We start from the raw sequence: 55,122 nt of genomic DNA, 5'->3' as shown, positions 1-55,122 counted from the left end.
GTTCTGCTTCCGGCTCATGGCTCTCCTGGCCGGCAGGCTGCCCTGTTTCCGGCCAAACACTCTGTATCGGCGCTGCCTGCACCATCCTTCCATTTTCCAGCTTTTTTTCCAGCGCGCGGATACGTTCTGCCATAGAAATCTCATCGTTCTCCATCTGAGGGCGGCACAGCTTAATCAAAGCCACTTCCAGCAGCACCCGCTTGGAAGCCGCATATTTCATCTGATTTGAAAGCTCAGAAAAAATGCGGATATACCGCATTAGCGTATCATTCCGCACCAGCCCCGCCTCTTCCCGCAAAGTCTCCAGATTTTCTGTGGACACATCTAATACATCCTCCATATCATCCGAAGATTTCAGGAGCAGCAGGTTCCTGAGATACCAGGTAAAATCTGTGGCAAATTGTCCCAGTTCCCGCCCCTGCATAATTAAATCCTCCAGATGGGCAATCACCTGCACCACATTGTTTTCCAGAACCTCCCGCAGCAAACGGCCAAACTCTTCCGTATCCACAGCTCCCAATACTTCAAGTACATGATCATAGGTAAGCTTCTGTCCCAAATAAAAGGCAATGCACTGATCCAGCAGGCTCAGCGCGTCACGCATAGAACCGTCCGCTTTCTTGGCAATATAGCGCAGCGCCTTCTCTTCCACCTCTACCTGTTCTTCATTCATCAGCTCCCGCATTCTGTCAGCAATCGTAGTCAGAGGAATACGTTTAAAATCATAACGCTGACACCGAGACAGAATGGTAATCGGAATTTTATGTGCCTCCGTGGTAGCCAGGATAAAAATCACATAAGAAGGAGGTTCCTCTAACGTCTTTAGGAGCGCATTAAACGCTCCTATGGACAGCATATGAACCTCGTCAATGATATAGACCTTGTATTTGCCGCTGGTTGGTGAGTACGCGACTTCATCACGGATTTCCCGGATATTGTCTACGCCATTATTGGACGCGGCATCAATCTCGATTACATTCATCGAAGTGCCCGCCGCAATCGCCTTACACGTCTCACACTCTCCGCAGGGATTTCCGTCCACCGGATGTTCACAGTTCACAGCCCGGGCCAAAATCTTTGCCACTGTAGTCTTTCCGGTACCCCTTGTGCCGCAGAACAAATAAGCATGGCCAATACGCTCTGCAGCGATCTGATTTTTTAAGGTTGTCACAATATGCTCCTGCCCCTTCACATCTGCAAAAGAGGCAGGACGAAATTTACGATATAACGCAGTATAACTCATTCATCAATCTCCGAAACTGATACCGATAAGCTTTGCTTCTTTAATCAGCTGATTATCCGGGTCAACCATTTTCAGCTTTCCGGCCACATCCGCCAGCGGTACTTTCTTTACTTTTCCATTTACGATTCCAACCATGTAGCCATACTCATTATTCATAATCAGTTTTGCTGCCCCGGCTCCCAGCCTGGTGGAAAGCACTCTGTCATACGGACAAGGGCTTCCTCCGCGCTGCGTATGTCCCGGAACTGTAATACGTACTTCAATACCTGTCTTTTTCAGAATCTGGTCTGCCAGTTCATAAGAAACCGAAGGATATTTATAGTTCTTCATTTTTTCTTTTAATTCCTTCTTTGACAGCTTTGCATCTTTCTTAGAAATTGCGCCTTCCGCAACTGCCAGAATCGTAAAGCCTGCCCCTCTCTGCGCCCTGCGGTTGATAGCCTCCACGATTCTATCAATATCATACGGAATCTCCGGCAGAAGGATAATATCAGCGCCGCCTGCGATACCCGCATGGAGCGTCAGCCAGCCTACCTTATGTCCCATAACCTCTACCAGAAATACGCGGTTATGAGATGCTGCTGTGGTGTGGATACAGTCAATCGCGTCCGTCGCGATATCTACCGCGCTCTGAAAGCCAAACGTCATATCTGTCCCATAAATATCATTATCAATCGTCTTAGGCAAATGGATGATATTCAATCCTTCTTCTCTCAGCAGATTCGCCGTCTTTTGTGTCCCGTTTCCGCCCAGGATAACCAGACAGTCCAGGCGCAGCTTATAATAATTCTGCTTCATTGCCTCTACTTTATCCAGGCCGTCAGCATCCGGCACACGCATCAATTTAAATGGCTGTCTTGATGTTCCCAGGATTGTGCCTCCTTTTGTCAGGATTCCTGAAAAATCCATTGAAGTCAGCATCCGGTAATCACCGTAAATCAAGCCCCTGTATCCATCGGCAAATCCGTAAACCTCCAGATCAGGCAGATTTGAGCTTAACCCTTTCACAACTCCGCGCATGGTGGCGTTCAATGCCTGACAGTCGCCGCCGCTTGTTAACAAACCGATTCTCTTTTTCATGACATGTCGTATTCCTTTCTTCCATTATTATCGTAGCTGTCCGCCTCACGTGCAGGGATTCCCTTCACCCTGGCGAAATAAGATGTTTTTATTATAACTTATTTCGACGGTTATCACAACTGTATTCTTTGAAAATCCGTATGTGGCGTGACGGCTCTGTATTTAAAATCTTCTTTAATGGAGCTGATTTCAAATTGCGGTTTGGCGCTTACGCCGGACGGTTACAGAACCGGCAGTTCCCTGTGCTTCCGCCGGCGCATCCCCGCAAACAATGACCCTGCTATGTTATGCCATACACTAAACACTGCGCCTGGCAGGGTCGCCATAGGATTTGCCGAAAAGTTCGCCGCTGCCAGCGATACCGCAAGCCCGCTATTCTGCATTCCTACTTCAATAGCAATCGCCGTTGCCCTGGAATATTCGATGCTTAACACTTTCGCAAGCCCAAGCCCCATAACTGTACCAATCAGATTATGCAAAACCACCACTCCCAGCACTAATAAACCGCTGCTGATAAGTTTCTCTTTATTATTTGCTACAATACCTGTAGTAATCATAACAATAGCAAGAACGGAAATCAGTGGAAAAATCTCCTGGACTTTCTTGATATATTTTCCAAATATTCTATGAAGCAGGATACCCAAAAGTACAGGAACCAGGACGAGCTTTACGACGGAAATTATCATGGCCGATAATGATACCTCCACCCATGCACCTCCCAATCCATACACCAGCATAGGGGTTACCAAAGGAGCCAGCAAAGTAGAAACGATGGTCATCCCCACGGAAAGAGGCACGTCCCCGCCCGCTATGTATGTAATCACATTACTCGCCGTACCGCCAGGACAGCAGCCTACCAAAATGACGCCAATCGCCAAATCTGGCGGAAGATTCAAAATTCTGCATAACAGCCAGGCGCCCAAGGGCATCACCGTGTACTGTGCCAGCGTGCCTGCCAGGATTTCTCTGGGCTTTGCAAATACTATTTTGAAATCCTCTGCTCTAATGGTCAGCCCCATACCAAACATTGCCGCCCCCAGAAAAAAAGAAGTATAATCTGTCGCCCAGCTAATGAACGAAGGTTTCCAAAACGCCAGAGCCGAACCGATTAAGATAACTACGCTGATATATTTTGTCAGAAATGACGCTGCTTTCCCTATTTTCTTCATGGCATCACCTCATAGCTGAAATTGTCAATCAGCCTGGTTTTGCCAATGTAAACTGCCATAGCTACCAGAACATCACGTTCCACTTGCTCTACTGGCTGTAGGGTAATCGCATCTGTTACAGAAATATAGTCAATCCGTGCCAACAGCTCCTCACAGATAATCTTCTCCATCTGCTGCACTACCATATCGCTGCTGCAGCCTTTGGCGATTACTTTTTGTCCCTGTTGTATCGCCCTGTATAAACAGAGCGCGGCTTTTCGCTCCTCCTTATTCAGATATGTGTTCCGCGACGACTTTGCCAAACCATCCTTCTCCCTGACAATCGGGCAGCCTACGATGCGGATATCAAAATTCAAATCCTCCACCATCTTCTTAATAATCGCCAGCTGCTGTGCATCTTTCTGTCCAAAATATGCAGTATCCGGCTCTACAATATGGAACAGCTTCGACACAACGGTACACACGCCCTGAAAATGAACCGGCCGCGTTTTTCCGCATAGATTTTCTGACAGCGTGTGTATATTGACGTATGCACATGCGTCATGATACATTTCCTCCGGTTCCGGATGAAAGATTAAATCTGCACCAAGACTTTCACATAGAGCAGTATCATGCGCAAAATCCCGAGGATAATCTTCCAGATCCTCATTCGGTCCAAACTGTGTCGGATTCACAAAAACAGACACCACGACTTTATCATTTTCCCTGCGGCATCTTTCAATCAGGCTTCCGTGCCCCTCATGCAGAAATCCCATAGTCGGCACCAGCCCAATGGTACACCCCGCTTTCTTCCATTCACGGATTTGTTCTCTGGTTTCTAAAATGGTTGTTGTTATTCTCATGTCTCCTCTTCCTTTTCTATGGATTTGAAGATAGCCTCTGTTCTGATTCTGCTGCTATTCCTCCTGCTCTCCTGCGCCGTGCCAGCCCATGTCCTTTAACAAACCATGCTTTTCATAGCTGGTAATCCGGCTAATTCTGTTCTCCTCGTCCACAAAAACTACGGAAGGTCTATGCTCCTTTGCTTCCCGCATATCATAACTGCCATATGCCATAATAATGATTTTGTCACCTACGCTTACGCATCTTGCAGCCGCGCCATTCAGGCAAATCATACCGCTGCCCGGCTCACCACTGATCGTATATGTCTCAAAACGGCTTCCATTATTAATATCTACGATCTGGACTTTCTCATACTCCAGAATCCCGGCTGCATCCAGCAATTCTCCATCTACTGTAATGCTGCCCACATAATCAAGCTCTGCCTGAGATACCGTTGCCCGGTGAATTTTAGCTTTTAACATCTCTACTGTCATTCCTGCTCCTTACCTTTCTTTAAAGTCCCATGACTGTTCCTGATATCTGTGAGATGCCAGTCAGTCATATCGCCAAATCCTCTGTCTCATGCCCGCCGTTCCCGGTCGAACCACTGACAGCGCCCCGTTTGTGCGGAATACACAGCGAATCAGATAGAGTATAGTTTTAGAACAAATACTATCTCCGCAGAACATTATAACACATTCCAGAGAAAATGCGAAGAACCTGGATGCGGATGGAGCCGTCGCCCCAAACACATCCAGGTTCTTCTATAAATAAAATAGGTGTTTAAATGTTGCATATATGATGAATCGCCCGAATATATTGAGAAAATAAGAAAGTTTTATATTCTTGGCAATTCCATATGCCTTTACTATGTAGACGGGAAAGCGCTTGCCTTCTCCAAGTCTTCGCATCCTTTCGGCGGGATGCCTGCCTTTGTAACAAGCTCTTTATGGAAAATTTATCCACGCTGGATCTACCCAACATCCTTTTGTTTCATTCCACCGACGGTACTGACGTACACCATTATAAGTTCTATACTTAGTAACAATCTTATCTGCACGCGGCTGTATGGAATTAACTGCTTTTGGAGTGCTCGCATCCGCCGAAAGGACTGGTACAAACGCAGATACCATCAAAAACATGGCAACAAAACAAGCAATTTTCTTAACTCTATTCATCAATCTATATTTCTAACACTAAAACCATCTTCAATCATTGTCTGAGCAAATTCAAACGGAATCTCATCTATTTTCTCATTGAATTCGTCATTTATATAATAACGATTTTCTTTATCTAACAACAACCATGTATTCTCAGGAGTCATTTCATTCATTCCACTAGTGGTTATAATCTCCGACCTGGGAGTATCATAGGCCGGTTGCCAGATAAACGAATAACTTAACAATAACGTACTGCCCATCACAACAGTAAATGCCACCCAGGATACTGCTTTCCGAATACCTGTTAATTCCTTCGGCGGGTCTGCAATTAACGCGAAACGTTTACTCAACTGCTTCTTTTTATCCGTAGTCAACAGACTTGTCGCCGTCAATGACTTCCTTGAGTCCTGCAGTTCTTTCATCCTGTATAATGAACTTTTCAGTGTGCCAAGATAATCTTTCTTCTCTTCATATCCGGCTTTTTCCATTACGACGGTATCGCATCGGATTTCCAGCATCTCATCCATCGATTCGCGTACCACTCCGGCAGATACGTTCCACCAAAAGATATCACATAAAAATTCCATGGCTATCTTTATTAAGGAATCTCTCTTACTGAAATGGGAACACTCATGAAGCAGAATATAATACATCTCTGTGTCCGTGTACTCTGCTTTGGGAAGCAGAATAATCGGTCTTCTCACTCCAAATCCCATCGGTACATCTGCCAAATTGGTGTAGCGCACCGAAAACCTCTTCTGACATTGCTTCTGAGAAGACAACTGTTCCCAGACCCTGTCAAGCTGCTGCTTCTGTGTCTCATCCGGCCGGTCTGACAGCAGAGCCTGCCGCCAAAAATTCCGGTAACGACGATAAAACCTGTAAATATGAATGATGCTTCCTATCAGCCAGCATGCAACGACTACATGCACAAGTGAAAACTCCCATGAGCCGATACTGTATGTATCCAGGCATAATGCCCGGTATATTGGTGCATAAAGCTCTCTGTCTCCCACTATAACGGTGAACGGAAATTCTACCGGAAACAGAAAGCGGAAAATGCTGACGATATATACAGCAAAAATCATCTTAATACTTAAGTATCTTATTGTACGGGCATTCTTCTGTAACAAGGCGATGATACTAAATAATACTCCGCTCCATATGACTGCCATCACAAATGAAAAGAAAGTAAATTTCATTTATTGCTCCTTTAGTTTTTCAATAATACCCTCCAACTCCCTGATGATATCATCTTTATCTTCCTGTAACTCTGTTACCATAGCTACTGCCACTTTAGGAATTGACTGTGCATCCAGCCCTCTTCCAACTGCGAAAAGCGCTACATATTCTTCTCTGGTAATTGAATATTTAAACTGACGTGCATACTGCGTACCGCAACGCACATATCCGCACACCTCAATTGCATTTTTGTCCAATAATGACTTCAGCATAATAGGAAGATAATTATCACTCCATGAATGTTCATCAGGAATTGCAAGAATTTCCACACTGGTCAGCGGTTTGTCCTGCTTCCAAAGCAATTCCATTAACTCTACTTCTTTGTCTGTAAGATGGTATTTTTTATTTTTCTTTTTTAACATAAGCTATCAACCTCTAATTATATAAGACTATGTTTTTCATTTACTATTTCATTATATAGTAAGGCAAAGAAAACGTCAATACAAATATTGGTCAAATATTATTAAAAAACGTTATATTTTTTGCCTTTTCCCCATCTTTGGTATATTTTAACGTTTATTGTATTTTCCGTCAATAGATATTACCAAAAAATATTCTTCTTACGGGAAGGAATGTCCCTCCCGCGTTCTTTTTTACTTATCCCTCCAGATAATTCTTCCTTTGGTCAAATCATATGGGGACATTTCAATCGTCACCTTATCTCCCGGAAGGATGCGGATATAGTTCATTCGAAGCTTTCCGCTAATATGTGCCAGCACCACATGGTTATTCTCCAGCTGCACCTTAAAAGTTGCCCCCGGAAGTTTCTCTACCACGGTTCCTTCTACTTCTATTACATCTGCTTTTGACATGTCTACCTCCTATCATTCTGTAAGCCTATAGCTTTTATGCTATGCCTGATTTCTTCATTTTTCACATGTTCCCATTGGATATCCCGAAACTCAACAGGAATCCGTTTCATGATCTGTATATGCTTCCATTTCTTTTTTTTCGGCTTTTCCAACGGACGGATATCTCCGTCACAAAGCCATGCATACTTTTCCTCTACTCCGGCTATCACATATAGTTTTCCTCTGTCATGCCCCGCCAGCGACCATGCCATCATGCCTCTCTCTGCCCTTTCCATAGAACCTCCCGTTACTCTGACAGGGTAAAGATTTCCGGTTCCCCATCCGTAATTAAAATCGTGTTCTCATAGTGTGCAGAAAGACTTCCGTCCTCAGTAACGACTGTCCAGTCGTCCTCCAGCCATTCCACATCGCAGCGTCCCATGTTGATCATCGGTTCAATGGCAAGCGTCATGCCAGGCACCAAACGGATTCCACGTTTCTTCTGGGGAAAATTGGGAACCTGCGGATCTTCATGCAGCTCTCTTCCGATTCCATGCCCCACTAAATCCTCTACCGGGCTGTAACCAAAACGTTTCACATAGTTTCCAATGGCTGCTGAAATCTCATAAAGCCGATGTCCCGCCCTGGCATATTTGATTCCTTCAAAGAAAGACTGTTTTGTTACGTCCAGCAGCCGCTGCACCTCCGGAGCAATCTTTCCGACAGCATGAGTTCTGGCTGAATCCGAATGAAAGCCTTTATAAATCAGCCCTGCGTCGAGACTGACAATATCACCTTCCTGCAGGATACGGTGCCTGGATGGTATGCCGTGCACCACTTCATCGTTCACTGACACGCAAATAGAAGCCGGGTAACCATTATAATGAAGAAAACTGGGAGTACATCCAAAGCTTCTGATAATCTGCTCTCCCAGACGATCAATCTCCCAGGTAGAAATCCCCGGTTTGATTGCCTTCTGAAGTTCATTATGAGTAATTTCCAGCAGCCGCCCTGCCTCTCTCATAAGTTGTAATTCCTTTGCAGATTTTATTGATACTGACATATATTTACGCTCCTAAAATCTGTACAATTGCCTGGAATACATCTTCCATTGCTACTGTACCGTCTACTTCTTTTAGAACACCTGCCCTGCCATAATACTCAATCAAGGGCTGTGTCTGTTCATGATACACATCAAGACGCTTTTTTACCGTTTCCGGCTTATCATCATCTCGGAGGATTAATCCTTCCCCGCAGGCATCGCATACATTTTCTTTTTGCGGTGCATTGTACTCTACATGGTAGGTAGCTCCACATCCTACACATGCGCGCCTTCCGCCCATGCGGCTGATAATATTTTCATCAGGTACTTCTACATTAATGGCAAAATCTACCTTCTCTCCCAGCTTCTCCAAAGCTGCGTCCAGGCTTTCCGCCTGCGGAATGGTACGCGGAAAGCCATCCAGCACATACCCTTTCTGGCAGTCGCTCTGCTGCACCCGGTCTACAACCAGGTCTACGACCAGCTCGTCTGGTACGAGGAGCCCCTGATCCATATAGGTCTTTGCTTTCTTTCCAAGCTCCGTCCCATTCTTAATGTTAGCCCTGAAGATATCGCCTGTGGAAATATGGGGAATCCCGTATTTTTCTGCAATCTTCTTTGCCTGGGTGCCTTTTCCTGCTCCCGGTGCACCTAACATAATGATTTTCATAGCATTCTTCCTTCCTTTATCATAGAATCATACGCTTTTATCCGGTAATTAATGCGAAAGTGCGCTACTTCTTTGCTGCAACCCGCCTTATGGATTACAGCAAAGAAAGAAGCACACTCTTTAATCACTCAAGAAGCCTCTGTAATTGCGAACCAGCATCTGTGACTCCATCTGTTTTAATGTCTCCAGGATAACACCTACGATAATGATAATAGATGTTCCTCCGAAAGATACAGACGCTCCGAACACTCCGTTGAATACAATCGGAATCGTAACAACAATGAGAAGTCCAACGGCTCCTAAGAAAATGAGGTAATTCAAAATCTTATTCAAGTAATCCTGCGTCGGTTTTCCGGGACGGATGCCTGGTACAAAACCGCCCTGCTTTTTCATATTGTCTGCCACCTCAATCGGGTTAAACGTAATAGAGGTATAGAAATACGCAAAAAATACAATCATAACCGCATACAGGACAAAACCTATCGTATAAATCGGCTGTTTTAAATCAAACCAGTAATTCTGATTCAACATGCCAAGAATCGTAGCTCCTACGCCTGTGCCGCCCGTCTTACCCATAAAGGTCGCAATCATCGTAGGCATAGACATCAGGGAAGAAGCAAAGATTACCGGAATAACGCCTGCGGTATTCACCTTCAGCGGAATATGGCTGGACTGACCGCCCACCATCTTTCTTCCCTGCATCTTCTTCGCATACTGTACCGGAATCCTTCTCTCTGCGTCATTCAGAAGAATAACCAGAATAATTGTAACGATAATAACCGCAAGGATGATGATTCCTGCCAAAGCACCCTTTGCTACTGTCTTATTTTTCACAAAATCATTGAACAGGCCTACAAGGTCGTTCGGAACCCTGGAAAGAATATTAATCATCAGGACGATAGAAATACCGTTTCCAATTCCTTTTTCAGTGATACGCTCGCCCACCCACATAAGGAATGCCGAACCTGCTGTCAGAGCAGTCACAACTGACACTACATTCAGGAAATTCATATTGGTAATCAGTCCCTGGTTACCAAATCCAATTGCCATAGCGAGACCTTCAATCAATGCCAGCGCTACCGTTACATAACGTGTGATTTCCTGAAGTTTCTTCCGTCCGTCCTCTCCGTCCTTCTGCATTTCCTCTAATTTCGGAATAGCAATCGTCAGCAGCTGAATGATGATTGATGAAGTGATATACGGGCTGATGTTCAATGCAAAAATCGACATCTGCTCAAAGGAACCTCCGGTGAACGCATTAAAGAAGTTAAACGCATCGCCAGACTGCTCTGCAAACCATCTTGAGAAGAATGTCCTGTCTACACCGGGTATCGGAAGCTGTGAACCAAGCCTCACGATAACCAGCATCATTAATGTGTATAAAATCTTTTTACGCAAGTCTTTGATTTTAAACGCATTACGCAGCGTTTCTAACATTAGATCACCTCTGCTTTTCCGCCAAGTGCTTCAATCTTAGCTTTTGCTCCTTCACTGAATGCATTCGCCTTTACTACAAGTTTTTTAGTCAGCTCGCCGTTGGCAAGAATCTTCACGCCATCCTTCGGTCCTTTGATCATTCCTGCTTCCTGCAGCATCTCAATGGTAACCTCTGTGCCATCTTCGAACCTGTCAAGAGCGCCCACATTGACAATCACGATATCCAGAGAGTTTCTGTTTGTGAATCCTCTCTTCGGAATACGTCTGTATAAAGGCATCTGTCCACCCTCAAATCCGATTCTCGGTGCACCGGAACGAGCTTTCTGTCCTTTATGGCCTTTACCTGCAGTCTTTCCGTTTCCTGATCCATGTCCACGGCCTCTTCTGAAATTATCACTGTGCTTTGAACCAACTGCCGGCTGTAAATTGGATAAATCCATTACGACACCTCCTTATCAAATAATATTTCTTAGATTTCCTCTACTTTCACCAGATGCTGTACCTGCTTAATTTTCCCCCAGGAAGCAGCATTGTTCGGCATTTCAACTGTCTTATTCAGCTTTCTAAGCCCCATAGCCTCTACTGTCGCACGATGTTTTGGAATGGCACCGATTGTAGATTTCACCAATGTAACTTTTAATTTATCTGCCATTTTTCTAATCCTCCTTAAGCGCGGATCTCGTCAACAGATTTCCCGCGGAGCCTTGCTACTTCCTCCGGGGATTTGAGCTGCTTTAATGCCTCAATCGTTGCGAGAACTACATTCTGCTTGTTATTTGAGCCTAAAGACTTTGTACGGATATTCTTGATTCCTGCCAGCTCGCACACGCTACGTGCCGGGCCTCCGGCAATCACTCCGGTACCTTCCGGGGATCTCTTTAACAATACGCTTGCCCCGCCGAATTTGCCTGTCCAGTCATGAGGAATACTGTTATTCTCGTCAAGCGGCACATTTACAAGCCTTTTGGCAGCATCTTCTTTTCCTTTGCGGATCGCTTCAGGAATCTCGGCTGCTTTTCCAAGCCCTGCGCCTACGTGTCCGTTGCCATCACCTACAACTACCAAAGCTGTGAAACGGAAGTTACGACCACCTTTAACAACTTTTGTTACACGTTTGATTGATACTACTTTTTCATTCAATTCGAACTGGCTAGCATCAATGATTGTATGTTTCATGTGTTCTTCCTCCTTGTCTAGAATTCAAGACCAGCTTCTCTAGCTGCATCTGCCAAAGCTTTGATTTTACCCTGATATATGAAGCCGCCTCTATCAAAGACAACAGTGGTAATACCTTTTTCTAAAGCTCTCTTTCCGATAACGGTTCCCAAATATGCTGCTGCGCTTACGTCGTTGGTTTTTTCCAGCTCTGCTTTTACATCTTTCTCAAGTGTGCTTGCAGAAACAAGAGTGTTGCCAACTGTATCGTCAATAACCTGAGCATACATATGATTATTGCTTCTAAACACAGCCAGACGCGGTCTCTCAGCAGTGCCGCTGAAACGGTTACGCAGTCTTTTGTGCTTTTTTACACGAACTTTTGATCTGGATTCTTTACTAACCATCTTTACACTCTCCTTAATTATTTCTTACCAGTCTTACCAACTTTACGTCTGATAACTTCATCATCATACTTGATACCTTTGCCTTTATATGGCTCCGGTTTTCTCTTCTCTCTGATTTCCGCTGCGTATTGGCCAACTTTTTCTTTACTGATACCTTTTACAATAATCTTGTTGCCATCCACTGTAGTTTCAAGCCCTTCCGGGTCTTCCATCTCTACAGGATGTGAATAGCCAAGAGATAATACTAATTTCTTGCCCTGCTTTGCAGCTTTGTAACCTACGCCGTTTACTTCCAGTGTCTTGGTATAACCCTCGCTCACACCAACTACCATGTTGTGGATCAGCGTCCTGGTCAGGCCGTGTAAAGATTTCATTTTCTTCAAATCATTCGGTCTTGTTACGATTACATGACCGTCTTCCATCTTAATGTCCATTTCCTTTGGAAGCTCTCTTACAAGAGTTCCTTTACTGCCTTTCACAGTAACTACATTTCCCTCTGCAATCTCAACAGTAACGCCTGCGGGGATTGCTACCGGCATTCTTCCGATACGTGACATTTCCATGTCCTCCTTACTTAGATTTTCGGAAAGGAACGGGTGTCCTTTCTGTTTTCAGTAACTTGTTTGGTTTTAGTTTTCACTAAAGTTTCTACCAAACAAACGCTAATACTTCTCCGCCTACCTGGAGCTTACGCGCCTCTTTGTCTGTGATAACGCCCTGGTTTGTAGAGATGATTGCCACGCCCAGTCCTCCAAGAACTTTCGGCAGTTCTTCTCTGTTTGCGTATACACGCAGTCCCGGTTTGGAGATTCTCTTCAGCCCGGTGATGATTCTCTCATTCTTATCTGCGCCATATTTTAATTCGATACGGATTGTCTGGAAGTTTCCTTCTTCGACAAGGTCGTATTTGCTGATATAACCTTCGTCTAAAAGAATGTTTGCGATGGCAATCTTCATTTTAGAAGCCGGTACATCTACTGTATCATGTTTTGCAGTGTTTGCATTACGGATTCTTGTAAGCATATCTGCAATTGGATCGCTCATTGTCATTTGGTTTGCCTCCTTTTATAATTAATTCCTTCGGTATGTTCCCTCAGCTAAGTTCGCACTGCGCTTTTAACTTGTGCTTACTAAGATTCGGGAACGGCCTCGCACGAACCTCAAGCCGCGCCTGACGGCTTGCTTTCACCAAGTGCTTTCGGTCACCAAGAAGCTTTCTTTACTCCTGGAATCTGGCCTTTGTATGCTAATTCACGGAAGCAGATCCTGCAGATTCCGTATTTTCTTAAATATGCATGTGGACGACCACAGATTTTACAGCGGCTGTACTCTCTTGTGGAGAATTTCTGTTTGCGCTGCTGCTTGATTTTCATTGCTGTCTTAGCCATGAAATTTCCCTCCTAACTATTTCGTAAACGGCATATTAAACTGTGTCAACAACTCTCTGGCTTCTTCGTCAGTCTTTGCGGTAGTAACGAAGATTACGTCCATACCTCTGACCTTGTCAATCTTGTCATACTCAATTTCCGGGAAAATGAGCTGCTCTTTGATACCCAGAGCGTAGTTTCCTCTTCCGTCAAATGCGTTAGGATTCACGCCTCTGAAATCACGCACACGCGGCAGCGCCAGGTTAATCAGACGGTCAACAAACTCGTACATTCTTTCCCCGCGCAGTGTCACCTTGCATCCAATGGCCATTCCTTCCCTGATTTTGAAGTTAGCCACAGATTTTTTAGCCTTTGTGAGTACTGCCTTCTGGCCTGTAACGGTTTCCATGTCTTTAACGGCTGACTCCAGCGCCTTAGCATTGTCTTTTGCCTCGCCGACACCCATGTTGACAACCACTTTATCAAGCTTCGGAACTTCCATCACATTTTTATATTCAAATTTCTTCATCATAGCATCTACGATTTCATTCTTGTAAATCTCTTTCAGTCTACTCAACTTGTGCGACCTCCTCTCTCTCAATATTAATCGATAACTTCGCCTGTTGCTTTCGCATAGCGAACTTTTTTATCGCCATCCATCTTGAAGCCCACTCTTGTAATTTTGCCTTTGTGCAGCAGCATCACGTTTGAAATAGCAATGTACGCTTCTTTGTTCACGATACCGCCCTGCTGGTTTGCGGCAGACGGCTTCGTGTGCTTCGTAACCATGCTCACACCCTCAACCAGAACTCTGTGGTTCTTTGTGTCAACAGCGATTACTTTGCCTTCTTTGCCTTTATCTTTCCCGGCGATTACCTGTACGTTATCACCTTTTTTGATTTTCATAGCTGACATAAAGTACCTCCTATAATACTTCCGGAGCAAGTGAAACAATCTTCATAAACTGTTTTTCACGAAGCTCTCTGGCTACCGGCCCAAAGATACGTGTTCCTCTCGGAGTCTTGTCATCTTTGATAATAACAGCAGCATTTTCATCGAATCTAATATAAGAACCGTCTTTACGGCGTGCACCCTTTACTGTACGAACTACCACAGCTTTTACAATGTCACCCTTTTTTACAACACCGCCTGGTGTTGCATCTTTAACCGTAGCAACGATTGTATCGCCAATGTTTGCATATCTTCTGGTAGAACCGCCTATAACCCTGATGCAGAGAATCTCTTTTGCCCCAGTGTTATCAGCTACCTTCAGTCTGCTCTCCTGCTGGATCATGCTGATATACCTCCTTATACTATTTAACTTTCTCTACGACTTCCACAAGTCTCCATCTCTTGTCTTTGGACAGGGGCCTTGTTTCCATAACCTTTACGGTATCGCCTTTGCGGCACTCGTTATTTTCATCATGCGCTTTCAGCTTATATGTCTTCTTCACGATTTTTTTGTAAAGAGGATGTTTTACATGGTCTTCGATAGCAACTACGATTGTTTTGTCCATCTTATCGCTGACTACCTTGCCTGTACGGGTTTTTCTCAGATTTCTTTCCACGTTCCTTTACTCCTTTCGTGGGATTACTCCGCTTTTTCAGAGATAACTGTCTGAATACGGGCGATGTTCTTGCGAACTTCTTTGATTCTGCTAGTGTTATCTAACTGATTTGTTGCGTTCTGGAACCTCAGGTTGAAGAGTTCCTTCTTAGCAGCTACTAATTCTTCGTTCAGCTCCGAAGCTGATTTTGTCCTTAAATCTTCTACGAATTTATTAATTTTCACTGTTATCACCGCCTTCTAAGTCTGCTCGGGAAACGATCTTGCATTTACATGGTAATTTGTGCATAGCAAGACGTAATGCTTCGCGGGCTGTTTCTTCCGGTACGCCTGCAAGTTCGAACATTACACGCCCTGGTTTTACAACTGCTACCCAGTACTCTAATGTTCCTTTACCGGAACCCATTCGAGTTTCTGCTGGTTTTGCTGTTACTGGTTTATCTGGGAAAATCTTAATCCAAACCTTACCTCCACGCTTGATATAACGTGTCATGGCAACACGGGCTGCCTCTATCTGGTTGGACTTAATCCAGCATGGTTCGGTAGCTACAAGACCAAACTCACCGTAGGTAATCTTGTTGCCTCTTGTGGCTTTACCAGCCATGGAACCACGGAACTGTTTACGACGTTTAACTCTTTTTGGCATTAACATTATTTATCGCTCCCTTCCTTTGGTCCTTTCGTTGGAAGTACTTCACCCTTGTAGATCCATACTTTTACGCCAATCTTTCCATATGTGGTATCTGCTTCCGCAAAACCATAGTCGATATCTGCGCGCAGTGTCTGAAGAGGAATTGTCCCCTCGCTGTAGAACTCTGTACGAGCCATATCAGCGCCGCCGAGACGTCCGGAAACAGCAGTCTTAATACCCTTTACTCCGGCCTTCATGGAACGTCCCATCGTAGACTTCATAGCGCGGCGGAAAGAAACACGGTTCTCAAGCTGCAAAGCGATATTCTCTGCTACTAACTGGGCATCCCTGTCCGGCCTCTTTACTTCTTTAATATCAACGATTAATTTCTTATCTGTAAACTTCTGGACTTCTGCCTTTACTTTCTCGATTTCAGAGCCGCCCTTACCGATTACTACGCCCGGTTTTGCTGTATAGATGATAACCTTTACTCTATCAGAAGCTCTCTCAATCTCAATCTTTGAAACTCCGGCACTGTATAATTTCTTCTTCAGGTATGTCCTGATGTTGTAGTCCTCTACCAGGAAATCAGCGAAAGAGCCTTCAGCATACCATTTTGAATCCCAGTCCTTAATAACACCGACTCTCAGGCCGTGTGGATTAACTTTCTGTCCCATGCTTTACCTCCTATCTTTCATTCAGCACGATGGTGATGTGGCTCATCCTCTTTTCGATTCTGTATGCCCTTCCCTGTGCCCTCGGTCTGATTCTCTTCATTGTAGGACCTTTGTTTGCATAACACTCTTCTACATAAAGATTTGAAGCATCCATCCCATTGTTATTCTCAGCGTTTGCAATCGCTGACTTTAATAATTTAGCAATTAATTCAGACGCATATCTCGGATTGTAGGTCACAATACCGAGCGCTGTCTGCACGTCTTTACCTCTAATGGCATCCAAAACAAAACATGCTTTCTGAACAGAAACCCTGGCATAAGATAACTTAGCCGACGGCCTTGTGTCCTTCTGTGCATTTCTCTCTCTCTTGATTTGGGATCTATGTCCTTTTGCCATGATGAAACCTCCTTTTTTCCTGTATTTCCCCATGTGTCTGGGGCGCCCCTCAGGGCGCTGTTTACCGTCTGTTAGCGAACGCCGGATTTCTTCTCGTCTTTGCCGTGTCCCCTGTAGGTCCTGGTTGCAACGAACTCTCCAAGCTTGTGCCCAACCATGTCCTCTGTAATATATACAGGCACATGCTTTCTGCCGTCATGGACTGCAATTGTATGTCCAACCATCTGTGGGAAGATTGTAGAACGGCGGGACCAGGTCTTAATAACCTGCTTTTCACCTGCTGCGTTCATAGCGTCTACTTTTTTAAGTAAGCTTTCATCTGCAAATGGTCCTTTTTTCAGTGATCGAGCCATAGGTTCTAACCTCCTTATAATCTCTGATTGTTTAATTATTCAGCGCCTTACCGTCACGTCTTCTTACGATAAGCTTATTAGACTGCTTGTTCTTCTTCCTTGTCTTTAAGCCCAGCGCAGGTTTGCCCCAAGGTGTGCATGGACCCGGACGTCCGATACCTGTCTTACCTTCACCACCTCCGTGTGGATGGTCGTTGGGGTTCATGACGGAACCGCGGACAGTAGGTCTGATACCCATATGGCGCTTTCTTCCGGCCTTACCGATATTAATCAGGTTGTGGTCTGCGTTTCCTACTGTACCGATTGTCGCGCGGCATACAACAGGAACCATCCTCATCTCGCCTGACGGCAGACGAAGCGTCGCATACTTGCCTTCCTTTGCCATAAGCTGCGCGGAGTTTCCTGCGGAACGAACCATCTGTCCGCCTTTTCCCGGATACAGCTCAATGTTATGAATCAGAGTACCGACTGGAATCTCTGATAATGGCAGGCAGTTTCCAAGCCTTACCTCGGCTTCCGGCCCATTCATAATCTTCATGCCGACTTTCAGTCCGGCCGGCGCCAGTATATAGGATTTCTCGCCGTCTGCATAGCAGATCAGCGCGATATTTGCTGTTCTGTTCGGATCGTACTCAATCGCAAGGACATTAGCCTGGATTCCGTCTTTCTTCCTTTTGAAATCCACCAGTCTGTACTTTCTTCTGGAGCCGCCCCCGCGGTGTCTTACCGTAATCTTACCCTGGTTGTTACGTCCAGAGTTTTTCTGAAGGGATACTACCAGGCTCTTCTCCGGCGCTTTCTTTGTGATTTCTGAAAAATCAGAACCACTCATCTGTCTCCGGGAAGGTGTATATGGTTTATATGTCTTAATTCCCATGATTCTTTCTCCTTTCGCCGCCCTGCCCTGTAACAGGAGGACGTTTCACATTTATTGTCACGCTTGTCTGCGTATGGTTTGAGGAAAATCTTACAGTCCCTCGAAAATTTCGATTTCCTTGCTTTCCTCTGTCAGAGCCACGATAGCTTTTTTCGTTTTTGCTGTCCTTCCGTAAACCATGCCGCGTCTTTTCTTCTTACCGTCAAGGTTCATGGTATTTACGCTTTTTACCTTTGTGCCCTCAAACATTTTTTCAACGGCTTCTTTGATCTGGCTCTTTGTTGCTTCCGGGTGTACTAAGAAGGTATATTTCTTCTCAGCCATAGCGTTCATACTCTTTTCCGTTACAACCGGTTTAAGGATTACGTCGTAATACTGAATTGCTGCCATTATGCGTACACCTCCTCAATTGCTGCCACAGCGTCCTTTGTCAGGACAAGAGTGTTATATTTCAAAATATCATATACGTTAATTGTTCCTGTGTGGGCTGTCTTGACATCCGGCAGGTTCCTTGCTGACAGTGCTACCGTCTGGTCTGCTTCCTTCGTGACAACCAGCGCTTTTTGGACATTCAGGCTGTCCAGTACGCCCTTCATTGCTTTTGTCTTAATCTCGGTAAGGCTCAGCTCATCCAGGACGAAAATCTTGTTTTCCTGGACTCTTGAAGTCAGGGCAGATTTCAGCGCGAACCTTTTTTCTTTCTTATTCATCTTGAAGGAATAATCCCTTGGTACCGGAGCGAATACGGTTCCACCGCCTGTCCACTGCGGCGCCCTTGTTGAACCCTGCCTTGCATGGCCGGTTCCTTTCTGTCTCCACGGCTTTCTTCCGCCGCCGGAAACTTCGGAACGGGTCTTGGCTTTCTGTGTTCCCTGACGTTTGTTTGCAAGCTGGCTTACAACTGCCATGTGTACCAGATGTTCATTTACTTTTACACCGAATACAGCATCATTCAGCTCAATCGTGCCAACTTCTTTGCCTTCCATATTGTAAACAGATACGTTTGCCATCTGTATGTTCCTCCTTCCACAAAATCCTATTTACCGGACTTTACGCTTTCTTTAATCTTTACTAAAGATTTCTTAGGTCCCGGTACTGCGCCCTTTACTAAGAGAAGATTGTTCTCAGCATCCACTTTTACTACCTCAAGATTCTGGATAGTAACCTGCTTATTTCCCATCTGGCCAGGCATTTTCTTGCCCTTAAATACCTTACTTGGGTCAGAAGCCGAACCGTTAGAACCTGCATGGCGGTGGAACTTGGAACCATGAGTCATAGGTCCTCTGGACTGTCCATGTCTCTTGATGGCGCCCTGGAAACCTTTACCTTTTGAAATGGCAGTCGCGTCAATCTTATCTCCTGCCGTGAAAACATCGGCTTTGATTTCCTGTGCTACTGCATATCCTTCTGCGTCCTCAAGCTTGAACTCCCTTACATATCTCTTGTAGGAAACCCCTGCTTTGTCAAAATGTCCTTTCAGCGGCTTGTTCACCAGTTTTTCTCTCTTGTCAACAAAGCCTACCTGAACTGCACTGTAACCGTCATTCTCTACTGTCTTTACCTGTGTCACTACACACGGTCCTGCCTGGAGTACGGTTACGGGAGTGAGAACTCCGTCCTCATTGAAGATTTGAGTCATTCCGACTTTCGTAGCTAAAATTGCTTTCTTCATGATTTACCTCCTGTTTTTCTACAGCGGATTTGGCCCGCTCGGAAATTGAACTGCACCAAATCATCCTAGTCAAACAGTTAATATAAGTGGAACATATCGTTACTTCTATATCAACCTTTTAGGATAATTTCATTCTTGCGATGCTGCCTATTTGGTCTTCATCTTGATGTCGATGTAAACGCCGGCCGGCATTTCCAGCCTTGACAGTGCATCCACCGTCTTCTGCGTTGGCGTCATAATGTCAATCAGTCTCTTATGTGTTCTCTGCTCGAACTGCTCTCTGGAGTCTTTGTACTTGTGTACAGCCCTCAGAATCGTGATAACCTCTTTCTTTGTCGGAAGGGGTACCGGTCCGCTCACCTTTGAACCGTTTTTCTTTACAGTTTCAATGATTTTCTTAGCAGATGCATCAATCAGCTGATGATCATATGCCTTCAATGTGATACGCATTACTTGACTTGCCATAAAAAAAGTCGCCTCCTATTCGCACTTGATTTCAGTACGACAAGCGGTGACTGCACACTCTCCCGTGTGTATCATGAGATACTACACGTTGTTCCCGGGCTTTGCCGGGCAGTTATATTGTACAGTGACTTGTCGCCAGTTTCATAACTTGACATTCGCTCCACGGAAAACCTGCGGTTTTCGATCCGCAGCAACCTCACGCTTCTACGCTATCAAGGTCACAACGTCTTGATTATAAAGGAAAACCCTTGTATTGGCAAGGGTTTTCCAGAAAAAATTGTTTTTTTTTCAATACATTATCCTGTCACTTCCTGATCAGGATAAGTTTCGGGAGTTTCTTATTTTTTAAAGTGGTCTTATTCCCATACTTGTCGCAAGCTTCCACACAAATCAGCCGAAGCTTTCCCTTTTTCCCAAACTCTGAAGCAGAAAGCGTATATTCATAGCGGCTTTTCTTCCTATTATAAATCATGTCCCCATAAAGCAGTTCTTTTGTGGCAGTATTTTTCCAAACGCAGGCCACATACCGCATCGGGCTTTTGTCGCTGGCTTTCACATAAAGTTTCGCTTTTCCTTTTTTCTTTACAGCCTTCCCGGTCAGAGCTATGCTCTTTTTACGCACTACAGGAGCTTTCCCGTCAGCCTTTGTGCCCTGCACAGTGAATTCAGAAAATGACAAATCGTCTACAACACTTGTAAGCGTTTCTCCCTGTCCCAGCACCTTTATACCATCCCATTCCTGCATCAAACTTGTCACTTTTGCATAGGAATATGAATCTGGAAATAGAATATGATCAATCTTCCACTTCCCCGGCTGCATCCCTTCCTCAATCTTCAGTTCGCCATGAAAAATATTATCCTCCGAAGAGCGCTCAATATCCTGAACTATTTTCTGATCACCCTCTGAGCCCCAAGTAACCCTTGCCACTTCGCTCCCCAAATGGGTTCTGCGTCTATCTGTACGTTCGTCCCTGACGCGCTTACCGGAAGAGCAAAAGTTACACATCCCAATAATAACGCTGCTGTCATTCCTTTTACCTTTCCCATACTGTCTCTCCTTCCTGTCTTTTCAAAAAATGTTTCAACTTTCATTTCTTAAATCATTATCACCAGAATCACCCAACCGTTTCTCCTACATATACTTTTTTAACTATACCTTCTATTTCTATAAATTATATATATCATCCCTTAACTTATTTATCAATACTGCATAAGTATTTTTATCTGGTTTACTTTTTATTATATATTTTGACATTATTTTAATATTTACGCAAGAACTCCAGCCCAAATCAATAATATAACACTAACAACACTGTATCTTCTGTTTATTCCTGTCTCCTCAAAAAAACACTCCTCTCTGATAAGAATTTTCACATTTTAATTCTTATCAAAAAGGAGTTTCTTTGTAACAGTTCAGCCTATGGCTTCACTGTTACGGAATCCAGCCCAACCGCCGGAACCGCCACATACACATAAGTCTTATCGTCATTCACACTGTAATGCATGGCGATGTTCACATTAAACGGCTCGCCTTCATGCATCTCATAGTCAAAAATCCACGGCGTATACCCGTAAATCGTATAAAGCTGCATCTCTCGATTTTCCGATACCACCCGGGCATTCATGCTTTCCAGAAAATCGTCTGCAACTGCATTTCTCTCTTCTAAGGACAGTTTTCCCTGGTAACTCCCGATAATATTCGCGGAGCTTTTACTATTTTCTCCGTAAGGTTCCATCAGGCTTTCCAGTTTCTCCCGATAGGCATACGCGTCCACCATATCCCCTTCCATAGTAATGTTTATAATAACATACTGGCTGATTTCGCCCTCAACATCGGCAGTAATGAAGCGCAGGACAGATTTCGCATTGCTTCCCTCTTTCGTGAGACGGGTTTCTTCCCTGTTTTCGTCATACCTGCGGGTAACTTCGATGTTTTCCGTAATCCCCAGCCCTCCCGCGATATGGCGCAGAAATTTCTCCTGATCCTCAGATTCCAGAAATTCTTTTTTATAAACGCCGTAATATTCTACGGCTCCTGTCTGCTCCTGCTCTCCAATCCTCGCGAACACCCCGGCAACTTTCTCTTCTTCCTGTTCATGTCCCTGCGCCAACTGCCCTACAGCCAGAATCCACAAGAGAAACAAGGAAACCAACCATCGCTTTTTCAACATAAAAATCCCTCCGTCCGGTTATCTCTAATCCGCATCTGTCCAGAGCTGTCTTAAAATACTCTGCTCTGAACTGTTACATCTTATAATAACCAAACGGAGGGATTTTATACAAAATACTCTTCCAAATTAGCCTCTCCGGGACGCATCAATACGTGCCAGAGCCCTGTGGAGCGCCAGCTCCGCACGGGTCAGATTGATGTTCGAATCATGTGTCTGCATCCGGCGTTCCGCCCTTACCTTTGCTTCTTCGGCGCGGTTCAAGTCGATTTCATTCGGCCACTCTGCCGCCTCTGCCATGATGCTGATTTTATCCGGAAGGATTTCAATAAACCCTTCATGGAGAGCCGCCGCCCTCTGCCCCTCATCATCCTTGATGATAAGAAGACCGGGGTCCAAGATCATCGTCATAGGAATATGCCTTTTATATATTCCCACCTGGCCTTCCGTGGTATTCAGCTCGATCATAGAAGCCTCGCCCTTGAAAAACACCCTGTCAGGACACACGATTTCCAATTCGAAATATTTGTCAGCTGCCATCACTGCACCCCCTATTTCATTCGTGCCGTCACATCATCGATGCTTCCCGCATTCAGGAAATAGCTCTCAGGGATATCGTCATGCTTGCCGTCCAGGATTTCCTTAAAGCCACGGATAGTTTCAGACAGTGGCACATAACGGCCAGTCGTGCCTGTAAACTGCTCTGCCACGAAGAACGGCTGGGACAGGAACCTCTGTACCTTTCTCGCACGGCTTACCACCAGCTTATCTTCCTCGGAAAGTTCGTCCATACCGAGGATAGCGATAATATCCTGCAGCTCTTTATATTTCTGAAGGATTTCCTGCACGCCGCGAGCCACATTGTAATGCTCCTCACCCACCACGCGCGGGTCAAGGATACGCGATGTGGACTCCAGCGGGTCTACCGCCGGATAAATTCCCAGCTCCACGATGGAACGTGAAAGCACGGTAGTCGCGTCCAGATGTGCAAACGTATTTGCCGGAGCCGGGTCAGTCAAGTCATCCGCAGGCACGTAAACAGCCTGTACGGAAGTGATAGAACCGCTCTTTGTGGATGTAATACGCTCCTGGAGCGCTCCCATCTCCGTCTGCAGCGTCGGCTGATATCCAACGGCTGAAGGCATACGTCCCAGAAGTGCGGACACCTCCGAACCCGCCTGTGTAAAACGGAAAATGTTGTCGATGAAAAGCAGTACATCCTTACCGCCCTGGTCACGGAAGTATTCTGCCATAGTAAGACCGGTCAGGCCCACCCTCATCCTGGCTCCGGGCGGCTCATTCATCTGCCCGAATACCATAGTCGTCTTATTGATAACCCCTGAATCTGTCATTTCATGATACAGGTCGTTTCCCTCACGGGTACGCTCGCCTACTCCGGTGAATACGGAATATCCGCCGTGCTCTGTGGCGATATTTCTTATCAGCTCCTGAATCAGCACGGTCTTTCCTACTCCGGCGCCGCCGAACAGACCGATTTTACCGCCCTTCTGGTAAGGGCAGAGCAGGTCTACGACCTTGATTCCTGTTTCCAGGATTTCCGTAGCTGTGGACTGCTCTTCGAAGGAAGGCGCACTTCTGTGAATCGGAAGGTACTGTACGCCTTTCGGCGCCTCTTTATTATCAATCGGATCACCTGTTACGTTAAAGATACGCCCCAGGGTCTTCTCACCTACCGGAACACTGATAGGAGCCCCGGTAGCCGCTGCTTCCATGCCCCTTACAAGTCCGTCACTGGAGCCCATCGCAATGCAGCGCACTGTATCGTCACCCAGGTGCTGTGCCACTTCCACTACCAGCCTGCCGCCATCCTTCTGCTGAATATGGATTGCCTCGTTGATGGCTGGCAGTTTGCCGCTGGTGAACTTGATATCCAATACCGCACCAATGACCTGAGTGATTTTTCCTATATTTTGTTCTGCCATATTTTCGCCTTTCCGACGCGCTTAACGCGTCATCTTGGTAGATTTGGAAGTTTACTTCCAAACTTTTTCTATCTCACTCCTAAACAAACCTAACTGATTGCTTCCGCCCCGGCGATGATTTCCGTCAGCTCCTGCGTAATAGAGCCCTGCCTTGCCCTGTTGTACTGAAGGGTCAGGCTGTCAATCATCTCTTCCGCATTGCTGGTTGCCGCGTCCATAGCCTGCATTCTGGCCCCATTCTCACTGGCGGCTGCTTCCACCAACGCGCCGTACAAAAGGCTCGTCAGGTATTTCGGGATAATAATATCCAGCGCCTCCTCCTCGGACGGCTCGTAGTTCATAGGCGTCTTTGCCTCTTCCACTGAAAGCTCGGCCTCGGAAAACTCAACCGGGAGCAGCTTCATCAGCTTCGGCTCATGCACCACTGTATTTTTGAAAGAAGTATAGGCGAGATAAATCTCTCCCACACGCTCCTCGGCAAAGTCCTCGAGCAGTCTCTGTCCGATACGCTTCGCGTCGGAAAACAGAGGGGCGTTGATGACGTCGCTGTAATCCTCCGCCACCTGATACCCCTGCTTTTCCAGGCTGTCCCTGCCCTTCCTTCCGATTGTGTAAAGCAGCACGTCCTCTTTTTTCAGACTGCTTCCGGTAACCAGCTTCGTCACGTTGGAATTGTACCCTCCTGCCAGACCCCGGTTCGAGGTAATGACAACTACCGCCTTTTTCTCGGATGCGCCGGATTTTAAATATGGATAGTCCAGACTTCCCGAGCGCGCCAGCATAGAGGTTACTGTATTATACATATATTGGAAATACGGCCTGGAGTTCTCGGCCCTTTCCTTTGTTTTCTGAAGCTTCACAGTCGAAACCAGCTTCATGGCCTTCGTAATCTGGCTTGTACTGGTGATACTGTTTTTCCGCCTCTGAATGTCTCTCATAGAAGCCATTTCGTCTCACCCCTCTTCTATTTTACAAAGCCTTCTTTGCATTCTTCGATTGCTTTTCTGAGGGTGCTTTCTGTCTCCTCTGAGATAACCTTTGTGCTCCTGATTGCCTCAGGAACTTCCGGATATTTCGTCTTTATATGCTCAAGGAGCGCTTCCTCGAAATCCTGGATTCTCTCTGTAGGGATATCTAACAGGAATTTCTGTGTAGCCGCATACAGGATAATAACCTGGAGCTCTACAGCCATAGGCTGGTACTGCGGCTGCTTTAAGACTTCTCTCAATCTTTCACCCTGTGCCAGCTTCTCTTTCGTGTCATCATCCAGCTCAGAACCAAACTGGGAGAATGCCGCCAGCTCACGGTACTGCGCCAGCTCCACACGGATAGGCGCCGCGATTTTCTTCATCGCCTTAATCTGCGCCGAACCTCCTACTCGCGACACGGAAAGTCCTGCGTTTACTGCCGGACGAAATCCTGCATTGAACATCTCAGTCTCCAGATATATCTGGCCGTCAGTGATGGAAATAACGTTTGTCGGAATATACGCCGACACATCTCCTGCCTGTGTCTCAATAATCGGCAGCGCCGTTAATGAGCCGCCGCCCAGTTCATCCGAAAGTCTTGCCGCACGCTCCAGAAGCCTGGAATGCAGGTAGAATACATCTCCCGGATAAGCCTCGCGTCCTGGCGGACGGCGGAGCAGTAAGGACAGGGTACGGTAAGCTGCCGCATGTTTGGTTAAATCGTCATAAATCACCAGCACGTCCTTGCCGGACTCCATCCATTCCTCTCCGATTGCGCAGCCCGAATAAGGCGCAATGTACTGCAGCGGCGCCAGCTCGCTGGCCGTAGAAGACACTACGGTCGTATAATCCATAGCGCCGTACTCTGTCAGGGTCTTTACGATATTCGCTACGGTTGACGCTTTCTGTCCAATCGCTACATAAATACAGTAAACTCCCTGACCCTTCTGATTTATAATCGTATCAATGGCAATCGCCGTCTTTCCTGTCTGCCTGTCTCCGATAATCAGCTCACGCTGTCCCCTTCCGATTGGAACCATAGCGTCAATCGCCTTGATACCTGTCTGAAGCGGGGTGTCTACAGACTTCCTGGTGATAACGCCGGGAGCCACCCTTTCAATCTTTCTGTGCCTGTCTGTGTGGATGGGTCCCTTTCCGTCAATCGGCATACCAAGCGCATTGACAACACGCCCAAGCATTCCGTCGCCGACCGGAACTTCCACCACGTTTCCTGTGGTCTTTACCGTATCGCCCTCGCTGATACCTGACGTATCACCAAGGAGCACGGCGCCTACATTATCTTCCTCCAGATTCAGCACCATGCCGTATATTTCTCCCGGAAATTCCAGAAGCTCTCCCTGCATGGCGTTTTCCAGCCCATGGATTCTGGCGATGCCGTCTGCCACCTGGATGACGGTTCCCACATCTGCCACGGATATTTCGGAGGAATAACGTTTAATCTGCTCTTTGATAACAGAGCTTATTTCCTCTGGTTTCAAATTCATGAGGCCCTTTCACCTTCTTTCCCTTCCTCTAATGAAATCTTCATCAGCTGGCTCGTAAGCTGCTCCAGCTTATATTTCAGACTGCTGTCCACCACCCTGTCTCCGATGCGGATCACCAGGCCTCCAATCAGGCATGCATCCACATTCCATGTGATTTCCAGCGCCTTATAACCTGTGGTTGCCAAAAGCTTCTCCTGAATCTTCTTTTTCTGATCCTCCCGAAGCTCTGCAGCCGACGTCACGGTTACGACGCCTATTTTTTTATATTCCTTTATCCGCGCCGTCAGATAGTCAAAAATGGCCGGAAGCTCCTTAAACCGTCCTTTCGACACAACTACCGCAAGAAACCCCGTCACATCATTGGAAACCCGCCCTTTAAAGCAGTTCTCAAGCAAATGCACCTTCTCTTCCCGGATGACTTTTGGATGCTCCATCAGAAGCTGCAGCTCCGTATTCTCCTCAAGAGCTTTACTCACTGCCGAAATCTCCTCCATCATCTCATCGGTGCGGTTTTCCTCCACGGCTATCTGAAAAAGCGCCTCACCGTATACCTTTGACGCTAACTTAGCCATGTCTCTTCACCTATCTCCTTCAGGGTTTCTTCCACCAGATTGTCCTGGAGCTGTGCGTCCACTGTCCGGTTCACAACTTTCTGTGCCATCAGCGCGGCCACTTTGATGATTTCTTTCTTCATATCATCTGCAGCGGCTTTCTTCTCCAGCTCTGCCTGTCTGTTTGCCCTTTCTATGATTCCGGATGCCTCTTTCTTAGCCTCATCAATAATCTTCGCTTCATTCTGCAAAGCTTTCTGCCTGGCCTCGCTCAAAATGGCTTCCGCCTCTTTCTCGATTTCCCTGATTTTCCCGTCATAATCCGCTTTCAGCGCCGCTGCTTCTTCTTTATCTTTCTTCGCTGAATCAATATCGTCTCTAATCTTATCCTGCCTCTTTTTCAAAAACTCCCTCGCCGGGTTAAACAATAGGTAGGACAGAAAAGTAAACATCACCAGCACGGAAATCATCAGCAGCACCGCATCATGGATTAACTGAGGGTCCAGGTTGAACAATCGTTCCAAGAGCCCGCCTCCTCTCTAAATAAATATGTCTCTTATATTCTCATGCTGCCCGCCATGCGGACATGGCTGCAGCTTAAAGCTTACCAAGCAGCGGATTTGCAAACAAGAGGATGAACGCGATAGCCAATCCATAAAGACCTGTGGTCTCTGCCACGGCCTGCCCAAGAAGCATGGTTGACATGATATCAGACTTTGCGCCCGGGTTCCTTCCCACTGCACTCGCACCGTATCCTGCCGCGATACCCTGTCCGATACCAGGACCGATACCTGCAATCATTGCCAGGCCTGCGCCGATAGCGGAACATGCTAAAATTAAACCTTCATTTGTTATTCCTTCCATAATCAGAATCCTCCTAAATCTTTTTGTTATGTTTTTGTTTACGCCTTTTCCTCTGGCAGCTTATCCGTAACGTAAACCATCGTCAGCATACAGAATACATACGTTTGGATGGCGCCGGAAAAAGCATCAAAATAAATATGCAGGAATCCCGGCCAGCCGATAGCAAATCGGGAAAGCAGGGAATAAATCAGCGACATCATGACCGTTCCTGACAATACGTTTCCGAAAAGCCTCAAAGACAGAGAAAACGGAACCGCAATTTCGCCAATCAGGTTGATAGGGAACAGAAACGGCAGCGGCTGGAACAGCCCCGTGAACGCTCTATGCTTATTATACTTGACATTATTGTACTGGATGATTGCAAAGGTCATAAGGCCCAGAGGCAGCGTCACGCCATAATCGGCGGTAGGCGCCCGAAGCCCAAACAGCCCTGAGATATTGCTCACAAAGATAAACAGGAAAATGGAACCGATATAGTTCATGAATTTCCCGGCATTTCTTCCCATGCTGCTCTGCACCATCTTATCAAGCATTTCCACAATCAGCTCCACGATATTCTGAAATCCTCCGGGAACCTCAGAGCCATGACGCATCTTCCTGTTCGCCGCTATGGCAAAGCCCAGAAGAATCAGCATGACAATCAGGATGCTGACATGTGTGGTGGTAATCCAGAATTCCTGACCAAACAGCTTATATTTAAACAAACCGTGAATCATGAAATCCACATCACCTTTTGCAGCTAATAACACACTCTCACCTCTCTTTCGCTTCCTTTTTATGAATCAGCCTGTGCAGTACAGGCTGGAAATATGCCCCAAACTTCAATGTGAACAACCCTGCAAATACAGCTATCGGGCTCCCCAGACGCAGCAGATATGCCACGCCAAAAAGAACCAGCACCATTCCCATCCGAAGCACGGACATTTTCTGCATGTAGCTCTTCGCATCTGTCTCCGTACGCTCAAGCGATTGCTCAATGCTATAGTTCATGTGAATCGCCAGAAGCGCAGATGCTGCGACACCTAGTAAAAGCCCCTGCGAAAACCCCCACTTATCAGAAATAAACCAAATGAAAATCATCCATATGGCAGCTCCGAAAATCAGGATGCCTAGCAGAAGCTCCTTCACCACTGTGTTCAGCCGTTTGATGGAATCCCTAATCATGCTTTTTTCCTCCTTCTTGCCTTATCATGCCCTGCAGAAGAATCCAGGTGTTTCTTCCACCTGCGAGGATTCCCAATATCAGCAGCATCGGCACTGTGCTCCAGCCAGACTTCTCATCCAGCCAGGCGCCAAGAAAGACACACAAAACAATGGGAGCCAGCATACTGATTCCAACCTGGGTAACCATTGCCAAATACTTCATGACATCCTTATCCGGTCTCATATGCTGCCTCCTTTCACATGAACTTTAGGAATATATTATCTCATTTTCCTCAAATTGTCTAGCTGTTTTTCTTTCAGATTTACTCCGGTCTCTTAGATTTCTCCCCCTGCTGCGTCTCCCCCCAGAGCTCCCGTACACACTCCAGAACAATAAGAAGGCTTACAGGTCCGAGAATTACCCCAGAAACACCGAAAATATACAGCCCGGCATAAACTACCAGCGCGATAACAATGGGATACATCCCCATTTTATCCCCTAAAAGTTTCGGTTCCAGGTATTCTCTGGTAGTATTTGCCACCAAAAAGAGAGTGAAATACGCTGCCGCATGGAAAAAGTCGCTGCGCAGCACACAGAGCAGCGCCCAGGGTATGAAAATAGTTCCGGTTCCGATAAACGGCAGCACGTCAAGAATCCCAATCAGGATACCCGCCAGCAGCGCATACGGATTCCCCAGCATCCAAAGTCCCGCCACACAGATTACCGTAACCACCAGCATAATAATCATCTGTGCTTTCAGGTAAGCGCCTCCCAGTTTCCACAGACGCTCAAAAATATTCACCATCCTCTGGTAGCCCCGGCAGCCCTGGAGTTTATCACGGATAGCGTCATAGTCCTTGATAATAAGAAGCACTGCGACAAAAATCAGGAAAAAAATCCCCAATATTTTCAGGAACCCCATAACATACTCAATCGAATACTGTACCAGCCCCGGAACTGCATAATTTTGGATATGCTCCTGCGCCCTGTCCATGTTCTGCTCCAAAAACAGCATCACTTCGCCGCCGTCCACCCCAAACGCACTTTCCACTTGCCGGCAGCAGCTCCACGCAATCTCGTTTACCTGTGTTTTGTAATACTCAAGATGCGCTACTACACCGCGTATCTGCTCACAAATCCGCGTCCCCAAAAACCATCCTGCCGCCAAAACCGCGGCTGTTCCCGCCAGAAGGATTCCCAGCGTAATCAGCCCTTTATTCACAGGCATTTTCTTTTCCATCCTGTCAGCAAGCGGATAAATCCACCGTGCCAGTAAAAATGCAATAAGAAAGGGAGCTACCGCCGGCAGCAAATATTTCATACTAAGATACACCGCCAGGGTAATTCCCGTTATTCCCAAAATCTTCTTCGCTTTATCCGTCATACTAATTTTCCCCGTTTCTCTGGTGTGATTGGGTTTAGTATGTGCGAATCTCTTTTTGTCATTCAGTTAAATTTTTGCATTCATCCGTCTTCTCCGGAAAGCTTTCGAATTTTTTAAAAATGGCGCCCTCAGGCTTTCCTTCAAAACATATTTCTTTTTTTAAGACCGGATGCTCAAAAGACAGCCTGTGCGCCGCCAGCGCCACATATTTTTCTGTCTGCCCTGCATCGGAAAGATTATACTTCCTGTCTCCGGCCAGCGGCATTCCAGCTCCCGTCATCTGGACGCGTATCTGGTGATGCCGCCCTGTCAGCAAATCTATCTCTGCAAGGGCATATCCCGGCGTCTCTGCTATAATACGGTATCTCAGTTCTGCACGTTTCGCACCTTTTGTTCCTTCCGGCACAATAGAGGAAGTATTTGTCCTGCCGTCTTTCAGCAGATAATCCACAAGCGCCCCTTGTTTTTTCATTGGTTTTCCACAAGTCACTGCAAGATACTGTTTCTTCATCCTCCCGTCGGTAATCTGGCGGCTCAGCCCTGCCGCCGCCATTTTCGTCTTAGCAAACACCATCACGCCCTGCACGGGCTGGTCAAGCCGATGCACCAGACCGATATAAGTATCGCCCTCTTTCCCGTTCCGATAATTTCTCAGGATACTCACCATATCCTTTTGCCCGACTTTTCCGCTTTGTACCGGAACGCCCGCAGGCTTCCTGCACACCAGAAGCTGCCCGTCTTCATATAAAATATCTATTTCCATAGAATCTCCTACATCTTAAACCGATACCCTACTCCCCAGATTGTCTCTATATACTGAGGCTTCGCGGTATTAAACTCTATTTTCTCCCGAATCTTCTTAATATGCACCGTTACCGTGGCAATGTCGCCGATGGACTCCATATCCCAAATCTCTGAGAACAGCTCTTCCTTAGTAAACACATGATTTGGATTCTCCGCCAAAAAGGTAAGCAAGTCAAACTCTTTTGTAGTAAATGTCTTTTCCTCCGCATTAATCCACACTCTCCGGGCAGTCTTATCAATCTTCAGTCCCCGGATCTCTATGATATCGTTCTGCGGCATATTGCTGCTCACCAGACGGTCATAGCGGGCCATATGGGCTTTTACCCTCGCCACCATCTCGCTGGGGCTGAACGGCTTCGTCATATAATCATCTGCCCCAAGCCCCAGCCCGCGGATCTTATCAATATCATCTTTTTTCGCGGAAACCATCAGAATCGGCGTATTTTTGTGATTCCGGATTTCCTTACATATTTCAAATCCATCCATTTCCGGCAGCATCAAATCCAAAATAAACAAATCAAAATCCTCTGACAACGCCCGCTTGAGTCCCACATCTCCCTGGTTTTCAATCTCCACCTCAAATCCGCTCAGCTCCAAATAGTCCTTTTCCAGATTTGCGATGCTCTCTTCGTCTTCTATAATAAGTATCCTACTCATTGACTGGTACCTCCTGATATTTCCTCAAAACAAAGAACATAATCGTCCCCGCCCCCAGTTTACTGCTTGCCCAGATTTTACCGCCATGATCGTCTATAATCTTCTTTACAATCGAAAGCCCGATGCCGCTGCCTCCCTGTGAAGAGTTCCTGGAGGCGTCTGTCCGGTAAAACCTGTCAAAAATCATCGGCAGATCCTTTGCCGCGATTCCTTTCCCATTATCCTCAATCTCTATCTGGATAAAATCTCCCACATCTTTTACCCGGATACTGATATATCCTTTGGGCTTGTCCAGATATTTCACGGAATTTCCTATAATATTACTGATGACGCGTGAAATCTGCTCCGCATCCGCAATTACCTGCACATCCTTATCTACATAATTAAAATACGACAGCTCAATGCCCTCTGCCTCCAGTTCTACCCCCAAATCTTCCACGCAGTCCCCGAAATAATCAATCACATTTATTTTGCTGAACGTATAAGGGATGCGGTTTGTATCAATTTTTGAGTAGAACGTCAGCTCATTAATCAGGCGGTCCATCTCATTTGCCTTATTATATATAGTTCGGATGTATTTATCCATCTTCTCCGGCGTATTCGCCACACCGTCCATGATTCCCTCCACATAACCTTTCACAGCGGTAATCGGCGTTTTCAAATCATGGGAAATGTTGCTTATCAGCTCTTTATTTTCCTTGTCATATTCTACCTTCTGTACCGAAGTCTCTTTCAGCCTCTGCCGCATCTCTTCAAAGTCACGGCACAGCTCACTAATCTCATCCTCGCCTTCCACATCCAGCACAAAATCCAGGTTTCCATCCTTAATATTCTGGGTCGCCGCTTTCAATTTCTTCAAGGGAGCATTGATGCCGCCGTAAATCCACGCCATAAGCAGCAAAGCCGTAAGAATAAGGATAAAAACAATCGCCACAAGCATATCACGCACAAAAGATTTCACCTGGGGCATCATCGCATCCACCCCGGTTATGATAAATACACTTCCCTGGCTGCCGTCCGAAAAACGCAAATCTATCTGTTTCACGAAGGACTTCACGTCCCTCCCGATATACATGCCGCTATCCGATGCCTGAGTGTAATCCCCATATCCCGGAAGTTCCCGAAACAGCTTCGTAATGTTCCCGTTACTTCCCGAATAGTAGAGCACACCCTCCCGGCGCACAATCAGATAGGAATACCGCTCCCTGAGCCTGTCATTCAGCCCTGCCAGGTACTCTGTATCTAAAAAAACATCCGCATTCCCGTTTGCATCGCCCCTCATCTCTTCAAATATGCTCTGTGTGAACTTGCTCACTATCTGAAGTGAATTTGAAAGAGTTTCATATGTCACTTCATCAATATCATAGCTTTCCTCAATGGAGCGCATCTGATAATTCCCAAACCCGACAAATGCCAGCCCCGCCATGAGTACAGGAACGAGAATGATAATAAAAAAAGCTATTGTCAGCCTTGTCTTTAGTCTCATAAACTGCCTCCAAAGTCGTTATGTTTTATCATACCACACTCGGGCGCATATTTCACCAAAACAAAGCAGATGGAATCTAAACTTTTTATAAACAGAAAATTACGGTTTGCAAATCCCCCTTGACACCCGGCGCAATCCGATATATCGTATATGTATAAACCTGTCCGTGTACGGACAGGCGTGGATTTTTGGTATTTATATACTTTTTCGCCACACAGCTATCCTGTACGGATACTTGTGTGGCTCTTTTTATGGAAAAGAAAAAGGTTGGAAGCGGACTTCCAACTCTACTAACGCGGCGCAATGCGTGCGCCGGGAAAGAGGAAAATATGGAACAGACATTTATGAAAGAAAGACCAATACTGCCGCTGGTGCTCTCCATGTCGCTGCCAATGATTTTATCTATGATGGTTACTTCTCTGTACAATATCATCGACAGCTACTTTGTGGCAAAAATCAGCGAGGACGCTATGACTGCGCTCTCTCTTGTATTTCCCGTGCAGAACCTGATCAACGCGGTCACTATTGGATTCTCCATCGGAATCAATGCCGTGATTTCTTATCATCTGGGCGCGCTGGAGCAGGAACATGCCGATAACGCCGCTGCGCTCGGCCTGCTGCTAAACACTCTCCACGGAATTATCCTGACCTTTGCCTGCATCGGAATGATGCCGTTTTTCCTGGAAATGTTTACGGAAAACGAAAAAATTGTTGATTTGGGCGTCCGCTATTCCCGGATTGCCTTTGGCTTTGCGGTTATTATTTCCCTGGGAATGGCTTTTGAAAAAATCTTCCAGGCCGTAGGAAAGATGTCTTTCACAATGTTCAGTATGATGTGCGGATGTATTTCCAATATTCTTCTGGATCCTGTTCTGATTTTCGGCCTGGGGCCGTTTCCCCGGATGGGAATCGAAGGAGCGGCTCTGGCTACGGGAATCGGGCAGACAATCAGCCTGGTCATTTACCTTGTGATTTATCTGATAAAGCCTCTTCCTGTACGGCTCAGGTTCCGCCGCCTGAATTTCCAGAGAAATATGGTTCTGAAACTCTACGCCATTGGCATCCCGGCCACGCTGAACATGGCGCTGCCCTCCCTGCTGATTTCGGCGCTGAATGTCATACTCTCTGCCTACTCTCAGGCTTACGTAACGGTTCTTGGAATCTACTATAAGCTGCAGACCTTCCTTTATCTGCCTGCGAACGGAATCGTCCAGGGAATGCGCCCTCTGGTGGGCTATAACTATGGAGCGTCCGAACATCGGCGCGTTCAGAAAATTTACCGGGTCGCGCTCCTTTTAGCCGTGGGGATTATGGTCTTGGGAACTGTTCTTTGCCAGGCGATTCCCTCTGAGCTTATCAGCCTGTTTACCTCCGGCAGTGAAACCATCTCTGCCGGAACCTCTGCCCTGCGTATCATCAGCATCGGCTTCCTTGCCTCCACGGTTTCCGTGATTTCTTCCGGCGCTCTGGAAGGGCTCGGTATGGGGCTGCCTTCTCTGATGATTTCGCTGCTCCGGTATGTCCTTATTACCATTCCGGCTGCTTTTCTTCTAAGCCGTTTCCTGGGCGCGTCCGGCGTTTGGCATGGGTTTTGGATTTCTGAGCTGCTTACTGCCGCCATTGCATACGTTATTTATCACAGGGCAGTGCGGCGGCAGGCGTAAGCCTGTTCTTTTCCGCCTTCTTTTTCTCACGCAGCTCCCGGAAGAAGCCGCTCAGCATCCGGCTGCACTCTTCTTCCATCACGCCCCGGCGCACGTTCACCTGATGGTTAAACCCTTCCATTTCAAGGATGTTAAGCACTGACCCGGCACAGCCCGCCTTGGGATTCATGCTTCCGATTACCGCCTCTGTCACCCGCGCCTGAACCATCGCCCCGGCGCACATCTGGCACGGTTCCAGGGTAATGTACATGGTACAGCCCTCAAGCCTCCAGTCCCCAAGCTTCCTGCTCGCTTTTTTTATAGCAATCAGCTCGGCATGAGAAAGGGTATTTTTATCCGTGTTCCTGCGGTTATAGCCCCTGGCAATGATTTTCCCCTCATATACAATCACGCACCCGATGGGCACTTCATCCAGGGCATACGCTTTTTTTGCCTGGCGGATGGCTTCTCTCATAAACTTTTCGTCTGCCGTCATTTTCTGCCGTCCTGCATCTTCTGAAAGCCCTGCAGCGCCTCCGCCGCTTCCCGTATTTTTTCTTCGGAAGTACGCCAGATTTCAAATTCGCTGAGCGAAGGCAGTCCCATATTTACGCCTTCCTTCCGATATTCCATTTCACTCCCCAGCGTCACTTTGCCGGACATATGGTAGGAATGTGTTTTTACCTTCGGATACAGCTCCCGGATGGCGGACGCATCCACGCCGCTCCCTATCAGAATATCAATCCGCCCATCCGCCTGTTCTGCCAGCTCCGTCAAAAGCTTCTGCCCTGCCAGACAGCCATTTTCCTGTCCCGAAGTTAAAATTGTATCTATTCCCAGATCCACCGCCTCTTCCAGCGTCTTATATGGGTCGCTGCATACATCAAAAGCCCTGTGCAGGGTCACAGACATGTTTCCCGCTTCCTCCATAAGCGCCTTCATCTGCTCCAGGTTTAAAGTACCGTCCGGACGCAGGCATCCAATGACTACGCCATCCGCCCCCAGCTCCCGAAACAGCTTTACCTCTCCCCGGATAATCCGGAATTCATGCTCTGTATAGCAAAAATCCCCGAATCTTGGGCGGATAAGCGCATGAATTCTCAGTCCGCAATGCCTGCGCACCTCCTCATAAAGCGCCGGGCTTGGGGTCGTCCCCCCGATAATCAAATTTCCGCACAGTTCCAGGCGGTTTGCCCCGCCCCGTTCTGCTGCCATCGCAGATTCTACCGAATCAACACACGTTTCTAAAATATATCCTTCCATCAATGTTTCATCCTCCATCCTGCCAGATATTTATTCTTCAAGATACCGCCCGCCAGCTTTCCCCAGCCCAGGGGATAACCTTCGACACACACGAGCTGCCAGCCTTTCTCCCGGTTCACGGGCATATCGTCCACCGTAAGCGTTTCTCCTTTTAAGTAACGCCGCACTCTTTCATCATCCTGTGAAAAATCAAGGACAGACGCATACTCTTCTTTCCTGAGCGCCATAGCAAAAGCCTGTCCCGGCTCAAACCTGTCTTTTTTCAGCTCGCCGAGGTACAGCCCGTTGCGCAGAAAGTTAATTCCTTTCTGCTCCCCTGCGATCCCTGACAAAGCATACGCTTGATTTCCCCGCACTTCCATCTTGTCCAGAGTTATCTCCCCCGATACATCCAGGAAAAATTCTTCCAGAACCTTTCTTTCTGCTTTGGAAATCCGGGGTTTCACCGCTGCATCTTCTCTGGGCATCATTTCTCCGTCCTTTTTTAAGAGCGCCAGAAAATGACCTTCCCCTGCCATTCTGTGGGGCCAGATGCGGACGCATTTTTTAAGGTCAGTATTTCCGTCCGCCCATTCTGGACGCCCGGCAGCAAATCCGGCGTACCCTTCCATTTCTTCCAAATGCATATCCCCCCGCTCCCGCAGCAGATAAGCAATCACCTGCTCATTTTCTTCCGGCGAAAATGTACAGGTAGAGTAGAGCATCATTCCTCCCTGGCGCAGCATCCGCGCCGCCTGCAGAACTATATCTTTCTGAACTGCCGCACATGCCTGCGGCTTTCCCATATCCCATGCTTTTGCCACATCTCCGTCCTTACGGAACATTCCTTCCCCGGAACAGGGCGCGTCTACCAGCACTTTATCAAAAAACGCTTCAAACCTGCCTGAAATCCTGGCAGGAACTTCGTTTACCAAAAAGGAATTCGGGATTCCGAAGACCTCTACATTTTTCAGAAGCGCCTTTGCCCGGGATGCGCTGATGTCATTTGCCGTCAAAAGCCCGCTCCCTTTAAGCCGCGCCCCCAGCTCCGTAGCCTTCCCGCCCGGAGCCGCGCACAAATCAAGCACACGCTCCCCCGGCTCTACAGGCAGGCGGGATGCCGGCGTCATGGCGCTCGGTTCCTGCAGGTAATACAGCCCCGCATAGTAGAACGGATGCCTCGACGGCGCGTCCTGCTCCTCATAATAAAATCCGTTATCCACCCAGGGGATTTTTCTTAGATGAAACGGCGCTATCCTCACAAACTCTTCCGGGCTGATTTTCCCGGTATTCACCCGCAAACCGAAATTCCGCGGCTCTTCATAGCTTTTCCGAAAATCCTCAAACTCTTCTCCTAAAAGTTTTTTCATCTTATCTGCAAATTCAGTCGGTAAATACATACGCTTTTTCCTCTTCCTGCTATTCTACACTCTTTAAAGATTCCACCATATCAATCCGTTTCAGCTTAAAATACATGACAAAGTTTACAAATGCAGAGAATCCTACCGTAAACATGATTGCATAAAGAAAACTTGGCGGATTAATATTTCTGCCAAACATGCATACATCCACCTCTACCGTTAGAATGATGAACCTGTGCAGGATTTTTCCCAGGACGCATCCCAGCGCCGCCCCGAAAACGGTAAGCAGTATATTTTCCCGGTATACATAGGCGGCAACTTCCCCGTCATAAAACCCAAGCACCTTAATGGTAGCCAGCTCCCGCTTCCTTTCATTGATATTGATGTTGTTCAGGTTATAAAGTACCACGAAAGCCAGCATCCCCGCAGAAGCTATCAGCACCACAATGACAATATCCAGGCTGCCCAGCATATCGTCCAGCCTTTCCTGAAAGCTGGCGGTATAGGTAATCCCAAGAACCGCGTCATATGTCAGCGCCTTCTGCCCAATCTGCTCCACGTATGCTTCTTTTGATTCTCCCTCCGGCTCTCCAACCGCGTATACCACTGTATCAAACTCCGCGCTGCTGCCCGTCAGCTCCTTGTAAAGCCCCGGCGTCATATATGCATAATGGTACATATAGTTTTCACAGATTGCGGTAACCTTTACTTCACATGGCTCATTCTCTTCCAGTTCCATAGAAACTGTGTCGCCTTCGGAAATCCCCAGCATCTTCGCGGTCTTTTCCGATATCACGATGCCTTCATCCGACAGAGCATACGCTTCCTTTGTCTCCCTGTCCTGCAATTTAACAAATTCCGGAAACTTCTCTGTGTCCTCCGGCACCACAAGGTAAAGCTCCCGGCTCTTTCCATTCTTTCTGGCCGGAAGTTTTTTCATATACCAGTTGTCATAGCAGCTTACCCCCGACTCCTTTTCCAAAAATCCGTAAAATTCCTCCTTTTCTTTATCATCCGCATCTTCGTCCAAAAGCGCCATCGCGTCATACGTCTGAAGCTGCCCATACTGGATAACCGCCACATCCATAATCGAATCGCGCAGGCCATAGCCTACCAGCAGAAGAGCCATGCAGCCGCCGATTCCGAAAATCGTCATGAAAAACCGTTTTTTATACCGAAACAGATTCCTCACCGTAGACTTCCAGGTGAATCCCAGGTTCCGCCAGATAAAACCGACTCTCTCCAAAAGCACCCGTTTCCCCTGTTTTGGCGCGGGCGGACGCATCAGCACCGCCGGCGCTGACGCCAATTCTCTATAACATGCAGATAACGTAGCCAGAAGAGTACACAGAACGGCAGCTCCCGATGCCAGCAAAGCATATGTCATGTTGTATGGAATCGGCGGCACCGGTATGTAATGATACATAATTCCGTATGCATGAAGGATAATGAACGGCAATACCTTCTCCCCCAGCAGTACGCCGAAAATACTTCCGCCAACCGTAGCCAGCAGCGCATAACCCACATATTTCCCTGCAATAGAAAACTTTCCGTACCCCAAAGCTTTCAGCGTCCCAATCTGCGTCCTCTGCTCCTCCACCATACGCGTCATAGTCGTAAGGCTGATAAGCGCCGCCACCAGAAAGAACAGCACCGGGAATACTTCGCCGATGTTCCGCATACGGTCGGCATTTTCCCCATATCCCGTATACGCCGTCAAATCATCCCTGTCATGTATATACCATTTCGGCGCCTTCAGGGCGTCAATATCCTTTTGGGCGTCCTCCAGCTTCTTCTCTCCGTCGGCGATTTTCTCTTCCGCTTCTTTTTTGGCGTCCCTGTATTTCTGCCTGCCTTCTTCTAAATCCTTCTCATGCCCAGCGATTTCTTCCTCTGCGTCTTTGATTTCCTGTTCGCCGTCTGCAATCTTCTTCCAGCCCTCGGAAATCTGCGCCGCCCCGGAGTCCGCCTGTGCCTGTGCGTCACGCAGTTTCGCCTCCTGCGATTCGATTTCTTTCCACGCGTCCTGAATCTGGGCTTCTCCCTTTGCAAGCTCTTTCTTCGCCGCCTCCAGCTTTGCTTCCTGAGAGCTGATTTCTTTCTTGCCCTTTTTCAGCTCTTTTTCACCTTTCGCCAGCTCCTTTTCGCCCTGGGATATGCTCTGCCCGGCTGCCTCGAGCTGTGCCATCTGTGCCGCTGCCGCCTGCTGCCTGAGCGCCGCCTCCTCAGAACTCATAAGCCCCGCTGCCACTGCTGACCGGATTTCCTGCGCCGCTTTTTCTGCTGCTGCTTTTCCCGCCTCGTACTGTGCCTTTCCGTCTGCCAGTTCCTTTTTCTTCTGTTTCAGCGTCTTTTCGTTTTCTGTTACGGTTTTCTTCGCCTGCTTAATCTGCTTTTCACCGCTCTTTATCTCTTTCTCGGCCTTTTTCTTCTGCTCCTTAAAAGACTTCTCCTGCTTTGTCAGTTCCGTCTTTCCATCTGCCAGTTTCGCGCGTCCGTCCTGAATCTGCCGCCGCGCGTCCTCAAGCTCCCTCTGGCGCTTCTGCAGCTCTTTCTTTCCGTCCTCCAGCTCTTTCCCGGCATCCTCCAGCTCTTTTTTCCCATCTTCCAGCTTCTTCCCGGCATCATCAATCTCTGCCTTGGCATCCGCCAGTTTTTCCTCCGCTTCTGCTTTCTTTTCCGCAAGCTCTGTCCTCGCGTCAGAAATCTTCTCGTCAGCCTCCGCCTTAACTTCCTGATAGCGCGCCTTGCAGCGGCTGTCTTTCACAGCCTCTATCTCATCCACCGCGCGGGACACTGCGTCACTGTAGCCGTCTGTATAGGCTGTTTCCTTCTTTGCCCCCTCCGCTGTCAAATATACTTCCGTATAAACATCCAAATCAAAATTTTCAGGAGTAATATAAGCAAATGCTAAAATTTCCCCGCTCCCCAGCGTGGTGCTCCCCCTCTCAAACGAAATGTATTTAGGGCTGCTCGCCAGACCCGTAATCTTGTATGTATGTGTTACCAGCACGGCGTCTGCATCCTCGCCCGGCTCCTCCTCTACCGCAAGCACATCCCCCGTCTGGAATCCATTCTTTTCTGCATAGAGTGCGTCCAGCAGGCATTCCCCGGTGCGCTCGGGCATTTTTCCGTCCAGTACTTCTACCTGGTTCAGCGTGGGCAGAAGCGCCTCCATATGAATCACGTCATTTTCTCCCATCCCCTTACAGAGCACATCCGCCGCATACCCCGGTTCTGCTTTTTCAATGCTGTCCAGGCTCTCCAGCGCCGCCACGTCCTCTTTCGTAATTCCAAGCGTACCCATGACCCGGATATCCATCAGCTCTCTCTCATCAAAATATTTGTCTCCCGCATACCGCATATCCGGCGCCGTAGCCTGGATGCCGGAATAAAACGCTACTCCCAGAGCCACAATCAAAAAAATAGACAGAAAGCGCCCAAAGTTCCGTCGGATTTCCATGTAAAAATCTTTTCTAAGTGCCCGTTTTCTCATCTTGTCCTCTCATACCGCACACACTGCGGTTTATACTTATGCCCTATACTGGTAACTATTGCCCGTTTATTGTTTCATCCGCCGCGCCAATCAGCACTTCTTTCCCCCGGAAAGCAAATCCATACTTTCGTATCCTCTCTTCCGGAATCCCTTTCGCCGTCAAAAGCGCAGAATACTTCCTGTCCTCAATCTGCTTTAACGCCGCATTTACCGTGTCGGACAGCTCTTTCTCCCTCCTCGGCTGGAACACTTTAAATTCCATAAGAATCGCGTCGTCCCCGGTATGCACAGGCTCCAGCATCACATCATATCTCCCAAATCCACTTTCCCGGTTCGATGTGAGCATATATCTCCCTCTCAATTCCACCATCAGCCCTAATACAAAACCATGATAAAAACGTTCCGGCTGCGACTTCGACGGATTTTTCCCCGTATCAAAAGAACTGAACATCGTCTGCGCCACACTGTTCATATAATCGTTCATCGCATCCAAATCACCCAAAAGCAGCGCCTTAATGAAACTGTTGTAATCCGATGCATTCCCCTGGAACCACCCTTTTACCATGCTGCAAAACATCATCCTGACTTCCAGATTCGTGAGGGCAAGCTCGTAATCCGGCTCCTTTACGCCATCGAATCCTCCCCCATATTCTTCATAGCGGATTACCTTCAGATATCCGCTCGCCAGAAGCAGACTCCAGATTGCCATTTCATTAGAATCAAGCTGATTATACACAATCTGCTCATCCACTGGCGTTATCAAATGCTCTCCGGAAAGAAGCCTCTCAAAAGACTTCTTTATCTCCTGATTCCCCTCCCTAATCAGATTCCTTACCAGGCTGTTAGCGCTGGAATTCGCCCAATATGGCCGTAATTCCTGCGTATCCAGATAATTAATAATCGACCATGGATTATAAATATCTGTCACACTGCCAAATGTAAAGCCATCATACCACGTTTTTACATCTTGTCTTTGGGCAGATAGCCCAAATTCATCCAGCGCTCCAAAAACTTCTTCTTCTGTAAAACCAAAGCTCTCTGCATATTCTCTTGATGTCGTCGTAACTACTTTCAGGTTATTCAAATCCGAAAAAACAGACTCCTTACTTACCCTCGTAATCCCTGTCATAATGGCACGTTCCAAATATGGGTTCGTCTTAAACGTGGAATTAAACAGAGCGCGGATAAACTCTGTAAGCTCATCCCAGTATCCATTCACATATGCTTCCTGCATCGGCGTATCATATTCATCCAGAAGAATAATCGCCCTTTTTCCGTAATACCTTCCAAGAAAATCCGACAGGGAACGCAGGGAAGCCGCCGCCGTACTGTCCGGCATATCTGTAGAAACTTCCTGATAGAATGCCTTTTCTTTCTCGTTCAGCAAATTTCCTTCTGTTAAAAAACCACATTTATTATACTGTTCCTCTATCGTCCGGCAAATGCTTTTTCTCGCTTCTGTGAAAGAAGTTTCTTTCACGCCTGCAAAGCTCAGAAAAATCACCGGATAAGTCCCCTGTAATTCCCTGTATTTCTCCTCTTTCCAGATAGAAAAGCCTTCAAACAACTCCCCGCGCCCCACATAGCGCACGGAAAAAAACTGCTCCGTCATACTCATATTCAGCGTTTTCCCAAAACGTCTGGGGCGTGCGATGAGCGTCACGATATCGCCGCTCTCCCACCATTCTTTTATAAATCCTGTCTTGTCTATATAGAAGTTATTGCTTGTGATTAATCTCTCGAAATCCTGATGCCCAATACCGACGGTCCTTGCCATTCTCCCACATCCTTTCCTTCTGCCGTTCCACACTGCTTTTCATAATATATAGATGGCGATTAATTATCGCCATCTGCGCCGAGCACGGCCGCTTGCGGCATCTGCATATCTGTGCGAGTGCGCATTCCCCATAGACCTACCACTCGATTTCTTCCACCGGAAGCGGCGTTTCATTCTTGTACATCTGCGACACCTTTCCATTCTTAATCCGTATCACCCGGTCCGCCATCGGCGCAAGCGCAGAATTGTGCGTAATCACGATGACCGTCATCCCCTTCTCCCGGCACATATCCTGGAGCAGCTTAAGAATCGCCTTACCTGTCTGATAGTCCAGCGCCCCTGTAGGTTCATCGCACAGCAGTAATTTAGGGTTTTTCGCCAGAGCCCTGGCAATGGAAACCCTCTGCTGTTCCCCGCCGGAAAGCTGAGCCGGAAAATTATCCAGACGCGCTCCAAGCCCTACCTCCTCCAAAACCGTTTTAGCGTCCAGTGGATTCTTACAGATTTGAAGCGCCAGCTCCACATTCTCCTTCGCAGTCAAATTCGGCACCAGGTTATAAAACTGGAATACGAATCCGATATCATCCCTCCGATACCCGGTAAGCCGCCTGGGGGAATATTTGGCAATATTCTCTCCATCCACAAAAACCTCGCCCCGGGTTACCGTATCCATACCGCCCAATATATTTAAAACCGTAGTCTTTCCCGCTCCGCTGGGACCTACTACAATGACAAATTCACCCTTTTTAATGGAGAAATCAACACCGTCCACTGCATGGATTTCCACCTCGCCCATTTTATATACCTTTGTCACATCCGACATCCTCACAAAACCGTCTGCCTGCCTATCCATGTGTTTTCCTCCTGTTCATCATAGGTATCCTTATTCTATCATAAAATAGGGAGAGATTTCACTCGTTTTTTACCTGAATTAAAAATAGAAATTGTATTATTTGTGATAATTCGATATACTAACAACTAAGCCCCAATTTATGGATACGCTGTATTTCCGGCGCGCCTGAGGGGGATGAAAAATAATAGTTAAGGATGATGCAAATGCTGAAAGGAAAAACAGTAATTTTAGGAGTAGCGGGGGGGATCGCAGCGTATAAGATTGCCGTGCTCGCCAGACTGCTGGTAAAGCAGGATTGTGACGTGCATGTGATTATGACGCAGAATGCCACAAATTTTATCAACCCGATTACCTTTGAGACGTTGACAAACCATAAATGCCTGGTGGATACTTTTGACAGGAATTTCGAATTTCAGGTGGAGCACGTAGCATTGGCAAAGCTTGCGGACGCTGTGCTGATAGCCCCGGCTACGGCAAATATCATCGGTAAGATGGCGCACGGCCTGGCAGACGATATGCTCACTACTACCGTCCTTGCCTGCACATGCCCGAAAATCACAGCTCCGGCCATGAATACCCGTATGTACCAGAACGGAATTGTCCAGAACAATATCAAAATCCTGGAGCAAAATGGGTTTGAGATTGTGAAGCCCTCCACAGGACTGCTGGCGTGCGGCGACGAAGGAGACGGTAAAATGGCGGAACCCGAAACGCTGCTTGACTACCTGCTTCGGGAACTTGCCTGCGAAAAAGACATGAAAGGTATGAAAGTCCTGGTGACGGCAGGCCCTACGGCAGAGCCGATAGACCCTGTACGGTTCATCACGAACCATTCCACCGGAAAAATGGGATACGCCCTGGCAAAAAACTGTATGCTGCGGGGCGCAGATGTGACGCTGGTAACAGGCCCGTCGCCGCTTCCACGTCCTCCTTTTGTACATGTAGAAGAAATCACGTCTGCCCATGAAATGTTCGAAGCGGTAACTTCGCGGGCTCCCGCGCAGGATATCATCATCAAAGCAGCCGCGGTGGCAGATTACCGCCCCCGCCATGTAAGCGCCGAAAAGGTGAAAAAGTCAGGCGACGCCCTGTCTCTGGAGCTGGAGCGCACGGAGGATATCTTAAAATACCTTGGAGAGCATAAGCAGCCCGGCCAGTTCTTATGTGGATTTTCTATGGAAACAGAACACATGATTGAGAATTCCCGCCAAAAACTGGCGCGGAAAAATCTGGACATGATTGCTGCAAACAATCTAAAACAGGCTGGCGCCGGTTTTGGCACGGATACCAATATTATCACGCTAATTACACAGGATCAGGAAATCAGCCTGGAGCTGATGAGCAAGGACTCAGCGGCAGAAAAAATCGTAGATTTCATTTTGCAGCAGAAGAACCCAGGAGGAGGAAATTAGAATGAAATGCTATGAAGCAGTATGGGAAATTTTTAACGAATGCGCCAATAACCAGATGCGCGACGTATTTTTTGAAGAAATTGAAACAGACAACATTGAAGACTGGCTGCATCGGAAATTCAAAGGAAAAGAACTTACTTTTGAAAGAAGCGTTCTAGCGGACGGCACGATCCTATACGATATAGACGCTTCCGGAATCAAACAGAGATATTCATTTACGGAGATATAAGCTATGAAAAAGAAATTAAGAATCTGGATGAACCGCCGGAGTAAAATGCAGATTATTGCCCTGGGCTTTCTATGCCTGATACTCTTTGGAACGTTCCTGCTGATGATGCCCTTCTCCGCCCGAAGCGGAGAAGTGACGGACTTTGGCGACGCCCTGTTTACTGCTACTTCCGCCACCTGTGTTACCGGGTTGGTGCGGGTCGACACCTGGGCGCACTGGACTGTATTTGGACAAATTGTCATTCTTTTGCTTATCCAAACCGGAGGGCTGGGTTTCATGACGGTAAGCGTACTGTTCTCCATCGTACTCAAGCGCAAAATCGGCCTTCGGGAACGCGGTTTGCTCTCGGAGAGCGTAAACGCCCTCCAAGTAGGAGGAATTGTCCATTTAATGAAGAAAATCCTCATGGGCACCGTATTAGTTGAGGGCGCCGGCGCCGCGCTTCTTTCCCTGCGGTTCTGCAGGGAACTCGGATTTTTACGCGGGATTTATTACGGGATTTTCCACTCCGTATCCGCATTCTGCAACGCTGGATTTGACTTGATGGGATATCAGGGCGAATATTCTTCCCTGATAAATTACTCCGGCGACTGGCTGGTAAACCTGACAATTACAGCGCTGATTTTTATCGGCGGAATCGGCTTTATCGTCTGGGATGACGTAAGCCGGCACGGAATCCATTTTAAGAAATACAGGGTACACTCAAAAATCGTACTGACCACAAGTACTGTGCTTTTGTTTGGAGGCGCTTTTCTTTTCTATATCTTTGAGTCCAAAAACCTGGCGCTGGGGCTTAGCGGCGGCGAGACATTCCTTACCTGCCTGTTTGACTCCGTAACCACAAGAACCGCAGGCTTCAACACTACAGATATCGCGCAGCTCTCCGACAGCAGCAAGCTTTTAAGCATCATTTTAATGTTTATCGGAGGCAGTCCCGGCTCTACGGCAGGCGGAATTAAAACCACCACATTCCTGGTCCTGCTTCTCTATGTGCGGGCAAATATCAAACGCACCCGCGGCGTAAACATTTTCAGACGGCGAATCGATGACGACGCCATCAAAAGAGCCAGCGGAGTGGCATGTACCAATATGCTGCTGGCGCTGACTGCCGCACTGATTATCTGCGGAAACCAGGCGCTGGATCTGCGGGATGTACTTTTGGAAACGGTTTCGGCAATCAGCACCGTAGGCATGTCAACCGGAATCACCAGGGAGCTAACGGCAATTTCGCAGTTTGCAGTGATCCTGCTGATGTACAGCGGAAGAGTAGGAAGCCTGTCTATGGCGCTCTCTTTTACAGAAAGGAAAAAAATCTCTCCCTATGAACTGCCGGAAGAAAAAATCCTAATCGGATAATGGAGGTAGATATGGAAATAAAAATCAAAAACAAAAGAACTGTAGTGCTGATGATTACTTTTGCAATACTGCTCCACTGGGGATTGAACCATCTTTCTATGCTTCCCGGAATCGTTTCTTATTTAGTCGGCATCCTCTTTCCCTTCCTTCTGGGAGGGGCAATCGCATTCATCCTGAATGTACCTGTAAAAAATATTGAACGAATGATAGGTCCGGCATTTAAAGAGAAAAAAATGCTGCTGCGCGCCGTCAGCATCACCCTTTCTTTCTTACTGACCCTGGGAATCGTGGCGTTTGTAGTAATCATGGTGATACCGGAACTGGTCGACACACTGGGCCAGCTGAACAAGGGCATCCCAGGATTTTTAGACAACACAATCAACTGGCTTCTCAAAGTCACAAAGAACTATCCGGAAGTAACAAAATATCTTATGTCTATAGAACTGAACTGGTCAGAACTTACGCATAAAGCCCTGGTATTTCTACAGGAAAGCGTAGGGAATGTCGTAAGCTCCACAGTAGGTATGGCCACATCTGTTATCGGCGGACTTACCTCTTTGATGCTGGGATTTATCTTCTCCATTTATATTCTGGCAGAAAAAGAAAAACTCGGAATGCAGTCCCGCAAAGTTATCTATGCATATCTTCCGAAACATACGGTAACATACATCCTGAAAATAGGCCGGCTGTCAAACCGTACCTTTTCCGGATTCATCTCAGGGCAGTGTACGGAAGCTGCCGCTTTCGGGCTTCTATGCTACATAGCTATGATCATTTTCGGATTTCCCTACGCCCCCTGCGTATCGGTGTTGATTGGTTTTATGACGCTGCTTCCTGTTGTCGGCGCATTCTTAGGCACCGCCCTGGGCGCGCTCCTGATTATGGTAAGCAGCCCTCTGAAAGCTCTCTGGTTTGTGGTACTGATTATCGTACTGCAGCAGATTGACGAAAACCTGATTTACCCCCGGATTGTCGGAAACTCCGTGGGGCTTCCCAGCCTGTGGGTACTGGCGGCAGTCACGATTGGCGGCAGCCTGATGGGCGTCCTGGGAATGTTGATTTTTGTCCCCCTCGTCTCAGTACTCTATGCGCTTTTCCGGGAAAACGTATATAAAAACCTGAGAAAAAAAGAAATTACAGATGAAATGCTCAAAGAATAATAAAATAGATATTTTTAAGGCTGCTGCAATACAGTCCTATTGCAGCAGCCTTCTTTCTCAGCGGAGCGCCGCAAACGCATCTTCCACGTACGAATTATCCGCCAGTTCAAAATTCCCCAGATCCGCATACTTCGCAAATTCCGGCTCTATCGGCATTTTCCCAAGAACAGGAACGCCAAGTTCCGCCCCAATCTCATCAATATGGCTCTCACCGAACACTTTCAGCTCTTTGCCGCAGTCGGGGCATTTGAAATAGCTGTAGTTCTCTACAATCCCAAGAACTTTAATATTCATCGCCTTTGCCATATTGTAGGCTTTCTTTACAATCATACGCACCAAATCCTGCGGGGACGACACGATAACAATCCCCTCCACCGGAAGGGACTGGAACACCGTCAGAGGCACGTCGCCTGTTCCGGGCGGCATATCTACGAACAGATAATCCAGCTCCCCCCAGATAACATCTGTCCAGAACTGCTTTACCATATTTGAAATCACAGGCCCTCTCCAGATAACAGGCGACTCTTCATCCGGCATCAGCAGGTTAATAGACATGACTTTAATATCATTCTCACTAAGCATAGGATAAATCCCCTCGTCCCCCGCCTGCGCCGGACCGTGAAGCCCATACATTTTAGGGATAGACGGGCCTGTGATATCCGCATCCAGGATTCCCACACGGTATCCTTTCTTTGCCATCATATTCGCCAGGGACGCGGTCACCATAGATTTCCCCACGCCTCCCTTTCCGCTGACCACACCGATTACATGCTTAATCTCCGTATAGCAGTTCGGCTCAGCCTGAAAACTCTGGGGCTGCTGCCTGGACGGGCATCCCTCACAGCTTTCTTTCGTACAGCCTGTATTACTGCATTCTTTTTCTGCCATTGTATTTTCCTCCTTACATCGTACCGGATTTCCGGCACCCTTCTCTATATGTTACACCGTTTCCGGCATTTTTACAAGGGCTGGAAACGCATGGTTTACCGCATCTTTGCCGCATCTTTCATGATGATTAAGCGCTTCCCTGGCTTTATCTCCTCGCTTTCCAAGCCGTTCAGTTCGCAGATACGTCCCGGGGTTGTGTAGTAAGTCTTGGCGATATCCCATAAGCTGTCGCCCTGCTGCACAATATAGCCGACGATTCCCGGCAGCTCTTGTATTTTCTTCAAATCCAAATCGTGCTCTTCTACATCTGTGATGCATTCTTCATTATGCACCTGGACAATCAGCACTCCAAGATTTACAGACGCCTTTACTTCCAGCTCTTCACTGTCAATCATCATCGTAGAAAGCTGCTCTAGCTCTGTCTGCAGAGAGAACCTGCAGTCCGGATTGATTCCTTCCACTTCAATGGTATGCTGAAAAGGAACCATGCCATGCATTAAGGCAAAAGGCAGGCTATCGTCTGCTGTGATGTAAAGAATGCTGACATACACCGCTCCTTCAATCTGGATGCCCCGGTCGGTAATCTGCGTCTCATCAATCTTAACTTCACCCTTACTGTGACAGATTTGAAGCATCCTGGGACGGTTCGGCTCCATGCGGATGCGCTCGTTTGTCCTGCATTTGGAAAAATTCTTCATTACCAGGCTTTCATAGACTTCCTGCGTCGTGATTGGCTCCAGCCGCCGCAGCGGAGTATACACATCTGCCAGTATTTCCACTCTCTCCTCTTCGTACAGCTTGATATCCAGATCCAGGACTGCCTCTACCTGAATCACCCTCTCCTCCCCGTCATAATCAGGGCGCACCTCCAAATTACTTCCTGCAAGGGTAACTTCTACGTCCGGTATCATAGATGAGGTACAGCCGCCGCACTCGATGCTTCCTGAAAATGGCAGGGATGTTTCAATCCACTGCTTCGTAGCATTTTCATCATCCCCCGCATACAGCACGAAAATGAACAGTTCTCCTCTGATATCAATCTGCCCGTCATTCACACGGATATCTGTTCCGCGCAGCTGAACACTGTCCCAGAGCAGTTCCCCAATGTTGGGCTTATTCGACGCCAGGTTTATCTCATCTTTGACACGCAGAATATCGCGTTTCTGCACTGCCAAGGAAAGGGTCGTCAGTTCTTTTGTCCGTGCTGTCACCTCATCAATCCCGTGCAGTTCCACCGCCGCCTGCGTATCATAAAGCTCCTCAATGGAGGCCGCAAAGGAAACAAGGGCATGGATACTTAGCTTCCTGGAATTTATAAGCTGGACACTCAAGTCCTCCATATCCCATTTTACCCGGATATTGTCCCCCGCCATAGCGCCTTCCAGGTTCAGCTTTTCCTCAAACGGAATTTTCGTGACCAGCCTATGTATCTGCCGTTCCCCATCATCCGAGACGTAGAGAATCTTCACCTCCAGATACCCGCTTAGAAAAACCTGGTTTTCCAGAATTTTTGTTTCCTCTATTTTTAAGTTTCCTTCTTCCTGAATCACATCCCCGGCATCCGGCTTAGTGTCAGGTACATTCATGTCCTCCTCTAAGGTAATCTGGTTCACCGCCCTGCCTTTCTGGCGGTTCATGCGGATATTCTTTTTCAGCAATTCCATACGAAAACCTCCCATCCTATATTCTGCATAATTCCTGTAACAGTCCGGATCTGCATCCTAACCAGGAGCTGCACGGCAAGCGGATACAGAGCCCGGCTGCTGCCAATTTCCTGTTTATTTCATTCTATGCAGAAGGTTGTTTCGTATGCATAGTATTCCTTCCCGCTTAATCAAACAAAACCTCCGCCTCCTGGGCCTCGATTTTGATAACCAGATAAGGATAAGAAGCCTCGTCCCGGATTTCCTGGTCGCGTGGCGGCCCAATCAGGCTCGTGTCTACATGCAGCCCATCCTCCGCCAGAAATACTTCATTTACTGCGATGCTGTATCCTCCCGTTTTCTGCTGCCCATATCCCCGTACCAGGTACATATACCCCTGATCCTCATAAGTCAGCTTAATCTCTCCCTGTTTATTCTCTTCAATAATCACCGCCAGCTCCGATGGAACCTCATCCGGTTCCACCACCGTAAATTCCACTTCCGTTTTCGCCATATTTCCTACCTGTTTCATCTCACAGCCTGTCAGCAAAATCATCAGACTCAGGCACCATATTCCAAAAATCTGCAAACCCTTTTTCAATTTCATACCTGCCACCTGCTTTTTCTTTTATCCTATTATGGCCAACGCAGATTTATTCCCGCGCGCTCAGGGAAACAGAACCCCTCCGCAGATTGTCCGGTATTTCTCCTGCAGGCGCCTTATAGTATCCCTCTTGGCAAATTCATAAGCTCCAAGCCTGCTGACCGGCATGATGCCCATCAGTGAATTTGTAACAAAACACTCCTCAAACTCCCCTAAACTATCCGGAAAAATCTTCCTCTCTTCCACATCGCAGCATTCCATCACATACCCGCGCATAATCCCCGGAAGCAGGCCGCAGGAAAGCTTTGGCGTAAAAATCTCTCCCTTTCGGACAAAAAACACATTGGAAACTGCGCCTTCACAGATTTCCCCCCTCCCATTTAAGAAAACCACCTCATCCAGCCCCCTGGCAGCAGCCCGGCGCTTTTCCAGAATGCATTCTCCGTAATTCAGCGTTTTATGATAGGTAAACGGCGAGCTTTCATTACGTCTCACCTCAGAAAAATCCATCACAAACCCACGCTCATAATCTTTTCTGGTATAATGGTTCTCTCTGGTCAAAAACAGCTTATTCTCTCCGGATACCACAATTTTCAATACCCCTGCGCGGATATTTTTTTCCTCCAGATATGCAGACACCTCATCCTCCGTCACCCGGCTCTGGATTCCCAGAAATTCCAGCGTCTCTGCAAGCCTCGCCAGGTGCCTGTCTAAAAAAACAGGGCGGTCATAAACCGCCACCGTCTCAAAAGCTCCTATGCCAAACAGATACCCTTCATCCAATACGATATTCATCTTTCTCTCCTTTTAACACACGCTGCTCAGCAGCAGCCTGCCCAGCCCCTCCACATCCGGCACAATCTGCCCAGCTCCCGCCGTCTCCAGCTCCCCGCGGCTCCCAAACCCATATAGTACCCCTACCGTGTCCAGCCCACAGGCTCTGCCGCCCAGTACATCATGTTTCCTGTCTCCAACCATAACGGCGCTTCCCATGTCAGAAATCCCGTTTCCATCCAGCACGCACCGAATGACCTCCTCTTTCTTGGTCCTGCTTCCGTCCAGATTGCTTCCCTGCACATCGTCAAAATATCCCATAAGCCCAAAATGCTCCAGAATCTGATTCGTGTAAACCGTCGGCTTCGAAGTAGCTACAAACAGATGGCAGCTTCTGGCTTTCAGCTCTTCCAGAAGCTCCTGGATTCCCGGATACACACTATTCTCAAACATTCCTCTATCCGCAAAATACTCTCTGTATTTCCACACTGCCTCGCCCGCTTTCTGTGCGTCAAACCCGTAATATTCTATAAAAGATTCCTGCAGAGGCGGCCCGATAAACCTTCTCAGCTTCTGTATGTCCTTCTCATAAACTCCATAATACTCCAACGCATAAACCACGGAATGGATAATGCCCTCTGCCGAATCTGTCAATGTTCCGTCTAAATCAAACAAGATATATTTTTTCATCCCTGCATTGCCTCCAGTACTGCTTTTGCTTTTTGCTGCGTCTCCTCATATTCAAATCCCCGCTCTGACTCACAGGTAATTCCTCCGCCCACGCCCAGATGATATACCCCATCCTGATACAAGGCAGTTCGTATGACGATATTAAAATCACATTCGCCGTCCAGCGTCAAATATCCCATGGAACCAGTATAGAGGTTTCTTCTCCCATGCTCCAGCTCATCAATAATCTCCATCGCGCGCAGTTTCGGCGCGCCTGTGATGGAACCTCCCGGAAATGCCGCCTCAATCAAATCCATTACATTTTTCCCCGGCGCAAGCTCTCCCTCCACGTTCGCTGACAGGTGGAACACCGTAGCATATTCTTCTATCTGAAACAGTTCCGTTACCTTCACGCTCCCCGGCACACACACACGGTTCAAGTCATTTCTCTCCAAATCCACAATCATCAACAGTTCGCTTCTATCCTTCTCCGACTCCCAAAGCTCCTTTCTAAGCATGGCGTCCTCCTGTGGATTTTCCCCTCTTTTCCGCGTCCCCTTAATAGGGCGCGTCACGACATGGCCGCCTCTCATCTGGAGAAAGCGCTCCGGCGAAGCGCACACCACCTGAAAATCCCCATACTGGAAATACCCGCCGAAGGGAGAGGGATTGTTCCTGCGCAGCGCCCGGAACACCTGATACGGGCTTCGCCTGCTGCGTACAGCAAGCTGACGGGTCATATTCATAATATAAATATCGCCTTCCGTGATATAGTCTATCACATCATCCACCGCTTTTAAATACTCGCTTTCTTCAAAATCTGACTCCGTCTGAATTTCACAGGCCGCCGCCTCTTCCTCCTCATCCGAAACTTCCCTGATTCGTTTCAAAATTTCATCCAGCATCTCCCCGCTGTCTTTTGTCTTTCCGTTTGCAATCAAATACAACCTGTTCTCCTTGTGGCTTTCCACCAGGAACACATCATAAAAACACAGAATACACGCCGGGATATCTACTTTCTCCTTGTGGCAGCTCTCCACACCCTCTTTCTCCCTTCCGTAATCATACGAAAAATACCCGATAGCCCCTGAAACAATCGGAAGCCCGGTATCATTTTCATCCCTGTGATTTTCCAGATACTCCTTTACATATACTTCAAAGCTTTGTTCACATTCCTTGCCGTTCACTGTAAATTTATCCCCATTTTTCAGCGTCAGGTATGGAAAAACTCCCACAATTGAATACTGCCCCAGTTCATTTTGCAGGGAAGAATCCAAAAACACCGACATCTCCTCCTCTGCAAACAAATCAAAAATCCCCGAAAGCGCCGGATAATCCTCAAGCATTCTTATAGTCCGCATGAACATCCCTCCATTCCCGGCAGATTCTTCCGAAATTCTCCAAAAGCTCTTTACCATATTCTGTTAACACTGCCTCCGGATGAAACTGCACCCCGTAAACAGGATATATCCGATGGGAAATTCCCATAATTACCCCCTCCTCAGATACTGCATCTATAAGCAGCTCCTGCGGAAAATCTCTCCCCGATACAGTCAGCGAATGATAACGCGTTACCAGAAAATCTCGCGGAAGCCCCGCGAAAACCCCGCCGCCCCTGTGAATAATTTCCGTCACCTTCCCATGCACGGGGCATTTGCCTTTTTCCACCCGGGCGCCAAAATAATGGCCTATTACCTGATGTCCCAGACATACGCCCAAAATTGGTATTTTCCCCTTAAATCTCTCCAGAATCCGCAGCGATGCTGCCGCGTCAGACGGCTTTCCCGGCCCCGGTGATAAGATAATCCCCTCCGGGCACAGCGCCTCAATCTCCGAAAGCGTAATTTCACCTTCACGCTTTACCAGAACTTCCTGCCCCAGCTCCCTGAAATAAGCCGACAGGTTATAGACAAACGAATCATAATTATCCAGCATAAAATACATAGAACCCCGCCTTTCCGAAATAAATTCGGCATAGTCGTTATCCCGGCAGTTGTCAGGTCCGTATCCTCGCCTCTTTCAGACAGTGTACCGTAAATCCTGCACGTACGCAAGAACTTTTTCACCTAATTTCAAATCGCGGTTTGTCGAGGAGGTTGCCGCTTACACCATACAGTTATGGAACCGATAGTTTCTGTGCTTACTCCGGACAGTCACGGAACCGATAGTCCTCATGTTTACGCCGTACGCCGGGAAGCCTGCCGCATATCCCACACGGACGGAGACAACGCGCCGGTGAACTAACCGTCGGAGAAACACGCAGCGCGTGTTTCTCTGCCGCGGTGGTCGCCGAGTGGGCATGCAAGCCTGCCCGTTC

General features: G+C 47.4%; 68 protein-coding genes (1 of these 68 only partly in view). 5 read left to right on the top strand and 63 right to left on the bottom strand.

Going from position 1 to position 55,122, the window contains the following annotated elements; all coding sequences use genetic code 11:
- The 50 genes from dnaX to NFR99_RS03805 form a co-directional block, all read right to left on the bottom strand.
- Nucleotides 1–1,243: the 5' portion of a DNA polymerase III subunit gamma/tau gene (gene dnaX, locus NFR99_RS04050; RefSeq protein WP_120483052.1), read on the bottom strand. The gene continues 356 nt to the left of window position 1, outside the view; the window shows 1,243 of its 1,599 coding nt (coding positions 1–1,243); it begins with the start codon at nucleotides 1,241–1,243; the stop codon falls past the left edge of the window.
- Between the two features lie 3 nt (nucleotides 1,244–1,246).
- Nucleotides 1,247–2,323 carry a 6-phosphofructokinase gene (locus tag NFR99_RS04045; protein ID WP_120483054.1) on the bottom strand — a complete coding sequence of 359 codons (1,077 nt, stop codon included), beginning with the start codon at nucleotides 2,321–2,323 and terminating at the stop codon, nucleotides 1,247–1,249.
- Between the two features lie 221 nt (nucleotides 2,324–2,544).
- Nucleotides 2,545–3,492: a bile acid:sodium symporter family protein gene (locus NFR99_RS04040; protein ID WP_251352818.1), complete on the bottom strand. Its 948-nt coding sequence runs from the start codon at nucleotides 3,490–3,492 to the stop codon at nucleotides 2,545–2,547.
- Complete coding sequence (gene panC / locus NFR99_RS04035) at nucleotides 3,489–4,334, bottom strand: pantoate--beta-alanine ligase (RefSeq protein ID WP_251352816.1); 846 nt, start codon at nucleotides 4,332–4,334, stop codon at nucleotides 3,489–3,491. Before panC ends, NFR99_RS04040 begins: the two co-directional genes overlap by 4 nt.
- Before the next feature lie 54 nt (nucleotides 4,335–4,388).
- Nucleotides 4,389–4,808: an aspartate 1-decarboxylase gene (panD, locus tag NFR99_RS04030; protein ID WP_120483060.1), complete on the bottom strand. Its 420-nt coding sequence runs from the start codon at nucleotides 4,806–4,808 to the stop codon at nucleotides 4,389–4,391.
- Between the two features lie 683 nt (nucleotides 4,809–5,491).
- Entirely contained in the window at nucleotides 5,492–6,676 is a 1,185-nt protein-coding gene (locus NFR99_RS04025) for a M56 family metallopeptidase (RefSeq protein WP_120483062.1), read from the bottom strand.
- Nucleotides 6,677–7,078 carry a BlaI/MecI/CopY family transcriptional regulator gene (locus NFR99_RS04020; protein WP_120483064.1) on the bottom strand — a complete coding sequence of 134 codons (402 nt, stop codon included), beginning with the start codon at nucleotides 7,076–7,078 and terminating at the stop codon, nucleotides 6,677–6,679.
- A gap of 231 nt (nucleotides 7,079–7,309) precedes the next feature.
- Nucleotides 7,310–7,528 carry a translation initiation factor IF-1 gene (gene infA, locus NFR99_RS04015; protein WP_120483066.1) on the bottom strand — a complete coding sequence of 73 codons (219 nt, stop codon included), beginning with the start codon at nucleotides 7,526–7,528 and terminating at the stop codon, nucleotides 7,310–7,312.
- A gap of 2 nt (nucleotides 7,529–7,530) precedes the next feature.
- Entirely contained in the window at nucleotides 7,531–7,803 is a 273-nt protein-coding gene (locus NFR99_RS04010; protein WP_120483068.1) for a KOW domain-containing RNA-binding protein, read from the bottom strand.
- An 11-nt stretch (nucleotides 7,804–7,814) separates the two neighbouring features.
- A complete protein-coding gene (gene map, locus NFR99_RS04005) occupies nucleotides 7,815–8,570 on the bottom strand; it encodes a type I methionyl aminopeptidase (RefSeq protein WP_120483070.1) in 756 nt (251 codons plus the stop codon).
- Nucleotides 8,571–8,574: 4 nt separating this feature from the next.
- Nucleotides 8,575–9,219 carry an adenylate kinase gene (locus tag NFR99_RS04000; protein WP_120483072.1) on the bottom strand — a complete coding sequence of 215 codons (645 nt, stop codon included), beginning with the start codon at nucleotides 9,217–9,219 and terminating at the stop codon, nucleotides 8,575–8,577.
- Between the two features lie 120 nt (nucleotides 9,220–9,339).
- Nucleotides 9,340–10,656, bottom strand: coding sequence for a preprotein translocase subunit SecY (secY, locus tag NFR99_RS03995; protein ID WP_120483074.1), 1,317 nt, complete (start codon nucleotides 10,654–10,656; stop codon nucleotides 9,340–9,342).
- Entirely contained in the window at nucleotides 10,656–11,096 is a 441-nt protein-coding gene (gene rplO / locus NFR99_RS03990) for a 50S ribosomal protein L15 (protein WP_120483076.1), read from the bottom strand. Before rplO ends, secY begins: the two co-directional genes overlap by 1 nt.
- A gap of 29 nt (nucleotides 11,097–11,125) precedes the next feature.
- A complete protein-coding gene (rpmD, locus tag NFR99_RS03985) occupies nucleotides 11,126–11,308 on the bottom strand; it encodes a 50S ribosomal protein L30 (RefSeq protein WP_120483078.1) in 183 nt (60 codons plus the stop codon).
- Between the two features lie 14 nt (nucleotides 11,309–11,322).
- Entirely contained in the window at nucleotides 11,323–11,832 is a 510-nt protein-coding gene (rpsE, locus tag NFR99_RS03980; protein WP_120483080.1) for a 30S ribosomal protein S5, read from the bottom strand.
- 17 nt (nucleotides 11,833–11,849) lie between these two features.
- Nucleotides 11,850–12,218, bottom strand: coding sequence for a 50S ribosomal protein L18 (gene rplR / locus NFR99_RS03975; RefSeq protein ID WP_120483081.1), 369 nt, complete (start codon nucleotides 12,216–12,218; stop codon nucleotides 11,850–11,852).
- Between the two features lie 17 nt (nucleotides 12,219–12,235).
- A complete protein-coding gene (rplF, locus tag NFR99_RS03970) occupies nucleotides 12,236–12,775 on the bottom strand; it encodes a 50S ribosomal protein L6 (protein ID WP_120483083.1) in 540 nt (179 codons plus the stop codon).
- Between the two features lie 91 nt (nucleotides 12,776–12,866).
- Nucleotides 12,867–13,268 (bottom strand): 30S ribosomal protein S8, encoded by a 402-nt coding sequence (rpsH, locus tag NFR99_RS03965; RefSeq protein WP_120483085.1) that lies wholly within the window; start codon nucleotides 13,266–13,268, stop codon nucleotides 12,867–12,869.
- A 152-nt stretch (nucleotides 13,269–13,420) separates the two neighbouring features.
- Nucleotides 13,421–13,606 carry a type Z 30S ribosomal protein S14 gene (locus NFR99_RS03960; protein WP_120483087.1) on the bottom strand — a complete coding sequence of 62 codons (186 nt, stop codon included), beginning with the start codon at nucleotides 13,604–13,606 and terminating at the stop codon, nucleotides 13,421–13,423.
- A 16-nt stretch (nucleotides 13,607–13,622) separates the two neighbouring features.
- Nucleotides 13,623–14,162 (bottom strand): 50S ribosomal protein L5, encoded by a 540-nt coding sequence (rplE, locus tag NFR99_RS03955; protein WP_120483089.1) that lies wholly within the window; start codon nucleotides 14,160–14,162, stop codon nucleotides 13,623–13,625.
- Between the two features lie 26 nt (nucleotides 14,163–14,188).
- On the bottom strand, nucleotides 14,189–14,500 hold the full coding sequence (gene rplX, locus NFR99_RS03950; protein WP_120483091.1) for a 50S ribosomal protein L24: 312 nt from the start codon (nucleotides 14,498–14,500) through the stop codon (nucleotides 14,189–14,191).
- Between the two features lie 10 nt (nucleotides 14,501–14,510).
- Entirely contained in the window at nucleotides 14,511–14,879 is a 369-nt protein-coding gene (gene rplN, locus NFR99_RS03945; RefSeq protein WP_120483093.1) for a 50S ribosomal protein L14, read from the bottom strand.
- 19 nt (nucleotides 14,880–14,898) lie between these two features.
- A complete protein-coding gene (gene rpsQ / locus NFR99_RS03940; RefSeq protein WP_120483095.1) occupies nucleotides 14,899–15,153 on the bottom strand; it encodes a 30S ribosomal protein S17 in 255 nt (84 codons plus the stop codon).
- Nucleotides 15,154–15,176: 23 nt separating this feature from the next.
- Nucleotides 15,177–15,377 (bottom strand): 50S ribosomal protein L29, encoded by a 201-nt coding sequence (rpmC, locus tag NFR99_RS03935; protein WP_120483097.1) that lies wholly within the window; start codon nucleotides 15,375–15,377, stop codon nucleotides 15,177–15,179.
- The gene (gene rplP / locus NFR99_RS03930; protein WP_120483099.1) at nucleotides 15,367–15,804 is read right to left on the bottom strand and encodes a 50S ribosomal protein L16; all 438 of its coding nucleotides are present in this window, start codon (nucleotides 15,802–15,804) and stop codon (nucleotides 15,367–15,369) included. The genes rpmC and rplP overlap by 11 nt, the downstream gene beginning before the upstream one ends.
- The gene (gene rpsC, locus NFR99_RS03925; protein WP_120483101.1) at nucleotides 15,804–16,460 is read right to left on the bottom strand and encodes a 30S ribosomal protein S3; all 657 of its coding nucleotides are present in this window, start codon (nucleotides 16,458–16,460) and stop codon (nucleotides 15,804–15,806) included. The genes rplP and rpsC overlap by 1 nt, the downstream gene beginning before the upstream one ends.
- 10 nt (nucleotides 16,461–16,470) lie before the next feature.
- A complete protein-coding gene (rplV, locus tag NFR99_RS03920; protein WP_120483103.1) occupies nucleotides 16,471–16,857 on the bottom strand; it encodes a 50S ribosomal protein L22 in 387 nt (128 codons plus the stop codon).
- Between the two features lie 71 nt (nucleotides 16,858–16,928).
- The gene (gene rpsS, locus NFR99_RS03915) at nucleotides 16,929–17,210 is read right to left on the bottom strand and encodes a 30S ribosomal protein S19 (protein ID WP_120483105.1); all 282 of its coding nucleotides are present in this window, start codon (nucleotides 17,208–17,210) and stop codon (nucleotides 16,929–16,931) included.
- 31 nt (nucleotides 17,211–17,241) lie between these two features.
- Nucleotides 17,242–18,087 (bottom strand): 50S ribosomal protein L2, encoded by an 846-nt coding sequence (gene rplB / locus NFR99_RS03910; protein ID WP_120483107.1) that lies wholly within the window; start codon nucleotides 18,085–18,087, stop codon nucleotides 17,242–17,244.
- Nucleotides 18,088–18,177: 90 nt separating this feature from the next.
- The gene (rplW, locus tag NFR99_RS03905) at nucleotides 18,178–18,477 is read right to left on the bottom strand and encodes a 50S ribosomal protein L23 (protein WP_120483109.1); all 300 of its coding nucleotides are present in this window, start codon (nucleotides 18,475–18,477) and stop codon (nucleotides 18,178–18,180) included.
- Nucleotides 18,477–19,097: a 50S ribosomal protein L4 gene (rplD, locus tag NFR99_RS03900; RefSeq protein WP_120483111.1), complete on the bottom strand. Its 621-nt coding sequence runs from the start codon at nucleotides 19,095–19,097 to the stop codon at nucleotides 18,477–18,479. The genes rplW and rplD overlap by 1 nt, the downstream gene beginning before the upstream one ends.
- 26 nt (nucleotides 19,098–19,123) lie before the next feature.
- A complete protein-coding gene (gene rplC / locus NFR99_RS03895) occupies nucleotides 19,124–19,759 on the bottom strand; it encodes a 50S ribosomal protein L3 (RefSeq protein ID WP_120483113.1) in 636 nt (211 codons plus the stop codon).
- A 147-nt stretch (nucleotides 19,760–19,906) separates the two neighbouring features.
- Nucleotides 19,907–20,224, bottom strand: a complete 318-nt coding sequence (gene rpsJ, locus NFR99_RS03890; protein ID WP_120483115.1) for a 30S ribosomal protein S10 — start codon at nucleotides 20,222–20,224, stop codon at nucleotides 19,907–19,909.
- Nucleotides 20,225–20,528: 304 nt separating this feature from the next.
- Nucleotides 20,529–21,152, bottom strand: coding sequence for a hypothetical protein (locus NFR99_RS03885; RefSeq protein WP_120483117.1), 624 nt, complete (start codon nucleotides 21,150–21,152; stop codon nucleotides 20,529–20,531).
- Nucleotides 21,110–21,271: a hypothetical protein gene (locus NFR99_RS03880; RefSeq protein ID WP_160216368.1), complete on the bottom strand. Its 162-nt coding sequence runs from the start codon at nucleotides 21,269–21,271 to the stop codon at nucleotides 21,110–21,112. Before NFR99_RS03880 ends, NFR99_RS03885 begins: the two co-directional genes overlap by 43 nt.
- A gap of 371 nt (nucleotides 21,272–21,642) precedes the next feature.
- The gene (locus tag NFR99_RS03875; RefSeq protein WP_251352814.1) at nucleotides 21,643–22,395 is read right to left on the bottom strand and encodes a YwmB family TATA-box binding protein; all 753 of its coding nucleotides are present in this window, start codon (nucleotides 22,393–22,395) and stop codon (nucleotides 21,643–21,645) included.
- A gap of 126 nt (nucleotides 22,396–22,521) precedes the next feature.
- Nucleotides 22,522–22,932, bottom strand: a complete 411-nt coding sequence (gene atpC, locus NFR99_RS03870) for an ATP synthase F1 subunit epsilon (protein WP_251352812.1) — start codon at nucleotides 22,930–22,932, stop codon at nucleotides 22,522–22,524.
- Between the two features lie 11 nt (nucleotides 22,933–22,943).
- On the bottom strand, nucleotides 22,944–24,335 hold the full coding sequence (gene atpD / locus NFR99_RS03865) for a F0F1 ATP synthase subunit beta (protein WP_120483123.1): 1,392 nt from the start codon (nucleotides 24,333–24,335) through the stop codon (nucleotides 22,944–22,946).
- Between the two features lie 89 nt (nucleotides 24,336–24,424).
- Nucleotides 24,425–25,282: an ATP synthase F1 subunit gamma gene (gene atpG / locus NFR99_RS03860; RefSeq protein WP_251352810.1), complete on the bottom strand. Its 858-nt coding sequence runs from the start codon at nucleotides 25,280–25,282 to the stop codon at nucleotides 24,425–24,427.
- Between the two features lie 17 nt (nucleotides 25,283–25,299).
- Nucleotides 25,300–26,808, bottom strand: a complete 1,509-nt coding sequence (atpA, locus tag NFR99_RS03855; RefSeq protein WP_120483128.1) for a F0F1 ATP synthase subunit alpha — start codon at nucleotides 26,806–26,808, stop codon at nucleotides 25,300–25,302.
- Nucleotides 26,805–27,380 carry an ATP synthase F1 subunit delta gene (atpH, locus tag NFR99_RS03850; protein WP_120483130.1) on the bottom strand — a complete coding sequence of 192 codons (576 nt, stop codon included), beginning with the start codon at nucleotides 27,378–27,380 and terminating at the stop codon, nucleotides 26,805–26,807. Before atpH ends, atpA begins: the two co-directional genes overlap by 4 nt.
- Nucleotides 27,368–27,883, bottom strand: coding sequence for a F0F1 ATP synthase subunit B (gene atpF, locus NFR99_RS03845; RefSeq protein WP_120483132.1), 516 nt, complete (start codon nucleotides 27,881–27,883; stop codon nucleotides 27,368–27,370). The genes atpH and atpF overlap by 13 nt, the downstream gene beginning before the upstream one ends.
- Before the next feature lie 73 nt (nucleotides 27,884–27,956).
- A complete protein-coding gene (gene atpE / locus NFR99_RS03840) occupies nucleotides 27,957–28,223 on the bottom strand; it encodes an ATP synthase F0 subunit C (RefSeq protein WP_120483134.1) in 267 nt (88 codons plus the stop codon).
- Between the two features lie 38 nt (nucleotides 28,224–28,261).
- Nucleotides 28,262–28,939, bottom strand: coding sequence for a F0F1 ATP synthase subunit A (gene atpB, locus NFR99_RS03835; RefSeq protein ID WP_120483191.1), 678 nt, complete (start codon nucleotides 28,937–28,939; stop codon nucleotides 28,262–28,264).
- Between the two features lie 37 nt (nucleotides 28,940–28,976).
- On the bottom strand, nucleotides 28,977–29,387 hold the full coding sequence (locus NFR99_RS03830; protein ID WP_120483137.1) for an ATP synthase subunit I: 411 nt from the start codon (nucleotides 29,385–29,387) through the stop codon (nucleotides 28,977–28,979).
- Nucleotides 29,380–29,610: an AtpZ/AtpI family protein gene (locus tag NFR99_RS03825; RefSeq protein ID WP_120483138.1), complete on the bottom strand. Its 231-nt coding sequence runs from the start codon at nucleotides 29,608–29,610 to the stop codon at nucleotides 29,380–29,382. The genes NFR99_RS03830 and NFR99_RS03825 overlap by 8 nt, the downstream gene beginning before the upstream one ends.
- Nucleotides 29,611–29,689: 79 nt before the next feature.
- Entirely contained in the window at nucleotides 29,690–30,751 is a 1,062-nt protein-coding gene (locus tag NFR99_RS03820; RefSeq protein ID WP_251352808.1) for an AI-2E family transporter, read from the bottom strand.
- 58 nt (nucleotides 30,752–30,809) lie between these two features.
- Nucleotides 30,810–31,514: an RluA family pseudouridine synthase gene (locus tag NFR99_RS03815; RefSeq protein ID WP_120483142.1), complete on the bottom strand. Its 705-nt coding sequence runs from the start codon at nucleotides 31,512–31,514 to the stop codon at nucleotides 30,810–30,812.
- Nucleotides 31,515–31,522: 8 nt separating this feature from the next.
- Nucleotides 31,523–32,212: a response regulator transcription factor gene (locus NFR99_RS03810; protein WP_120483144.1), complete on the bottom strand. Its 690-nt coding sequence runs from the start codon at nucleotides 32,210–32,212 to the stop codon at nucleotides 31,523–31,525.
- Nucleotides 32,205–33,698, bottom strand: a complete 1,494-nt coding sequence (locus tag NFR99_RS03805; protein WP_120483146.1) for a sensor histidine kinase — start codon at nucleotides 33,696–33,698, stop codon at nucleotides 32,205–32,207. The genes NFR99_RS03810 and NFR99_RS03805 overlap by 8 nt, the downstream gene beginning before the upstream one ends.
- Nucleotides 33,699–34,027: 329 nt before the next feature.
- Between NFR99_RS03805 and NFR99_RS03800 the strand changes: the two genes are divergently transcribed.
- Nucleotides 34,028–35,362 carry an MATE family efflux transporter gene (locus tag NFR99_RS03800; protein WP_120483148.1) on the top strand — a complete coding sequence of 445 codons (1,335 nt, stop codon included), beginning with the start codon at nucleotides 34,028–34,030 and terminating at the stop codon, nucleotides 35,360–35,362.
- On the opposite strand, the gene tadA is transcribed toward NFR99_RS03800, so the two are convergent.
- From tadA to NFR99_RS03770, 6 genes are all read right to left on the bottom strand, one after another.
- Nucleotides 35,328–35,837, bottom strand: a complete 510-nt coding sequence (gene tadA / locus NFR99_RS03795) for a tRNA adenosine(34) deaminase TadA (RefSeq protein WP_120483150.1) — start codon at nucleotides 35,835–35,837, stop codon at nucleotides 35,328–35,330. The genes NFR99_RS03800 and tadA overlap by 35 nt on opposite strands.
- On the bottom strand, nucleotides 35,834–36,604 hold the full coding sequence (locus NFR99_RS03790) for a copper homeostasis protein CutC (RefSeq protein ID WP_120483152.1): 771 nt from the start codon (nucleotides 36,602–36,604) through the stop codon (nucleotides 35,834–35,836). Before NFR99_RS03790 ends, tadA begins: the two co-directional genes overlap by 4 nt.
- Nucleotides 36,604–37,983: an RsmF rRNA methyltransferase first C-terminal domain-containing protein gene (locus NFR99_RS03785; protein WP_251352806.1), complete on the bottom strand. Its 1,380-nt coding sequence runs from the start codon at nucleotides 37,981–37,983 to the stop codon at nucleotides 36,604–36,606. The genes NFR99_RS03790 and NFR99_RS03785 overlap by 1 nt, the downstream gene beginning before the upstream one ends.
- A 19-nt stretch (nucleotides 37,984–38,002) precedes the next feature.
- On the bottom strand, nucleotides 38,003–41,440 hold the full coding sequence (locus NFR99_RS03780; RefSeq protein ID WP_251352804.1) for an FtsX-like permease family protein: 3,438 nt from the start codon (nucleotides 41,438–41,440) through the stop codon (nucleotides 38,003–38,005).
- 55 nt (nucleotides 41,441–41,495) lie between these two features.
- Nucleotides 41,496–43,217, bottom strand: coding sequence for an AAA family ATPase (locus tag NFR99_RS03775; RefSeq protein ID WP_251352803.1), 1,722 nt, complete (start codon nucleotides 43,215–43,217; stop codon nucleotides 41,496–41,498).
- 136 nt (nucleotides 43,218–43,353) lie between these two features.
- Nucleotides 43,354–44,070, bottom strand: a complete 717-nt coding sequence (locus NFR99_RS03770; protein WP_251352801.1) for an ABC transporter ATP-binding protein — start codon at nucleotides 44,068–44,070, stop codon at nucleotides 43,354–43,356.
- Nucleotides 44,071–44,273: 203 nt separating this feature from the next.
- Between NFR99_RS03770 and coaBC the strand changes: the two genes are divergently transcribed.
- Genes coaBC through NFR99_RS03750 form a run of 4 tightly spaced genes read left to right on the top strand, consistent with a single transcriptional unit; the run spans nucleotide 44,274 to nucleotide 48,227 of the window.
- Complete coding sequence (gene coaBC, locus NFR99_RS03765; protein ID WP_251352798.1) at nucleotides 44,274–45,482, top strand: bifunctional phosphopantothenoylcysteine decarboxylase/phosphopantothenate--cysteine ligase CoaBC; 1,209 nt, start codon at nucleotides 44,274–44,276, stop codon at nucleotides 45,480–45,482.
- Nucleotide 45,483: 1 nt separating this feature from the next.
- Nucleotides 45,484–45,711, top strand: coding sequence for a hypothetical protein (locus tag NFR99_RS03760; RefSeq protein WP_251352797.1), 228 nt, complete (start codon nucleotides 45,484–45,486; stop codon nucleotides 45,709–45,711).
- Nucleotides 45,712–45,714: 3 nt separating this feature from the next.
- Nucleotides 45,715–47,067 carry a TrkH family potassium uptake protein gene (locus tag NFR99_RS03755; protein ID WP_251352795.1) on the top strand — a complete coding sequence of 451 codons (1,353 nt, stop codon included), beginning with the start codon at nucleotides 45,715–45,717 and terminating at the stop codon, nucleotides 47,065–47,067.
- Between the two features lie 11 nt (nucleotides 47,068–47,078).
- The gene (locus NFR99_RS03750; RefSeq protein WP_158604833.1) at nucleotides 47,079–48,227 is read left to right on the top strand and encodes an AI-2E family transporter; all 1,149 of its coding nucleotides are present in this window, start codon (nucleotides 47,079–47,081) and stop codon (nucleotides 48,225–48,227) included.
- 57 nt (nucleotides 48,228–48,284) lie between these two features.
- Here the strand turns inward: NFR99_RS03750 and NFR99_RS03745 are convergent, their stop codons facing one another.
- The 7 genes from NFR99_RS03745 to NFR99_RS03715 form a co-directional block, all read right to left on the bottom strand.
- Complete coding sequence (locus tag NFR99_RS03745; RefSeq protein ID WP_120483171.1) at nucleotides 48,285–49,115, bottom strand: Mrp/NBP35 family ATP-binding protein; 831 nt, start codon at nucleotides 49,113–49,115, stop codon at nucleotides 48,285–48,287.
- Between the two features lie 95 nt (nucleotides 49,116–49,210).
- A complete protein-coding gene (locus tag NFR99_RS03740) occupies nucleotides 49,211–50,779 on the bottom strand; it encodes a DUF3794 and LysM peptidoglycan-binding domain-containing protein (protein WP_120483173.1) in 1,569 nt (522 codons plus the stop codon).
- A 166-nt stretch (nucleotides 50,780–50,945) separates the two neighbouring features.
- Entirely contained in the window at nucleotides 50,946–51,365 is a 420-nt protein-coding gene (locus NFR99_RS03735) for a protease complex subunit PrcB family protein (RefSeq protein WP_120483175.1), read from the bottom strand.
- 60 nt (nucleotides 51,366–51,425) lie between these two features.
- Complete coding sequence (locus NFR99_RS03730) at nucleotides 51,426–52,157, bottom strand: aminotransferase class IV (RefSeq protein ID WP_251352793.1); 732 nt, start codon at nucleotides 52,155–52,157, stop codon at nucleotides 51,426–51,428.
- Nucleotides 52,158–52,169: 12 nt separating this feature from the next.
- The gene (locus NFR99_RS03725; protein ID WP_120483179.1) at nucleotides 52,170–52,826 is read right to left on the bottom strand and encodes an HAD family hydrolase; all 657 of its coding nucleotides are present in this window, start codon (nucleotides 52,824–52,826) and stop codon (nucleotides 52,170–52,172) included.
- Nucleotides 52,823–54,166, bottom strand: coding sequence for an aminodeoxychorismate synthase component I (gene pabB / locus NFR99_RS03720; protein ID WP_251352791.1), 1,344 nt, complete (start codon nucleotides 54,164–54,166; stop codon nucleotides 52,823–52,825). Before pabB ends, NFR99_RS03725 begins: the two co-directional genes overlap by 4 nt.
- The gene (locus NFR99_RS03715) at nucleotides 54,144–54,749 is read right to left on the bottom strand and encodes an anthranilate synthase component II (RefSeq protein WP_251352789.1); all 606 of its coding nucleotides are present in this window, start codon (nucleotides 54,747–54,749) and stop codon (nucleotides 54,144–54,146) included. The genes pabB and NFR99_RS03715 overlap by 23 nt, the downstream gene beginning before the upstream one ends.
- Between the last annotated feature and the right edge of the window lie 373 nt (nucleotides 54,750–55,122).

Origin of the sequence: Hominisplanchenecus murintestinalis, assembly GCF_943193015.1 — a bacterium.
Taxonomy (GTDB): Bacteria; Bacillota; Clostridia; order Lachnospirales; family Lachnospiraceae; genus Hominisplanchenecus_A; species Hominisplanchenecus_A murintestinalis.
The sequence above is the reverse complement of the archived record's forward strand: the minus strand, read 5'-3'. Positions and strand labels throughout refer to the sequence as shown.

Coding starts and splice junctions, on each gene's coding strand:
- panC (WP_251352816.1), bottom strand. CDS start 4,334: ATGAGAATAACAACAACCATTTTAGAAACCAGAGAACAAATCCGTGAA.
- infA (WP_120483066.1), bottom strand. CDS start 7,528: ATGTCAAAAGCAGATGTAATAGAAGTAGAAGGAACCGTGGTAGAGAAA.
- NFR99_RS03725 (WP_120483179.1), bottom strand. CDS start 52,826: ATGAAAAAATATATCTTGTTTGATTTAGACGGAACATTGACAGATTCG.
- rplD (WP_120483111.1), bottom strand. CDS start 19,097: ATGGCAAACGTATCTGTTTACAATATGGAAGGCAAAGAAGTTGGCACG.
- NFR99_RS03770 (WP_251352801.1), bottom strand. CDS start 44,070: ATGGATAGGCAGGCAGACGGTTTTGTGAGGATGTCGGATGTGACAAAG.
- NFR99_RS03820 (WP_251352808.1), bottom strand. CDS start 30,751: ATGACGGATAAAGCGAAGAAGATTTTGGGAATAACGGGAATTACCCTG.
- NFR99_RS03830 (WP_120483137.1), bottom strand. CDS start 29,387: ATGATTAGGGATTCCATCAAACGGCTGAACACAGTGGTGAAGGAGCTT.
- NFR99_RS03800 (WP_120483148.1), top strand. CDS start 34,028: ATGGAACAGACATTTATGAAAGAAAGACCAATACTGCCGCTGGTGCTC.
- rplN (WP_120483093.1), bottom strand. CDS start 14,879: ATGATCCAGCAGGAGAGCAGACTGAAGGTAGCTGATAACACTGGGGCA.
- secY (WP_120483074.1), bottom strand. CDS start 10,656: ATGTTAGAAACGCTGCGTAATGCGTTTAAAATCAAAGACTTGCGTAAA.
- NFR99_RS03960 (WP_120483087.1), bottom strand. CDS start 13,606: ATGGCTAAGACAGCAATGAAAATCAAGCAGCAGCGCAAACAGAAATTC.
- NFR99_RS03740 (WP_120483173.1), bottom strand. CDS start 50,779: ATGGAATTGCTGAAAAAGAATATCCGCATGAACCGCCAGAAAGGCAGG.
- NFR99_RS03715 (WP_251352789.1), bottom strand. CDS start 54,749: ATGTATTTTATGCTGGATAATTATGATTCGTTTGTCTATAACCTGTCG.
- tadA (WP_120483150.1), bottom strand. CDS start 35,837: ATGACGGCAGACGAAAAGTTTATGAGAGAAGCCATCCGCCAGGCAAAA.
- rplX (WP_120483091.1), bottom strand. CDS start 14,500: ATGTCAGCTATGAAAATCAAAAAAGGTGATAACGTACAGGTAATCGCC.
- NFR99_RS03805 (WP_120483146.1), bottom strand. CDS start 33,698: ATGAGACTAAAGACAAGGCTGACAATAGCTTTTTTTATTATCATTCTC.
- NFR99_RS03730 (WP_251352793.1), bottom strand. CDS start 52,157: ATGAATATCGTATTGGATGAAGGGTATCTGTTTGGCATAGGAGCTTTT.
- rpsS (WP_120483105.1), bottom strand. CDS start 17,210: ATGGCTCGATCACTGAAAAAAGGACCATTTGCAGATGAAAGCTTACTT.
- pabB (WP_251352791.1), bottom strand. CDS start 54,166: ATGCGGACTATAAGAATGCTTGAGGATTATCCGGCGCTTTCGGGGATT.
- rpmD (WP_120483078.1), bottom strand. CDS start 11,308: ATGGCAGATAAATTAAAAGTTACATTGGTGAAATCTACAATCGGTGCC.
- map (WP_120483070.1), bottom strand. CDS start 8,570: ATGTCAGTATCAATAAAATCTGCAAAGGAATTACAACTTATGAGAGAG.
- NFR99_RS04045 (WP_120483054.1), bottom strand. CDS start 2,323: ATGAAAAAGAGAATCGGTTTGTTAACAAGCGGCGGCGACTGTCAGGCA.
- rpsC (WP_120483101.1), bottom strand. CDS start 16,460: ATGGGACAGAAAGTTAATCCACACGGCCTGAGAGTCGGTGTTATTAAG.
- rpsH (WP_120483085.1), bottom strand. CDS start 13,268: ATGACAATGAGCGATCCAATTGCAGATATGCTTACAAGAATCCGTAAT.
- NFR99_RS03875 (WP_251352814.1), bottom strand. CDS start 22,395: ATGTTGAAAAAGCGATGGTTGGTTTCCTTGTTTCTCTTGTGGATTCTG.
- rplC (WP_120483113.1), bottom strand. CDS start 19,759: ATGAAGAAAGCAATTTTAGCTACGAAAGTCGGAATGACTCAAATCTTC.
- NFR99_RS03815 (WP_120483142.1), bottom strand. CDS start 31,514: ATGGAAATAGATATTTTATATGAAGACGGGCAGCTTCTGGTGTGCAGG.
- rpsJ (WP_120483115.1), bottom strand. CDS start 20,224: ATGGCAAGTCAAGTAATGCGTATCACATTGAAGGCATATGATCATCAG.
- rpsE (WP_120483080.1), bottom strand. CDS start 11,832: ATGAAACATACAATCATTGATGCTAGCCAGTTCGAATTGAATGAAAAA.
- NFR99_RS04000 (WP_120483072.1), bottom strand. CDS start 9,219: ATGAAAATCATTATGTTAGGTGCACCGGGAGCAGGAAAAGGCACCCAG.
- NFR99_RS03825 (WP_120483138.1), bottom strand. CDS start 29,610: ATGAGACCGGATAAGGATGTCATGAAGTATTTGGCAATGGTTACCCAG.
- rplP (WP_120483099.1), bottom strand. CDS start 15,804: ATGTTAATGCCAAAAAGAGTTAAACGTCGTAAACAGTTCCGTGGTTCC.
- NFR99_RS03755 (WP_251352795.1), top strand. CDS start 45,715: ATGAAAAAGAAATTAAGAATCTGGATGAACCGCCGGAGTAAAATGCAG.
- coaBC (WP_251352798.1), top strand. CDS start 44,274: ATGCTGAAAGGAAAAACAGTAATTTTAGGAGTAGCGGGGGGGATCGCA.
- panD (WP_120483060.1), bottom strand. CDS start 4,808: ATGACAGTAGAGATGTTAAAAGCTAAAATTCACCGGGCAACGGTATCT.
- NFR99_RS04020 (WP_120483064.1), bottom strand. CDS start 7,078: ATGTTAAAAAAGAAAAATAAAAAATACCATCTTACAGACAAAGAAGTA.
- atpC (WP_251352812.1), bottom strand. CDS start 22,932: ATGGCAGCTGACAAATATTTCGAATTGGAAATCGTGTGTCCTGACAGG.
- rplV (WP_120483103.1), bottom strand. CDS start 16,857: ATGGCAAAAGGACATAGATCCCAAATCAAGAGAGAGAGAAATGCACAG.
- atpE (WP_120483134.1), bottom strand. CDS start 28,223: ATGGAAGGAATAACAAATGAAGGTTTAATTTTAGCATGTTCCGCTATC.
- NFR99_RS03785 (WP_251352806.1), bottom strand. CDS start 37,983: ATGTATTTACCGACTGAATTTGCAGATAAGATGAAAAAACTTTTAGGA.
- rplF (WP_120483083.1), bottom strand. CDS start 12,775: ATGTCACGTATCGGAAGAATGCCGGTAGCAATCCCCGCAGGCGTTACT.
- rplO (WP_120483076.1), bottom strand. CDS start 11,096: ATGGATTTATCCAATTTACAGCCGGCAGTTGGTTCAAAGCACAGTGAT.
- atpA (WP_120483128.1), bottom strand. CDS start 26,808: ATGAATTTGAAACCAGAGGAAATAAGCTCTGTTATCAAAGAGCAGATT.
- NFR99_RS03745 (WP_120483171.1), bottom strand. CDS start 49,115: ATGGCAGAAAAAGAATGCAGTAATACAGGCTGTACGAAAGAAAGCTGT.
- NFR99_RS03760 (WP_251352797.1), top strand. CDS start 45,484: ATGAAATGCTATGAAGCAGTATGGGAAATTTTTAACGAATGCGCCAAT.
- NFR99_RS03750 (WP_158604833.1), top strand. CDS start 47,079: ATGGAAATAAAAATCAAAAACAAAAGAACTGTAGTGCTGATGATTACT.
- NFR99_RS04010 (WP_120483068.1), bottom strand. CDS start 7,803: ATGGAAAGGGCAGAGAGAGGCATGATGGCATGGTCGCTGGCGGGGCAT.
- NFR99_RS03775 (WP_251352803.1), bottom strand. CDS start 43,217: ATGGCAAGGACCGTCGGTATTGGGCATCAGGATTTCGAGAGATTAATC.
- NFR99_RS03880 (WP_160216368.1), bottom strand. CDS start 21,271: ATGGGAAAGGTAAAAGGAATGACAGCAGCGTTATTATTGGGATGTGTA.
- NFR99_RS03735 (WP_120483175.1), bottom strand. CDS start 51,365: ATGAAATTGAAAAAGGGTTTGCAGATTTTTGGAATATGGTGCCTGAGT.
- atpB (WP_120483191.1), bottom strand. CDS start 28,939: ATGATTCACGGTTTGTTTAAATATAAGCTGTTTGGTCAGGAATTCTGG.
- rplR (WP_120483081.1), bottom strand. CDS start 12,218: ATGGTTAGTAAAGAATCCAGATCAAAAGTTCGTGTAAAAAAGCACAAA.
- NFR99_RS04040 (WP_251352818.1), bottom strand. CDS start 3,492: ATGAAGAAAATAGGGAAAGCAGCGTCATTTCTGACAAAATATATCAGC.
- atpD (WP_120483123.1), bottom strand. CDS start 24,335: ATGGCAGAACAAAATATAGGAAAAATCACTCAGGTCATTGGTGCGGTA.
- rplW (WP_120483109.1), bottom strand. CDS start 18,477: ATGGCAGCAATTCAGTATTACGACGTAATCCTTAAACCGGTTGTAACG.
- atpG (WP_251352810.1), bottom strand. CDS start 25,282: ATGGCTTCTATGAGAGACATTCAGAGGCGGAAAAACAGTATCACCAGT.
- rplB (WP_120483107.1), bottom strand. CDS start 18,087: ATGGGAATTAAGACATATAAACCATATACACCTTCCCGGAGACAGATG.
- NFR99_RS03780 (WP_251352804.1), bottom strand. CDS start 41,440: ATGAGAAAACGGGCACTTAGAAAAGATTTTTACATGGAAATCCGACGG.
- NFR99_RS03810 (WP_120483144.1), bottom strand. CDS start 32,212: ATGAGTAGGATACTTATTATAGAAGACGAAGAGAGCATCGCAAATCTG.
- atpH (WP_120483130.1), bottom strand. CDS start 27,380: ATGGCTAAGTTAGCGTCAAAGGTATACGGTGAGGCGCTTTTTCAGATA.
- NFR99_RS04025 (WP_120483062.1), bottom strand. CDS start 6,676: ATGAAATTTACTTTCTTTTCATTTGTGATGGCAGTCATATGGAGCGGA.
- NFR99_RS03790 (WP_120483152.1), bottom strand. CDS start 36,604: ATGGAAGGATATATTTTAGAAACGTGTGTTGATTCGGTAGAATCTGCG.